Source organism: Streptomyces sp. NPDC086147 (assembly GCF_040702165.1).
GTDB lineage: Bacteria > Actinomycetota > Actinomycetes > Streptomycetales > Streptomycetaceae > Streptomyces.
Genome location: NZ_JBFBJO010000009.1, coordinates 238,116 through 293,243, shown reverse-complemented (window position 1 = coordinate 293,243; position 55,128 = coordinate 238,116). Strand labels below are relative to the sequence as shown.

Genomic DNA, 55,128 nt, shown 5'->3' with positions numbered 1-55,128 from the left:
CGTGCGGGGCGGTGCCGTGCTCGCGGCGCTCGGGTTCGGGCTCGTCGCGGTGGCGCCGGGCGCCTGGGCGGGGATCGCGGCGTTCACGCTCCTCGGGCTCGGCCTCAGCGTGATCGTGCCGCAGACCTTCGCCGCCGCCGGGCGGCTCTTCCCCGGGAACAGCGACGCGGCCGTGGCGCGGCTCAACGTCTTCAACTACGTCGGGTTCCTGGTCGGGTCGCCGCTCGTGGGGACGCTCGGGGACGCGTGGAGCTACCGGGGCGCGATGCTGGTGCCGATGGTGCTCGTCCTGGTGACGGTGGCGTACGCCACGTCGTTCGGCCCGCGAGGGGCCCGATACGGTGGCGGGCATGAGCGGCCGCGCACTGTTGATGTGGGATGAAGCTGTCACGCAGTACGACTTCGGGTCCGAGCATCCGATGGATCCGGTACGGCTCGCGCTGACGATGTCGCTGGTGCGGGCCCACGGCCTCGACCGGGCGGTCGACGTGGTCGCGGCGAAGCCGGCCGGGGACTCGACGCTGCGGCTCGTGCACCGCGAGGACTACGTGGCGGCCGTGCGGGCGGCCTCGGCCGATCCGCGCCGTGCCGACCAGGCGTACGGGCTCGGCACGGTCGACGATCCGGCGTTCGCCGGGATGCACGAGGTGTCGGCGCTGATCGCCGGGCAGTCGGTGGGGGCGGCGGAGGCGATCTGGCGCGGGGAGGCCGCGCACGCGGTCAACTTCTCCGGCGGGCTGCACCACGCGATGCCCGGGGCCGCGTCCGGCTTCTGCGTCTACAACGACGCCTCGCTCGCCATCGCCCGGCTGCTCGAACTGGGCGCGGAGCGGGTGGCGTACGTGGACGTGGACGTGCACCACGGGGACGGGGTGCAGGCGGCGTTCTGGGAGGACCCGCGGGTCCTGACGGTCTCGCTGCACGAGCATCCGAGGACGCTGTTCCCGCAGACCGGCTGGCCGGAGGAGACCGGTGCGCCGGGGGCCGGCGAGGGCGGGGCCGTGAACGTGGCGCTTCCGGCCGGGACCGGGGACGCGGGATGGCTGCGGGCCTTCCACGCGGTCGTGCCGGAGGTGATCGCGGACTTCCGGCCGCAGGTCCTGGTGACGCAGCACGGGGCGGACACGCACTTCGAGGACCCGCTCGCCCACCTGGCGGTCTCCCTCGACGCCCAGCGGGCGGTCCAGGAGGCCTGTCACGAGCTGGCGCACGAGCACGCCGGCGGCAAGTGGCTGGCGCTCGGCGGCGGCGGGTACGCGGTGGTCGACGTCGTACCCCGGTCGTGGACGCACCTGGTGGGGATCGCGGCGCACGCGCCCGTGGACCCCGCGTCGGTGATCCCCTCGTCCTGGCGGGACGAGGTGTACGCGCGGACGCGGCAGTCGGGCCCCGCGCGGATGACGGACGGGCGGTGGCCGGTGGCCTTCCAGGACTGGTCCGATGGGTACGACCCGGCCGACCGGCTCGACCAGGCGGTGATCGCGACCCGCAGGGCGGCCTTCCCGCTGCGGGGGCTGCTGGCCTGAAGCGCCGCCCGTCCGGGGAGCCCCCTACCGGAAGTTACGCCGACGGTGGGGCGTCCTGGAGGTTCGCGTCCCCGGGGGGCCGCGTTCCGGCAGCATCGGAGGGGTGTGGAGTACCGGGGCGCTGCGGGCGCATCTGTTGGCGGCGGGGTTGGCGGGCACGGTGGCGACCCCCCGGGAGGAGAACCTGCGGAGCTACCGGCTCTTCGCCGCGCGCGATCCCCGGGTGCTGCTCGGGCTCGATCCGGTGCGCCGCTGGGACGAGGCCGGGCTGCTGCGGCTCATGGCCGACCGGTGCGGGGTCTCGGGGGATCCGCGGCACCGGTCGGGCCCCGACGCCATCGATCCGGAGCGCACCCTACGGGGGCTCGACGCCTTCGCGGCGCGGCTCGGAGCGGCGGCGGCGCGGCGGGTTCCGGTGCTCCTGGGCACGGGCCATCCGCACCGGTTGCTCGGTTTCTACGCCGTCCTCGCAGACGCGTTGTCGGCGGCGGGATGTCTTGTCCTCACCCCGGCGCAGGGGAGATGTGTCGACATGACGACCCGGTTCGGCGTACGCACGTACCTCCTCGACTACGCACAGGGGGTGGCGTTCGTACGGGAACCCGGGCCGCCCGGGGGCGGGCGCGCACCGGGGGCGCACTGCCATTCGCCGCTACCGGTCAGGGCCGCCCTGGAGAGTGCGGCCGACTCCGGCGGGCCGCTCCCGGAGCTGGTGGTCGGGGACCACGGATGGGTCTGCGGGGCAGGTCAGCTGGGTATCGAGGCCATCGGGCTCGCCGACACGGACGATCCCGCGCTGTTCGTCGGGGAGGCGGAGGGACAGGTGTCTGCGGTGGTTCCGCTTGACGACGGCGTGCGCTCCGCCTCGTACCTCCCGCTGACGCGCTATGTACTCAATCGAGCCTGTCTGTCACGGTAAACGGCCGGCGGTGGCTCCTCTTCCCCACTCGTACCACCCGCCCCTACTCTGGATCGTGAGCGCTCGGCGACGAAGAGTCACCGGAGGGGAAGCCGGTGGGCGTCGCGGCGGAAGGTACAGGTGGGTCATGGCTGCTGGCGATCGACCTCTCAACGAGGTCAAGTTTCTGACCGTGGCGGAAGTCGCCTCGGTGATGCGCGTCTCGAAGATGACCGTGTACCGCTTGGTGCACAGCGGTCATCTGCCGGCGATCCGGGTGGGCAGGTCCTTCCGGGTGCCCGAGCAGGCGGTGCACGAGTACCTCCGGGAGTCCTACGTGGGGGTGGGGACCGCGTAGCGAGCGCGCGGCAGGGTGCCGGGAGAAGCCCGGGAGAACCCCGGGCGGCTTCCGGGAGAGCCGGATGTCGCCCTCGGATTACGAGCGAGCTGCTCGGGACGGTAGGCTAGGCCGACGTAGGTCGTGTGGGCCCAGACGCCCCGCACCGATTCCCGCCGAGGCGGGAATGTTCCGAGAAGTGAGCGAGGGTAGTCGTGGGCTCTGTTATCAAGAAGCGGCGCAAGCGGATGGCGAAGAAGAAGCACCGCAAGCTGCTCAAGCGCACGCGCGTTCAGCGTCGCAACAAGAAGTAAGGCGACCGCTGCACCGCAGCATTCAGTGCGTCGGGCGTGGCCCTTCACCGTTCGCGGTGGAGGGCCACGTCTTTTATTGCGCGGAAATCTGGAAGCGCTACGGTGGCGACCTACGGAACCGGCGGAACCCGGCGGACCGGAAGAAGCGTTCCACGGAAGACCGAAGACGGACGGAAGGCGCTGATCTTGGGCAGGGTCGTGCTCGTCACCGGTGCCGCCCGGCACCTCGGCGGCCGCTTCGTGCGGCGGATCCAGCGGGACCCCGAGGTGGAGCGGGTGATCGCGGTCGACGCGGTCGACCCGGCGCACCAGCTCGGCGCCGCCGACTTCGTACGGGTGGACATCCGCCGCCCCGAGATCGCGAAGGTCCTCGCCGAGCACGACGTCGACACGGTGGTCCATCTGGACGTCACCGGGACGGCCCTCGGCGGGGGCGGCCGGACGTCGGTCAAGGAGACCAACGTCATCGGCACCATGCAGCTCCTCGGCGCCTGCCAGAAGTCGCCGCGGATCGGGCGCCTCGTCGTCAAGTCCAGTACGAGCGTGTACGGCTCCGCGCCGCGCGACCCGGCCGTCTTCACCGAGACGACGCCCGCGAAGGCGCTGCCGAGCGGGGGCTTCGCGAAGGACGCCGTCGAGGTCGAGGGGTACGTGCGGGGCTTCGCCCGGCGCCGCCCGGACGTGGCCGTGTGCGTGCTGAGGTTCGCGAACATCCTGGGCCCCCGGATCGACTCCCCGCTGACCGAGTACCTGGCGCTGCCCGTCCTGCCGACCGTCCTCGGCTACGACCCGCGGCTCCAGTTCGTCCACGAGGACGACGTGATCGACGTCCTGCGCCTGGCGGCGCACGAGCCGCGCCGGGCCACCCAGAACAGCGGCACCTTCAACGTGGCCGGGGACGGGGTGCTGCTCCTGTCCCAGTGCGCGCGGCGGCTCGGCCGGCCGACGGTCCCGGTGCTCCTCCCGGCGGTCACCTGGGTGGGGACGGCGCTGCGCACGGTCGGCATCACCGACTTCGCGCCCGAGCAGATCCGGCTGCTCACGCACGGCCGGGTCGTCTCCACGGTCCACACGCGCGAGGTCTTCGGCTTCTCGCCCCGGCACACCACGGCGGAGGCCTTCGCGGACTTCGCGCGCGGCCGGGGGCGGGGGCTGCTGCCGCCCGAGGCGCTGGCGGGGGCCGTGGACCGGCTGGCCGGACACCTGGTCCCGGCCGCTGTCCCCTCTCCCTCTTCTCCTTCTTCTCCTTCCGGAGCTCCCACAGTTCACGACGGCGCCTGAGGAGGCCCGACTGCGATGGCGGACGCCAAGGTCATTCCCTTCGACGACGACCGCTCACGGGCGCGCCGGCGGCCCGCCCGGGCCGACGGCGAGGCGGCGGCCGTACGGGCCCTGCCGGGGCCGCAGGAGCCGGAACTCCCCGCCGCCCGGGCGGCGGTGGAGGAGCCGGCCGCGCCCGTCGCCCCGGAGCCGCCGGCCGCCGGGGGCGACTGGGAGCGGCGGCTCGCGGGCGGGCTCGCGTTCCTGCGGCGGCGGATCACCGGCGAGTACGAGATCGACGAGTTCGGCTACGACGAGGAGCTCACCGACCAGGTCCTGATGTCGCTGCTGCGCCCGCTGTACGAGAAGTACTTCCGGGTGGAGGTGAAGGGCGTCGAGAACATCCCCGACAAGGGCGGGGCGCTGATCGTCGCCAACCACTCGGGGACGCTCCCGCTGGACGGGCTGATGATGCAGGTCGCCGTCCACGACCGGCACCCGGCGGGGCGGCACCTGCGGCTGCTCGCCGCGGACCTGGTCTTCGTGCTGCCGGTCGTCAACGAGCTGGCGCGCAAGGCGGGGCACACCCTGGCGTGCGCGGAGGACGCGGAGCGGCTGCTGCGCTCCGGCGAGATCGTCGGGGTGATGCCGGAGGGCTTCAAGGGGATCGGGAAGCCCTTCGGGGAGCGGTACAAGCTCCAGCGGTTCGGGCGGGGCGGGTTCGTCTCGACGGCGCTGCGGGCCGGGGTGCCGATCGTGCCCTGCTCGATCGTGGGCGCGGAGGAGATATACCCCATGGTGGGGAACGCCAGGACGCTGGCGCGGATCCTGGGCCTGCCGTACTTCCCGCTGACCCCGACCTTCCCGTGGCTGGGACCGCTGGGGGCGCTGCCGCTGCCGACGAAGTGGACGATCCAGTTCGGGGAGCCGATCCAGACGGACTCGTACGCGCCGGAGGCGGCGGAGGACCCGATGCTGATGTTCAACCTGACGGACCAGGTGCGGGAGCAGATCCAGCACACGCTGTACAAGCTTTTGGTGCAGCGGAGGTCGGTGTTCTTCTGAGGCCTCTCGGCCGGAGGCAGGGCATCGGTACATGAAGAAGGGGCGCCCCCCGTCCGTGGGGGCGCCCCTTCCTCTTGCTAGCGAGCGTCCTCGCTGTCGATGCCGAGGCCCGGAAGCAGGCCCGGCAGGATGGGCGGGATGGTGACGTCGGGGACGTCCGGGGCCGGCTGGTCCGCCGCCGGCGGGGACGTCGGGGGCCCGGTCGGGGAGGGCTTGAGCAGTCCGCCGGTGCCGCCGCCGATGAGGCCGTCGTCCTTCGGCGGGGCGGTGGTGCCGCTGTCCGCGCCCGGGCCGGTGTCCGTGCCGGGACCCGACGGGCGGGGCGCGGTGGACGGGTTGCCGGAGGAGGGCGTCTCCCGGCCGGCCGGCGGCCGCTGGGTGTCCGTCCTCCCGGCGTCCTGCGACGTGCTGGGGGTGCTGCGCGGGCCCTCGGTGCCGACCGCGCCCCTCTCGGGGGTGCGGGGGAGCACCGACTGGAGCGGCTCGACCTCTTCGTCTATGGCGTCGAAGACGTGCGTGACCTCGCTGCCGACGTCCGCGAGCTGCACGGGGAGCCGGTCGCGGAGGCCGTCCCAGGTGTCCCGGTGGGCCTGGGCGAAGGAGTTGAGCCGGGCCATCGGGCCGAGGGCGCCGTCCCGCTCGTACGCCTGGCGCAGGAGCCGGTGGCCCTCGGTGGCGTCGTGCTTCATCCCGCCCAGGACGCGGCGGATCTCGGCGAGCGACTCGTGGTCGAGGTCGCCCGCGCGGCCGCGCTCCATGAGGCGGCGGGCCTCGCTGAGGCGGGTGGAGGCCTGGTCGAGGTAGATGCCGCCGCGGTCCGCGTCGTCGTCCGCCATGCCCAGCTTGATGTCCTCCATCCCGCGCTTCAGCCCGTAGAGCGAGTCGCCGGGGAGGGCGTCGGAGCTGGCGGCGGCCACTCCGCCGAAGGCTCCCGCGGCCACGCCGACCGTGAGGCCGCCGGCGGCGAGCCCCTTGGACCAGCGGGAGCGGGGGCGGAGCTTCCGGAGCGGGGACGCCCGGTGGGCTCCCTTGCCGGTGGACGTCCGCTGCTCCGGGACCGTGGGTCCCGCGGCCGCGGTCCCCTCCATGAGCATCGCTTCCATGGCGGCGATCATCCGGGCCCGGTGCACCACTTTGACCTCGGGGTCGAGCTGCGGCTTGGGCAGCTCGCCGAGTCCGTTCGCCAAGGCCAGCAGCCGTCCCTGCTCCGCAGGTTCGGCCGGTGGGGCCGGGGCTTCGGGCTGCTCGGCCGCAGCGCCCTCGGACGCCCGGTCGTCCAGGGCCTGGGCGAAGGCGTTCGCCCGCCGGTGCGCCGATACGTTCGCGATCACTGGCGGCACCTCCTCTCGTCATGACGGTCGACTCCCGGGGGTGTCCGGAGGGTTGCACACCTTGAGCGCATCCACACGAAAGAGTGAGTGGCTGCGGGCAGGGTGTGACCACGGGGAGCCTGCATCCCGCACAACGAGCGGCGCGGCACTTGGGTTACGCGCGAGAGATGATCGGACCAGTGCGTCATCGGGGCGTCACCGACTGTGAGTTGGGCGGGGGGTCGGGGGCATGTGGGGGGAGGGGACGGGCCGCGGACCGGGGCGGGTCACGGTGGGACGTGCGCGGGGGAGCCACGCGGTCGGCGGCCGGCGTCCCCGGTCAGCGGGCGTCGTCGGGGAGGAGCCGGGCCAGGGTGCGGACCGCCCGGTACTGGAGGGTCTTGATCGCCCCCTCGTTCTTCCCCATGACGCGGGCGGTCTCGGCGACCGAGAGGCCCTGGAGGAAGCGCAGGGTCACGCACTCCTGCTGCTGGGGGTTGAGGCGGCGGACCGCGTCGAGGAGGGCGGCGTTGGAGAGCGACTCCAGGACGGAGTCCTCGGGGCTGCGCTCCACCTCGTTGGCGTCGAGCATCTCGCCGGTGGTGACCTCAAGCCGGAAGCGGCTGGACTTGAAGTGGTCGGCGACCAGGTTCCTGGCGATGGTGACGAGCCAGGCGCCGAAGTCGCGGCCCTGCCAGGTGAAGGTCGAGATCCGGCGCAGGGCGCGCAGGAAGGTCTCGCTGGTCAGGTCCTCCGCCGTCGCCTTCCCGCCGACGCGGTAGTAGATGTAGCGGTAGACCGTGTCGCTGTACTGGTCGTACAGGCGGCCGAAGGCCTCGGCCTCGCCCGCCTGGGCCCGTTCGACCAGGTCCATCATGCGGGCGCTGTCGCTGTCCGCGGCGGGCCGGCGGGCGGCGGTCGAGGTGCCGGAACGGGCGCCGCGTCTGCCCACGGCGGCGCCGCCGTCGGCCAGGGCGTAGCAAGGCCCGACGGGTGCCGGTGCGGCGAAGGCGAAAGCGGGGACGGGGCCGGCGTACGCGGTGGGGACGAAGCCGCGCAAGTGGTCGAGGACCGTTGCGCGCAGCGTAGCCAGGCCCGAGGTGTCAACCCCGACGTGTGGGTACACGGGACTCCCAGAGGCAGAGCTTCCATCACGTGCAGTGCGGGACCGTTCACTCGTCGTGGCGACGGGAGGGGTCCTTTGTGCGTCTGAGGAGAATAACGCTTCGTACAGGCGGCGCTACACCCAGTTGCAGAAATCGCCGGTTCAGTCGCATCTGTTACTGCTTGCAGTCGGATCAAGGTCCAGTTGGTGACTGGTTGTTGATCGGTCTGCTTTCGGATGTGATCACGTGCACGCTCTGTTGTGCTCAAGTGAGAGATGCGTGAGTGATCGGGGCCGCTGCGGGGTAAGGGGCCGGGAATGCCCGGGAGTCGACCTGTGCGGTGCTGTTCGACCACGGACGGGTGAGGGCGCCCGGTCCGGGGTTGTCGCAGATGATCGCAGCCGAAACGTACCGGCGGAGGCGGAGGCGACGGCGGAAGAGGGTGTGGGGCGGCGGACCGCGGCCCCCGGGGTCAGTGGCGGCGGCGGTGCAGGGCGACGGCGGCGGCCGTGCCGCCGGCCAGCGCGCCCAGGCCCGCGGCGGCGGGGATGCCGACCTTGGCGGCCTTGCGTCCGGTCCGGTAGTCGCGCAGCCGCCACTCCCGTTCCTTCGCGTGCTTCCGGAGCTTGGCGTCCGGGTTGATCGCGTACGGGTGCCCGACGAGCGAGAGCATCGGGATGTCGTTGTGCGAGTCGCTGTACGCGGCGCAGCGGCCCAGGTCCAGGCCCTCGGCGCCGGCGAGCGCCCGTACCGCCTCGGCCTTGGCCGGTCCGTGCAGGGGCTCGCCGACCAGCCTGCCGGTGTAGACGCCGTCGACGGACTCGGCGACCGTGCCGAGCGCGCCGGTCAGGCCGAGCCGGCGGGCGATGATCGTGGCCGTCTCGACCGGGGCGGCCGTGACGAGCCACACCTTCTGGCCCGCGTCCAGGTGCGCCTGGGCGAGGCCGCGGGTCCCGGGCCAGATGCGGTCGGCCATGTACTCGTCGTAGATCTCCTCGCCGATGCTCATCAGCTCGGAGACCCGGTGGCCCTTGACGATGGACAGGGCGCTCTCGCGGGCGTCCTGCATGTGCTCGGGGTCCTCGACGCCGGCGAGCCGGAACCAGGCCTGCTGCCAGGCGAAGCGGGCGAGTTCGCTGCGCTGGAAGAACTTCCTCTTGTACAGGCCGCGGCCGAAGTGAAAGATCGCGGCGCCCTGCATCACGGTGTTGTCGAGGTCGAAGAAGGCCGCCGCCCGCACGTCGCCGACGACCGGGAACTCGGGCTCGGCGGGGGGTTCGGCCGAGGCTTCCTCCCGCTCCCGTTCCAGCTGGAGCGAGGTCTTGCGCGCTGCCTCGGCAGCGGCCTCGCCTGCGAGGACGCTGCGCGCGGTGGCGGAGCGCCTACGAGGGGTGAGCCATCCCAGAGCGGCCATGCCGTGAGCATAGCCAGTCTGTTCGGTACTTCCCGACTTGTGACGATGCCGCGGCGTGAACAGTGCGGGACCCCCCTGTTAATCGGATCACGTCCGGACGGGTCCGGAACCGGCTCCGGCGGGCGGGGGACGGGGGCCGGAGACGGTCACGGCGGGCGGGTCCGGTCCCGGCGGCGGGACAGAATGGGCGCCATGTTCGGACGGAAGAAGAAGGCGGACGCCGGGGCGCGGACCGTGACCCTCATCGGCAGGCCGGGATGTCATCTCTGCGACGACGCAAGGGCGGTGATCGAGGCCGTGTGCGCGGAGACCGGGGCGTCCTGGGAGGAGAAGGACATCACCCGCGACGAGGATCTCCACCGGGCGTACTGGGAGCAGATCCCCGTCGTCCTGGTCGACGGGGAGCAGCACACCTTCTGGCGGGTGGACGCCGACCGGCTCCGGCGCGAACTGGGTGCGTGACCGGAACCCGGTTACCATCATGGACGTTTTGTTGGGTTTCGGGGGCGGCATCGTGAGGAGAGTGTGCGGTTTTGCCCCCTTCGGGTTCTCAACGCGCCGAGCTTCTCCGCGGTTCCACGACGGCGGGAACCGGCCGCGTGACCCCGGTCACTTTGGCCGGACAAAACGGACACCATCTTTGTGCACGCGTTCACAAAGACATAGCCTGCATTCGACGGGGCGGTCTTGGGACATATGGCCGCCTGCAGCCCCGCTCATCCCGCAGGAGCACCGTGGCAACTGGCCGAACTCACCGACCGGCGACCCGTAGCCGAGGAATTCCCGAGGCCACCGTCGCCCGGCTTCCGCTGTATCTGCGCGCGCTGACCGCGCTCTCGGAGCGTGCCGTACCCACGGTCTCCTCCGAGGAGCTCGCGGCCGCGGCGGGGGTCAACTCCGCGAAGCTGCGCAAGGACTTCAGCTACCTCGGCTCCTACGGCACCCGCGGGGTCGGCTACGACGTCGAGTACCTCGTCTACCAGATCTCCCGCGAGCTGGGCCTCACCCAGGACTGGCCCGTCGTCATCGTCGGCATCGGCAACCTCGGCGCCGCGCTCGCCGGCTACGGCGGCTTCGCCTCCCGGGGCTTCCGTGTCGCCGCGCTGATCGACGCCGACCCCGCCATGACCGGCAGGCCCGTCGCGGGCATCCCCGTCCAGCACAGCGACGACCTCGAGCGGATCATCGAGGAGGACGGCGTCTCCATCGGCGTCATCGCCACCCCCGCCGGCGTCGCCCAGCAGGTCTGCGACCGCCTCGTGGCCGCCGGCGTCACCTCCATCCTGAACTTCGCCCCGACCGTCCTCTCCGTCCCCGACGGCGTCGACGTGCGCAAGGTCGACCTCTCCATCGAGCTCCAGATCCTCGCCTTCCACGAGCAGCGCAAGGCCGGCGAGGAGGCCGGGGCCGACGGCGCCGACACCGCGCCCGCCCCCGCCGCCGTACCGCCCGCCCCCCGCGGCACCACGGGCGGCAGCCGCAAGGGACCCGACGGGGACGTCCCCGCCGTGATGCCGGCATGAGCCTCCTCGTCGTCGGACTCAGCCACCGCAGCGCCCCCGTCTCCATCCTGGAACGGGCCGCCCTGCCGGCCGACACCCGCACCAAGCTCCTCCAGGACACCCTCGCCGCCGAACCGGCCGCCGAGGGCACCGTCCTGGCCACCTGCAACCGCATCGAGCTCTACGCCGACGTCGACAAGTTCCACGCCGGCGTCGCCGAGCTGTCCACGCTCCTCGCCCAGCACAGCGGCGTCGGCCTGGACGAGCTCACCCCCTACCTCTACGTGCACTACGAGGACCGGGCCGTCCACCACCTCTTCTCGGTGGCCTGCGGCCTGGACTCCATGGTCGTCGGCGAGGGTCAGATCCTCGGCCAGATCAAGGACGCCCTCGCCCTCGGCCAGGAACTGCACACCGCCGGACGTCTCCTCAACGACCTCTTCCAGCAGGCCCTGCGGGTCGGCAAGCGCGCCCACAGCGAGACCGGCATCGACCGCGCCGGACAGTCGCTGGTCACCTTCGGGCTCCAGCAGCTGGCCGACGGCGAGGACGTCGAGACCTGGGCCAAGGGCAAGAAGGCCCTCGTCATCGGCGCCGGCTCGATGTCCTCCCTGGCCGCCGCCACCCTCGCCCGCTCCGGCGTCGCCGAGATCGTCGTCGCCAACCGCACCCTCGCCCGTGCCGAGCGCCTCGCCCAGATCCTGAGCGAGCCCGGCGGCACCGGAGTCGCCGCACGCGCGGCCGAGATGGTTGCCGTCGGCGACGAACTGCACCGCGCCGACATCGTCGTCTCCTGCACCGGAGCCACCGGCCTCGTCCTCACCGGCGACGACGTCGCCGACGCCGTACGGGACCGCCAGGCCCCCCTCGCCCTGCTCGACCTCGCCATGCCCCGCGACATCGACGCCGCGGCCCACCGCCTCCCCGGCGTCCGGCTCGTCGACATCGAATCGCTTGCCGAGGCCTCCGCCGACGCGCCCATGGCCGCCGACGTCGACCAGGTCCGGGCCATCGTCTCCGACGAGGTCGCCGCCTTCGGCGCCGCCCAGCGCGCCGCCCACATCACCCCCACCGTCGTCGCCCTGCGCGCCATGGCCGCCGACGTGGTCACCAGCGAGGTCGCGCGCCTCGAAGGCCGGCTCCCCGGCCTCGACGAGAAGCAGCGCGCCGAGATCACCCAGACCGTGCGCCGCGTGGTCGACAAGCTCCTGCACGCGCCGACCGTGCGGGTCAAGCAGCTCGCCAGCGAGCCCGGCGGCGCCGGGTACGCGGACGCGCTGCGGACACTCTTCGACCTCGACCCGGAGACGGTCGCCGCCGTCAGCCGGGCCGACCTGAATGACGCCGACGTCAAGAACCGAGGGCGAGTATGACCGAGAGGGCACTGAGGCTCGGGACCAGGCGCAGCAAGCTCGCCATGGCCCAGTCCGGGCACGTGGCCGACGCCGTACGGCAGCTGACCGGCCGGCCCGTCGAGCTCGTGGAGATCACGACGTACGGGGACACCTCCCGCGAGCACCTCGCGCAGATCGGCGGCACCGGCGTCTTCGTCGCCGCCCTGCGCGACGCGCTGCTCGCCGGCGAGGTGGACTTCGCCGTCCACTCGCTGAAGGACCTGCCGACCACCCCGCACCCCGACCTCGTCGTGGCCGCGATCCCCCGCCGCGAGGACCCCCGCGACGTACTGATCGCCCCCGACGGCATCACGCTGGACCGGCTGCCCAAGGGCGCCCGGGTCGGCACCGGATCGCCGCGCCGCATGGCCCAGCTGCACGCCTACGCGCGCAGCCACGGCCTGGAGCTCACCTGCGTCCCGATCCGGGGCAACATCGACACCCGCGTCGGCTACGTCCGCAGCGGAGAACTCGACGCGGTGGTCCTCGCCGCGGCCGGACTCAACCGCATCGGCGGCACCGAGGAGCTCACCGGCTCCCTGACGGTCGACCGCCTCCCGGTCGACTCCGTGCTGCCCGCCCCCGGCCAGGGGGCCCTCGCCGTCGAGTGTCCGGCGTCCGACGCCGGACTCGTCGCCGCGCTCGCCGCTCTCGACGACCCGCACACGCGGGTCGCCGTGACCGCCGAGCGCTCCCTGCTCGCCGCCCTGGAGGCCGGCTGTTCCGCACCCGTGGGTGCGCTCGCCGACCTGCTGGCCGACGACCCCGGTCACGGGCAGGCTGTCACCGAGATGCGCCTGCGCGGCGTCGTCGGCACCACCGACGGCTCGACGCTGGTGCAGCTGTCCACCACCGGACCCGTACCCACCTCGCACGACGAGGCCATGGCGCTCGGACGCGTACTCGCGGACGAGATGCTCGCCAAGGGTGCGGCCGGTCTTATGGGGGAGCGAGCACTTTGAACCCCACCAGCCCGACCACCAGCCCCCTGTCCCCGGCCTTCGCGGGCCACGGACACGTCACGTTCCTCGGCGCGGGACCGGGCGACCCCGGACTCCTGACCCTCCGGGCCGTCGAGGCCCTCGCGGGGGCGGACGTCCTGATCGCCGAGCCCGAGGTCCTTGACGTCGTCCGCGGCCATGCGCGCGCGGGGGTGAGCACGCCGGAGCTGGCGGTCGTCGACGAGGCGTCAACAGCCGCCGGTGTCCCCGTGTTGAGGGATGCCGCCAATCTTGTCATGGAGGCCGCGAGGGGCGGCAGGCGGGTCGTCCGTGCGGTGACCGGCGACCCCGGCCTCGACGGCAACGCCGGCGCCGAGATGCTCGCCTGCGCCGCCGAGGGCATCCCCTTCGAGGTCGTCCCCGGCGTCGCCACCGCCGTCGGCGTCCCCGCCTACGCCGGCGTGCCGCTGCGCGACGCCCAGGGCACCGACGTGCGCTTCGTCGACGCCCGCACCGCCGACGAGCGGTGCTGGAGCGAGGTCGGCGCCTCCGACGGCACCGTCGTCGTCTCCACCACCCTCGACGCGGTGGCCGCCGCCGCCGGCGAACTGGTCGCGGCCGGCCGCAAGCCGGACACCCCGCTCACCGTCACCGTCGCCGGCACCACCACCCGCCAGCGGACCTGGAACGCCACCCTCGGCACCATCGCCCAGGTCTTCAAGCAGGGCAAGGTCCTCCCCTCGCCCGAGGGCCACCGGCCGGTCATAGCCGTGGTCGGCGAGCGCAGCGCCCCGGCGCAGCGGGACCAGCTGTCGTGGTTCGAGTCCAAGCCGCTCTTCGGCTGGCGGGTCCTCGTGCCGCGCACCAAGGAGCAGGCCGCCTCGCTCTCCGACCAGCTGCGCTCGTACGGCGCCGTGCCGCACGAGGTCCCGACCATCGCCGTCGAGCCGCCGCGCACCCCGCAGCAGATGGAGCGCGCGGTCAAGGGCCTGGTCACCGGCCGCTACGAGTGGATCGCCTTCACCTCCGTCAACGCGGTGAAGGCCGTCCGCGAGAAGTTCGAGGAGTACGGGCTCGACGCCCGCGCCTTCGCCGGGATCAAGGTCGCCGCGGTGGGCGAGCAGACGGCCGCCGCGCTCGTCGACTTCGGCGTCAAGCCCGACCTGGTGCCCAGCGGCGAGCAGTCCGCCGCCGGACTCCTGGAGGACTGGCCGCCGTACGACCCGGTCTTCGACCCGATCGACCGCGTCTTCCTGCCGCGCGCCGACATCGCGACCGAGACCCTGGTCGCGGGCCTCATCGAGCTCGGGTGGGAGGTCGACGACGTCACCGCCTACCGGACCGTACGGGCCTCGCCGCCGCCGGCCGACACCCGCGAGGCGATCAAGGGCGGCGGCTTCGACGCGGTCCTCTTCACCTCGTCGTCGACCGTGCGGAACCTCGTCGGCATCGCCGGCAAGCCGCACAACGTCACGGTCATCGCCTGCATCGGCCCCGCCACCGCCAAGACGGCGGAGGAGCACGGCCTGCGGGTCGACGTCCTGTCGCCCGAGCCGTCCGTCCACAAGCTGGCCGAGGCCCTCGCGGACTTCGGCACGCGCCGCCGCGAGTCCGCCCTGGAGGCGGGCGACCCGGTGACGCGGCCGAGCGAGCGCCGGCCGGGTGCGAGACGGCGCCGGACGACGTAGCGGTTCTCCTCGCCGGGGTGCGGGTCCCTCACGGGGCCCGCACCCTTCGCGTTGCCCGGGCCCCCGCGGTCTTTCGCGGCAACATCCTGTCGGCAAGTGCACCGTTCGCGCGGGCGTAGCCTCGACCGTATGAACTCGTACGGATCCTTTCCCGGGGCGCGGCCGCGGCGGCTGCGGACGACGCCCGCCATGCGGCGGATGGTGGCCGAGACGCGGCTGCATCCCGCCGACCTGATCCTGCCCGCGTTCGTGCGCGAGGGGATCACCGAGCCCGTGCCGATCGGGGCCATGCCCGGCGTCGTGCAGCACACGCGCGACACCCTGCGGAAGGCCGCCGTGGAGGCGCTGGAGGCCGGGGTCTCCGGGATCATGCTCTTCGGCGTGCCCGAGGACGCCGAGAAGGACGCCGCCGGCACCGTCGGCACCGACCCCGACGGGATCCTCCAGCTCGCGATCCGGGACGTGCGGTCCGAGGTCGGCGACGACCTCGTGATCATGTCCGACCTGTGCCTCGACGAGTTCACCGACCACGGCCACTGCGGCGTCCTCGACGCCGACGGGCGGGTCGACAACGACGCCACGCTGGAACGCTACGCCGAGATGGCCCAGGTCCAGGCCGACGCGGGCGCCCACGTCGTCGCCCCCTCCGGAATGATGGACGGCCAGGTCGGCGTCATCCGCGACGCCCTCGACACCATCGGCAAGGAGGACGTCGCGATCCTCGCGTACACCGCGAAGTACTCCTCCGCCTTCTACGGCCCCTTCCGCGAGGCCGTCGGCTCCTCCCTCAAGGGCGACCGCAAGACCTACCAGCAGGACCCGGCCAACCTCCGCGAGTCGATGCGCGAGCTCGCGCTCGACCTGGAGGAGGGCGCGGACATGGTCATGGTCAAGCCCGCGGGCCCGTACCTCGACGTCCTCGCCAAGGTCGCCGCCGCCGTGGACGTGCCCGTCGCCGCCTACCAGATCAGCGGCGAGTACGCGATGGTCGAGGCCGCCGCCGAGAAGGGCTGGATCGACCGCGACAAGGCGATCATGGAGTCCCTCACCGGCATCCGCCGGGCCGGTGCGCAGATGATCCTGACGTACTGGGCGACCGAGGTCGCGCAGAAGCTGGGCCGCGGGGACTGACGCCGCAGGAGCCGGCCGCCTCCGCCCCTGGCTGGTGGGGGGCCGTCGACCGGCGCACCCTGGAGGGGTAGCCGACAGGTACCCCTACCTCGCCGGAGGTGGTCCTCATGATGCACACCCTGGTCGGATGGCACGTGGAGATGGAGTTCCAGGAGGAGGGCGACCGGACCCGGGCCGCCGCCATGGTCCGGCTCGGCGACGGCACCGAGTTCCGGGCCCACGGCACCGCGAACCGGCACCCCTCCGACCCGGACCAGCTACGGGTCGGCGAGGAGATCGCCGGTGCGCGCGCCCTGATGGACCTCGCCTCGCAGCTCCTCCAGAAGGCCCACACGGAGATCGACCAGGTCTCCGGACGCACCTCGCACTCCATCCGGTGACCCACGGCGGCGCGCCGCGCCCCGGGGAACGGGACGCGGCGCACCGGAGACGGTCGGGAACGGGCCCCGGGGTCAGAAGCCCAGGGCGTCCTCCATCGAGTTCTGCCAGTAGGTGACCCGGGTGGTGCTGTCCGTGTACGTGCCGGCCGGCAGCTTCAGGACGGCCGGACCCCCGGCCGAACCCACGTTGTCGCGCGGGGCGAACCACACGGTCAGCTTCTTCGACGTGCGGCCGTGGTTCCCGCTGCCGTCGGCCGCCGACAGGATCATGGCCGCGTACGCGCTCTCACCGGGGAACAGCGTGACGACCGCCTGCGGCTTGCTGGCCTGCTCCACCGCGACCGCCGCCTGCCCGTCGTCGAGGCGCAGCACCGGGGCGTGGTAGGCGTTGCACGCCGTGCGGCCGGTGTTGGTGACGGTGAGCAGCGCGTGGTTGAGCGGACGGCTCACCGGGCTGTAGACGACCCGCACGGCCGACGCGTCGCACGGCCGCTCGGTGATGTCCTTCCCGCTGCCGCCCTTGCCCTTGCCGCCGTTCTTGCCGGGGGCGGGGGTGAGGGTGGCGCCGGGTGAGCCCTGCGGGGAGGTGCTCTTGTTGCCGGAGGCGTCCGTGCCCGTCGGCGTGGCCGGCGCGTCCGGCGCGGGAGTCCCGGTGGGGGCCTGCGTGGGCGTCGGCGCGGCAGTCGCCGGTGCGGTGGTGGTCGTGGACGAGGCCCGGCCCTCGTCCCGCGTTCCGCCCGCCGAGCCCTGGCAGGCGGTGAGGGAGAGGGCGGCGACGGTGACGGCCGCCGCGGCGGCGACGCGGATGCGGTGTGTGCGCATGGTGGTGGAACCCCCGTGGGTGTCGTTGCTTTTCGGTCGGTCTCCTGCTGCCGCACTGCCCGTTCGACCGGTGCCGTGCTGCGTGGTCCCAGGTTGCGGGGCGACGGATTCCGGCCGCAACGCCGAACGGGCCATGGGGGACACTGGAACGCTCACGGGTACGGTGACCAGCGGGAACGGACCTTGCCTGGAACGCCGTTCCGGGACGTGAGAGCACCGAAACACGGGGAGGGGCACGGTGGCGACCACACCGGAGGCCCAGGAGTTGGGCACGCTGCTGCGGCAGCTCAAGGAACGTTCGGGGCGCAGCTACGGGGTGCTCGCCGGACGGCTGCACGTCAGCACGTCGACCCTGCACCGCTACTGCAACGGCGACGCCGTACCGGCCGAGTTCGCGGTGGCCGAGCGGTTTGCCCGCCTGTGCGGGGCCGAACGCGAGGAACTGATCGAGCTGCACCGGCGCTGGATCGTCGCGGACGACGCACGGACACGGAGCCGCTCGGCGGTGACGGTGAAGCCGGTGGAGTCGGGGCGGGAGGTGGAGCCTGGGGCGGGTGCGGGGTCTGAACCTGGGCCGGTGCCGGTGCCGGTGCCGGAGGCGGTGCCGGAGGCGGATTCGGGGGTGGGGTCGGGGTCTGTGGTCGTTACGGACGCGAGTACGGGGTCCGAGGCGGGAGGCGTTTCGGGTGCACCCGACGCGCCTGACGCGCCTGACGCGCTCGACGCGCCCGACGTGTCCGAAGTGCTCAGGGCCCCCGGCGTCCGCGGCCGGCCCGATGCCCCGGGCGGCGGTGCGCGCCGGCGCCGTGTGCTCGTCGCGCTCGCCGCCGCCGTGGTCGTCGCGGTGGCCGTGCCGGTCGCCGTGTTCGCGTCCGGCGGCGACGGCGGGGGACGACCTGAGCGGGCGGCCCCGGTGCCCGCTCCGTCCGGTCCGGCGACCGGCGGCACCCTCCCCGTACGCCCCGGCCCCGCCTCGTCCCCGGCCGTGACTCCGACCCCGTCCGGCACCCCGACCGGTTCACCGTCCGGGCCGCCCGACGGCAAGGGCTCCCCGTCCTCCCCGGCCCCGGACCCCTCGCGGAACCCGTCGCCGACCGCCCCGCGGTCCGGCGCGCCCGCGACCGGCGTCCCGCTGCGCGTCGGCATCAGCTCGTACAACTGGGAGCATCCCTGCGGCCAGTACTACCTGCTCGACCGCGACCCCGGCACCGTGCCCCCGCCGCCCCCGCCCCAGGACCACCGGGGCTGGGCGCGGTCGCTCGGCGCGGTGAACGGCGGCGGCATGCGCCTCGAACTCACCGCCACCGGCCGCACGGCCGACTCCGTGGTGATCAACAGGATCAACGTCCGGGTGGTGGGGCGCTCCGCCGCCCTGCCCTGGGCGGCGTTCTCGATGGGCGAGGGCTGCGGCAGCGGCGTCACCCCGCAGACGTTCGCCGTGGACCTCGACCGCCCCCAGCCCGGCGTCCGCCCGGTCGCCGGGCAGAACGGCGACATCGTCGTCCCCGCCAAGGACTTCCCCTACAAGGTCGCCTCCCACGACCCCCAGGTCCTCCGCTTCGACGTGACCACCAAGGCCCACGACGTCAGCTGGTACCTGGAGGTCGAGTGGAGCAGCGGCGACCGCAGGGGCACGATCCGGGTCGACGACGGAGGCCGCCCCTTCCGCACCAGCGCGACCGCCGGACGCCCCTCGTACGTCTGGTGGGTCGACCCGGGCGAATGGCGCACGGACGACGGGGGCTGAACGCGGAACGGGCACCTCTCGCGCAACGAGAGGTGCCCGTCGGTGAGCAGAGGGCCGGAGCCCGGCGGATCAGAGCCGCTCGGGCGTCCGGATGCCCAGGAGCGCCATGCCCTGGTGGAGCGTGCGGGCCGTCAGGTCGCAGAGGAACAGCCGGTTCTCCGCGACCTCCCGCGCCGGCTCCGGCTTGATCACCGGGCACTGGTCGTAGAACGTCGTGTACAGCGAGGCGAGCTGGTACAGGTACGCGGTCAGCTTGTGCGGCGCGTACTCCGCGGCCGCCTCCGCCACCGTCTCCGCGAACCCGTCCAGATGCAGGCCGAGCGCGCGCTCCGCCGGGGCGAGCTCCAGCTCCGGGTGGGCGACCGGGGTGCGGTCGCCCGCCTTGCCGAAGATCGACCTGACCCGCGCGTACGCGTACTGGAGGTACACCGACGTGTCGCCGTTCAGCGACACCATCTGGTCCAGGTCGAACTTGTAGTCCCGCGCGGCCGACGTCGACAGGTCGGCGTACTTCACCGCGCCGATGCCCACGTGCTGCCCGTTCTCGACGATCTCCGCCTCGGTCAGGAGCGCCTGCCCGGTCTTCTCCCGGTAGGCCTCCTCCTTCTCGCGGACGACCTCCGTCGCCCGGTCCACGGCCTCGTCGAGCAGGTCCACCAGCCGGACCGTCTCGCCCTCACGGGTCTTGAACGGCTTGCCGTCCTTGCCCAGGACCGTGCCGAACGCCAGCTGGTGCGCCTTCACCTCGTCGTTCAGCCAGCCCGCCCGGCGGGCCGTCTCGAAGACCATCTTGAAGTGCAGCGACTGCCGCGCGTCCACCACGTACAGCAGGGACGTCGCCTTCAGGTTCCGCACCCGGTCCCGGATCGCCGACAGGTCCGTCGCCGCGTACCCGAAACCGCCGTCGGACTTCTGCACGATCAGCGGCACCGGATTGCCGTCCGGGCCCTTCACGTCGTCGAAGAACACGCACAGCGCGCCCTCGGAGCGGACCGCGACGCCCGACTCCTCCAGGAGCCGGCAGGTCTCCACGAGCATGTCGTTGTAACCGGACTCGCCGACCACGTCGGTGTCCCGGATGTCCATGTCCAGCTTGTCGAAGACCGAGTAGAAGTAGATCTTCGACTCGTCCACGAACCGCTGCCAGAGCGCGAGCGTCTCCTCGTCACCGGCCTGGAGGTCCACCACGCGCGCACGGGCCCGCGTCTTGAACTCCTCGTCCGAGTCGAACAGGGCGCGCGACGCCTTGTACAGCCTGTTCAGGTTAGACATCGCCTCCTCGCCCGACACCTCGGACTCCGAGGAGTGGTCCAGCTCGTGCGGGTGCTCGATCAGGTACTGGATGAGCATGCCGAACTGGGTGCCCCAGTCGCCGATGTGGTGACGCCGGACCACCGTCTCGCCGGTGAACTCCAGGATCTCGACCATCGCCGCGCCGATCACCGCGGACCGCAGGTGGCCGACGTGCATCTCCTTCGCCACGTTCGGCTGCGCGTAGTCGATCACCGTCGTGCCCGCCGACTCGTTGAACGGCACGCCGAGCCGCGCGTCGGCGGCACGGGCCGCCAGGGTCTCGACGATCGCCCGGTCGGTGACCGTGATGTTCAGGAAGCCGGGGCCGGAGACCTCGACCTCCTTCAGGACGTCGTTCGCCGGAATCGCCTCGACGACCTTCGTCGCCAGCTCGCGCGGATTGCCCTTCAGCCGCTTGGCGAGGGCCAGGATGCCGTTCGCCTGGAAGTCGGCCCGGTCGCTACGTCGCAGCAGCGGGTCGGCGGACGCGGCCTCCGGCAGGGCAGCCGAGAGTCCGTCCGCGAGGCGCTGCTGCACGGTCGAAGCGAGGGAAGGGACCGAGGCCATGAGCTTCCGTTTCCGTCGAGAGGTGTCCGGTGGTCTATTTCGCTTGTCAAGTGTCCCACGGGAGAGCAACGTGTTTTCTCCGCCTGTGGACGAGCCGGACCCGCGGAGAACCCGGAGCTGTGGACAACCCGCACCTGTGGACAACCCCGGGGCCCGTCGTTCCGTCTGGGACAATGACAGACGTAGGGCCTGACGCAAGGCGCCGAGGAATTCCGGAAAGAAGGACGTACCGACCGTGGCTCAGAGCAGCACAGAGACCGACTGGGTCTCCCGTTTCGCGGACGAGGTCATCGCCGAGTCGGAGCGACGTGCGCCTGGCAAACCGGTCGTCGTCGCCTCCGGACTCTCCCCCTCCGGCCCGATCCACCTCGGCAACCTCCGCGAGGTCATGACCCCGCACCTGGTCGCCGACGAGATCCGCCGCCGCGGATACACCGTCCGCCACCTCGTCTCCTGGGACGACTACGACCGCTACCGCAAGGTCCCGAACGGCGTCGAGGGCGTCGACGGGACCTGGGCCGAGCACATCGGCAAGCCGCTGACCTCCGTCCCGGCCCCCGCCGGCTCGCCCCACGCCAACTGGGCCGAGCACTTCAAGGCCGCCATGGTCGAGTCCCTGGCCGAGCTCGGCGTCGAGTACGACCCGATCAGCCAGACCGAGCAGTACACCGCCGGCACCTACCGCGAGCAGATCCTGCACGCCATGAGGAACCGCGCGGGCATCGACGCCATCCTCGACCAGTACCGCACCAAGAAGGCGCCGAAGAAGCAGTCCCAGAAGCCCCTCGACGAGGCCGAGCTCGAAGCCGAGGAGGGCTCCGGCGCGGCCGCCGAGGACGACGGCTCCGGCGGCGGCACGGGCTACTTCCCGTACAAGCCCTACTGCGGGCGCTGCGAGAAGGACCTCACCACCGTCACCTCCTACGACGACGACACCACCGAACTCGCCTACACCTGCACGGCCTGCGGCTTCGCCGAGACCGTCCGGCTCAGCGAGTTCAACCGCGGCAAGCTGGTCTGGAAGGTCGACTGGCCCATGCGCTGGGCCTACGAGGGCGTGATCTTCGAGCCCTCCGGCGTCGACCACTCCTCGCCCGGCTCCTCCTTCGTCGTCGGCGGCCAGATCGTCCGCGAGATCTTCGACGGCGTCCAGCCCATCGGCCCCATGTACGCCTTCGTCGGCATCAGCGGCATGGCCAAGATGTCCTCCTCCCGCGGCGGCGTCCCCACCCCCGCCGACGCCCTGAAGATCATGGAAGCGCCCCTGCTGCGCTGGCTCTACGCCCGCCGCAGGCCCAACCAGTCCTTCAAGATCGCCTTCGACCAGGAGATCCAGCGCCTCTACGACGAGTGGGACAAGCTGGAGTCCAAGGTCGCCGACGGCACCGTCCTGCCCGCCGACGCCGCCGCCCACTCCCGCGCCGCCCGCACCGCCGCAGGCGAACTCCCCCGCACCCCGCGCCCGCTCCCGTACCGGACCCTGGCCTCGGTCATGGACATCACCGCCGGACACGACGAGCAGACCCTGCGGATCCTCACCGAACTCGACCCCGAGAACCCCGTCACCTCCCTCGACGAGGTCCGGCCCCGTCTCGACCGCGCCGAGAACTGGATCACCAACCAGGTCCCGGCCGACCAGCGCACCATCGTCCGCGACGAGCCCGACGCCGAACTCCTCGGCTCGCTCGACGACGAGGGCCGCGAGTCGCTCCGCCTCCTCCTCGAAGGCCTCGACACCCACTGGTCGCTCGACGGACTCACCACCCTCGTCTACGGCGTCCCGAAGGTCATGGCCGGACTCGACCCCGAGGCCAAGCCCACGCCCGAGCTCAAGCTCGCCCAGCGCGCCTTCTTCGCCCTGCTCTACAAGCTCCTCGTGAGCCGCGAGACGGGCCCCCGCCTCCCCACCCTCCTCCTCGCCGTCGGCGCGGACCGGGTGAGGAAGCTCCTCGGCGCCTGACACCCGCCGAAAGGCGCCCGGCGCACACGTGAAAGGGGCCGCCGCCCGGATGCTCTCCGGGCGGCGGCCCCTTTCACGTGCTCATGCGCTCATGCGCTCATGCGCTCATGCGCTCACGCGTTCACGCGCCGCGTACGGGTCAGGGCGTGTGCCGCTCGACCATCGCCTGACGGATCTCCTCCTGCACCCCGGGAACCAGCCGCTGAAGCAGCTCGGGGTCGTGGAACTGCTGGACGCCGTAGTACTCGGCCACCTGACGCGCCAGCTCCGCGTCCTCCGGGAAGCTCTCGTGCTCCACGGCGTACGCCCACGTGAGCTTGTGGACGACCTCACGGAGCTGACCGACCTGCTGGTCCGGCTCCTCCACGTACTCCGGATACTCCACGAACCCCTCGGGTCCCGGCGCCGGAATGTCCTCCGGACCCTGCGGCACCGGCACCGGCATCGGCTCCAGGCCCTCCACGATCTGGGGGTTGTACGTCCCCTCGTACGCCTCCGTGGACACCTTCTGCGTGTCGAACCACGGGCTCTCGTGGTTCACGGGCACGATCGCGACGTCCCCCTGCGGCAGGCCCCCCGCCTGCTGCGGAAGCTGCTGCGGCACCGCCTGCGGCGCCACGGGCGACTGGGACGACTGGGGCAACTGGGGCTGCTGCGGCTGCTCGTAGACCTGGCCCTGCTGTGCGGGCAGCACCGCCGGCTCGATCCCCGCCGCCGCCAGACCCGACGCCGCCGTCTCCGCCAACGGCACCCCGTACCGCGCCAGACGCAGCGGCATCAGCGCCTCCACCGGAGCCTTCCGCCGCCAGTTCCGGCCGAACCGGGCCTGGAGCCGGGCCTGGTAGATCATCCGCTCCTGCTCCAGCTTGATGACCTGCTCGTACGAACGCAGCTCCCACAGCTTCATCCGCCGCCACAACCGGAAGGTCGGTATCGGCGACAGCAGCCACCGCGTCAGCCGCACCCCCTCCATGTGCTTGTCCGCCGTGATGTCCGCGATCCGGCCCACCGCGTGCCGCGCCGCCTCCACGGCCACCACGAACAGCACCGGGATCACCGCGTGCATGCCCACGCCCAGCGGATCCGGCCAGGCCGCCGCGCCGTTGAACGCGATGGTCGCCGCCGTGAGCACCCACGCCGTCTGCCGCAGCAGCGGGAACGGGATCCGCAGCCACGTCAGCAGCAGGTCGAGCGCGAGGAGCACACAGATGCCCGCGTCGATGCCGATCGGGAAGAAGTACGAGAAGGTGCCGAAACCCTTTTGCACCGCGAGCTCGCGCACCGCGGCGTACGAACCCGCGAAACCGATTCCCGCGATGATCAGCGCACCGGCGATGACGAGGCCGATGAGTACCCGGTGTGTGCGTGTCAGCTGCATCGCGGCCACCCGCGACCCCTCCCGTCGATCGACATCTCGCGCGCACAGAGTGGCACATGTGAACGAAGCCCGGCCCCCGGGGGAGGGACGGGCTCCATGCAGATGTGCCGTTCCGTGGTGCTTTGTTCCTTCTTGTCGGCCGCTACTTGCCGACCGTTACTTGTTGGCCGCCGCCACCGACCCCACGGCCTCCTTGGCCGCCGCGGCCGCACCGTCCGTGATCGCCTTCTCCGTCGGCGTCGGCGCACCCGAGTAACCGGCGCCGTTGTACGACAGCAGCACCAGCACGTTCCCCGTGCGCGCCACGATCGACGTGTACACGAAGTTCACGCCCGTCTTGGTCTCCTGGTACGTGACCGTCTTCGCCTCGTCGCCGATCCCCGTGGTCGCCGTCGTCCGGAGGTTCTTCGCCCCGGCCGTCCCCTCGACCTTCGCGACCTCCTTCGCGAGGTTCTGCCGGGCCCGCTCCTGACCGCTGCCGAGCGAGGCGTCCGAGTCGTACCGGTAGAAGGACACGTCCAGCCAGCGGTACTGCGAACCCTTCACGCCCTTGTCGTCCAGGCCGTTCCACGAGCAGCCGCCGCGGCTCCCCAGGTCGCTGGAGACGCCCGGCGTGCCGTTCTTGGTCTTCGCCTTCGGCACCAGGGCCTCGGTCGTCTTCGCCGTGATCGACTGGCAGACCTGGGGCAGCTTCGCGAACTTCGCCGGCTCGACCGCCTTCGTCGTCTGCACGGGCGAGGGCGTCGCGGACGCCGACGCGCCCGGCGTCTCCTTCGCCTTCGACTTCCCGGAGTCACCGGAGTCGGAGGAGCAGCCGGCGACGACGAGCATCACCGGGACGGCTGCGCAGGCGAGTATGCGGGTGAGTCGCGGAGCTGATCGCTGCATGGTTCCTTCAGTCGCTTGTCGTACGGTCCGGCGGTCGTGCGGTACGGCTGTCGTACGGTCCGGCTGTCCGGCTGTCCGGCTGTCCGGCTGTCCGGCTGTCCGGCCGTGGGCCACGGCGACACGTTACGTGCTCGCCCTCCGCTCACGGAGCGGCACCGACCGGCTACTCCTCCAGCCGGTCGGCCAGCAACCGGGCCAGCTTCAGGGCCCTTTCCTGCAGTTCCCGGGCGTCCGGCGCCCCGGCGGAACCGGTGGCCTCCTCCCGGTACGACACCGTCACGATCACGTTGGATGTGCGGAACACCACGCCGACGGACCGCTGGCGGCTGCTCGCGCCCGGCCCGCCGAGGACGTCGTCGAGGTACGCGACCTCGCCGAGCCCCTCCAGGACGCGCGGCTCGAGACCCGTGGTGGAGGGGCCCCCGGACGGGGTCGGCCCCGAACCGGTCGGCCCGGTGGGCGTGGGGGCGCCGGGAGTGGGAGCGGTGGAGGCGGCGGCGTTCACCGGATCCGCGCCGCCGGTCGCCGACGGCTTGTGCGCCGGGGGAACGGTCGGACCGCCGGGAGTGCCGGTCGGCGTCCCGACGTTCTCGGACGGCGCGGCGGGCGGCAGCGGGATGCCCGCCGCGAGCTGCTTGCGGACGTACACCTCCTGCGCCCGGTCGTCGTCGCTGACCGAGGTGTCGTACGAGACCACCCGCTCGACGTCGAGCGAGAGCCGGTGCGAGGTCTCCGGCGCGTCGGCCCGCCACGAGCAGCCGACCCGCCGGTCGGTGTCGTACGTGACGGCGGCGGTGCCCCGGTAGGCCTTGTCGCGCTCGGGGTCGGGCAGGGCGGCGGCGCCCGGGAGCATCTCCTTGAGAACGCCCTGCGGGACGGCGCCGCACGGTTCGAAGAGGGTGCGGTAGCGGCCGGGAGACGCGGCGGGGGAGGCGACGCCGGCCTTGGCGTCGACGGTGACGTCGTCGGCCGGGGTGCCGGAGGAGCAGCCGGAGAGGCCCGCGCCGAGGCCCAGGCCGAGTGCGAGGACGAGGACGGTACGAGCCGTGGACCCGGTGCCACCGGGGGCGTACCTCTTTCGCTGCACGGTCCCAGGCTCCCTTCACCCGTAAGGCTTTTCCGAAAACTGTTTGCCGCGCGAACCCGGCCGATGGACACAATGTCTATCGCACACGCTGCCGTTGATGCCGGTCCCCTGTCACCTGTACGGGCTTTGGCTCCGGTTTTTGCGTTATCGGACGTTTCGGGGGAATCGAGGAAGTATGTCGTACGTAGAGGTGCCGGGGGCGAAGGTGCCGATCCGGATGTGGACCGACCCCTCCACGGTGGAGGGCGGCGCCATGCAGCAGCTCCAGAACGTGGCGACGCTCCCCTGGATCAAGGGTCTGGCCGTGATGCCGGACGTGCACTACGGCAAGGGCGCGACGGTCGGCTCGGTGATCGCGATGCAGGGCGCGGTGTGCCCGGCGGCGGTCGGCGTGGACATCGGCTGCGGCATGTCGGCGGTCAAGACCTCCCTGACGGCCAATGACCTGCCGGGCGACCTCTCCCGCCTCCGCTCCAAGATCGAACAGGCCATCCCGGTCGGCCGCGGCCTCCACCGCGAGGCGGTGGACCCGAAGCGGCTGTACCAGTTCCCGACGGCGGGGTGGGACGACTTCTGGTCGCGGTTCGACGGGATCGCGGACGCGGTGAAGTTCCGGCGGGAACGGGCGGGGCAGCAGATGGGGACGCTCGGCTCGGGAAATCATTATGTGGAAGTCTGTATAGATATGCACGGATCGGTCTGGCTCGTGCTGCACTCGGGTTCCCGGAACATCGGTAAGGAGCTCGCTGAATACCACATCGGTGAGGCCCAGAAAATTGCCCATAACAAGGGACTCGTCGATCGCGACCTGGCGGTGTTCGTGGCGGACACCCCACAGATGGCCGCCTACCGGAACGACCTCTTCTGGGCGCAAGAATATGCGAAGTACAACCGCGCGGTCATGATGGCCCTCTTCCAGGAGGTCCTCCGCCGGGAGTTCCGCAAGGCTCGGGTGACCTTCGAGCCGGTGATCTCCTGCCACCACAACTACGTGGCGGAGGAGCGGTACGAGGGCATGGACATGCTGGTCACGCGGAAGGGCGCGATCCGGGCCGGCTCCGGGGAGTTCGGGATCATTCCCGGCTCGATGGGCACCAGCTCGTACATCGTGAAGGGGCTCGGAAACGAGAAGGCCTTCAACTCCGCCTCGCACGGCGCGGGCCGCCGGATGAGCCGGAGCGCGGCGAAGCGGCGCTTCACGGTACGGGACCTGGAGGAGCAGACGCGGGGCGTGGAGTGCCGCAAGGACTCCGGCGTCGTGGACGAGATCCCGGGCGCGTACAAGCCGATCGAGCAGGTGATGGACCAGCAGCGGGACCTGGTGGAGGTCGTCGCGAAGCTGAAGCAGGTCGTCTGCGTGAAGGGCTGAGTCGTCCCTTCGGGGCCTCGCGGCTTCGGAGGGTGTGGGAGGGGCCGGTGTGCGTACGCGCCGGCCCCTCCCGCAGTTTCTACAGTTCCCGGTGGACCTTGGTGTTGGAGGCCTGGGCGCGGGGGCGGACGACGAGGAGGTCGATGTTGACGTGCGGGGGGCGGGTGCAGGCCCAGGTGATGGTCTCGGCGACGTCGTCGGCGGTGAGGGGGTCGGCCACGCCGGCGTAGACCTTGGCGGCCCTGTCGGTGTCGCCGCGGAAGCGGGTGGTGGCGAACTCGTCGGTCTTGACCATGCCGGGGGCGATCTCGATGACGCGGACGGGGGTGCCGACGATCTCCAGGCGGAGGGTCTCGGCGAGGACGCGGGCGCCGTTCTTGGCGGCGACGTAGCCGGCGCCGCCCTCGTAGGTGCCGTGGCCCGCGGTGGAGGAGAGGACGACGACCGTGCCGTCGCCGCTCGCGGTGAGGGCGGGGAGCAGGGCCTGGGTCATGTGGAGGGTGCCGAGGACGTTGACCTCGTACATGCGGCGCCAGTCGTCGGGGTCGCCGGTGGCGACGGGGTCGGCGCCGAGGGCGCCGCCCGCGTTGTTGACGAGGACGGCGAGGGTGCGGAAGGCGGTGGCGAACTCGTCGACGGCGGCGCGGTCGGTGACGTCGAGGGCGTAGGCGGTGGCCTGGTGGCCGGCGGCGTTGATCTCGTCGGCGAGGGCCTCGACGCGGTCCTTGCGGCGGGCGGTGAGGACCACGCGGTAGCCGGCGGCGGCCAGCTGCCTGGCCGTGGCGGCGCCGATTCCGCTGCTCGCGCCGGTGACGACGGCGATGGGGGTACCGGAGGCGGTCATGGCGTGCTCCTCGCGCAGGTGATCGAAGGTGGTGATCGTCCGGTCAGGATAGGCGGGGCGGTGGGGAGGGGATCGGGGGCGGGTGGGGCGGTCGACCGGAACCCGGTGAACGGTCGGTACCGCGTCCTGGTGCTCGTCACCGGTGACCCTTATGCCTTCCGAGCGGGAGACGTCCGTACGATCTCTGCATGACGCAGAAGGGTTCCGCCCGGCGCGAGGCGCTGATGACCGAGCTGTACGGGGAGGCCCGCCGCTACATGGCCGCCTACGCCCTGTTCAACCAGGCCGTCGCGGACCATCTGGGGCTCCACCCGACCGATGTGCAGTGTCTGAACCTGCTCAGTCTGGAGGGCGGGCCGGTGACCACCGGGCGGATCGCCGAGCTGACCGGGCTCACCACCGGTTCGGCGACCCGGCTCGTCGACCGTCTCGAACGAGCCGGGTACGTGACGCGGGCGCGCGACACCGAGGACCGGCGCCGGGTCCTGGTCTCGCTCGTCCCCGAGCGGACGGCGGAGCTCGGCGCCCTGTGGCGGAGGCTCAACGGCACCTGGGGCACGATGTTCGACGTCTACACCGACGCCGAGGTCGCCCTGCTCATCGCCCACATGCGGCGCACCGTCGAGGTGAGCGCCCGGCAGGTCGAGCGCCTGCGCGACGGCGACCTCGACCGGCCGGACACGCCCTAGCGGGCCGTCGCCCCGCCGAATTCCCGTACCGCATCGGAGACGATCGCCTCCAGGCGTGCGTGGTGGGCGCCGCGCCAGTAGACCCGGTCGCACTCCACGCACTGGGCGAACACGTCGTACGTCTTCTCGGTGCCCTGCTCCAGTCGCTCGCGCACCACGTCCTTGTCGGCCTCGCTCAGTGCGCCGTTGCAGGCCGTGCAGCGGGTCCAAGGCGCGAGCGGCGGTGCGAACCGTTCGAGGACGTCGCGGAGCTGCTCCTCCGGCCGGTCGCTGTAGACGTAGGCGCCCGCCCACAGTTCGCGGCGGCGCAGCAGGCCGCGGTCCCGGGAGAGCATGACGCGCCGCTCCCGCGCGGAGAGCGCGGCCAGGGCCGGGTCGCCGATGTCCTCGCTCTCGTAGGCGGCGTCCACGCCGAGCAGGCGCAGGCGCCGGGCCAGGGTGCCGAGGTGCACGTCGAGCAGGAACCGGAGGGGCGCGCCGGGGACCGCTTGCGGGCGGGCGACGTCCTCGACCTCGACCGTCTCGCCCGCGCTCGGGACGTGCGAGGCCTCGACGTGCCGTCCGTCGACCAGGAGCCGTCCGGCCTCGGTGAGGGGCACGCCCAGTGACTCCACGACGTGGCCGAGTGAGGAGGCGCCGTCGGTGGTCACGGGGGTGGGGCCGGTGCGCCGCTCCGCCGAGACGAAGAGCCGCAGGCCGGGGGCGAAACTGATCTGGATCTCCGGTCCGTTCACGGGGACAGGATGTCACCGGGGGCGGACGGGTTGCCAGGGAATTCGGCCCGGGGCGGTTCGGGTCGGTCCGGGGTCGGGGAGCGCGGCGGAGCGCGGGCGGTCCGGTCAGGGGCGGAAGGCCTCCGCGTGGTCCGTGGCCCAGGTGGCGAAGGTGCGGGGCGGGTGGCCGGTCAGTGCCTCCACGGTGTCGGTCAGGGGGACGGGCCGGCCGTCGTGGGCGGCCCAGTGGGCGAGGAGGCCGTCCGCGAGCGGCTCCGGCACGAAGGCGGCGACCGACTTCTTCCACTTCTCGGGGGTGACGGCGGTGTGCGGTGCGGGGCGTCCGGTCACCTCGGCGAGGATCGCGAGCTGTTCGGTGAAGTCCAGGGACGCGGGGCCCGTCAGCCAGTGGGAGGAGCCGCGCGGTCCGGGTTCGGTGAGGACGGCGAGGGCGGCTTCGGCGAGGTCGCGCTCGTGGATCGGGTCGCTGTGCGCGTGCGGGTGGGGCAGGTCCGGGCCGCGGCCCGCCTTGAGCGGACCTGCCCAGGCGAGGGCGTTGGTGGCGAAGGCGCCGGGCTGGAGGTGGGTGGCCTCGAAGGCGCCGGACGCGGCGGCGGCCGCCAGGGCGCGTTCGGCCGCCAGGTGGCGGGCGGCGACGGCGTTCTCGCCGGCGTCGGGGGCGAGGACGGCGCTGGAGGAGAGCAGGACGACGTGCTGGACGCCGGCGGCGCGGGCGCGGTCGGCGAAGGTGCCGGCGTGGGCGGCCTCGGCGTAGAGGAAGACGGAGTCGACGCCCTTCAGGGCGGTGTCGAAGGTGGCCGGGTCGGTGAGGTCGCAGTGCACGGTGCCGGTTCCGGCGGGTGGGGAGAGGTCGGCGGGGTTCCTGGATCCGGCCCTGGTCTCGATGCCGGCGGCGGTGAGGAGTTCGAGCAGGGCGGAGGCGACGCGGCCGCGGGCTCCGGTGACGAGAACGGTCATGGGGTGTCCTTCCGGGACGGCGGTCGACGGGCGACCGGCAGGTAGGGGTGAGTGGCAGGCGGGGGTGGGTGGCCGATGGGTTCGGCCGGCCCGGTCGGCCCGGCCGATTCGACTGCGCTGCGAATAGTCTGCGTGACACAGATAAATATCCGGGACAGTGCCTCGGCGGTCAACCCTGAAAAATCCTGGGGTACCGTCCCGGCATGAAGATCACCGACCTCGAACCGGGCGATCCCCGCCTGGAGAGCGACCTCCTCCCGGTCCTCTCCGAACTCCGCCCCCACCTCACCCCGGAGCTCTTCCGCGAGGTCTACGGGACCGGGCACGCCCAGGGGCTGCGGTTCAGCGCCGCCTACGCGGACGACGGGCGCTGCGTCGGCGCGGCCGGGTGGCGGATCGTCGTCAACACCAGCTCCCTGCGCAATCTGTACGTCGACGACCTGGTGACGGCGGCGGCCGACCGCTCCACCGGGGTCGGGCACGCGCTGATCGCCCACCTGGAGGGCCGTGCCCGCGAGGCCGGCTGCCACGAGCTGAACCTGGACTCCGGCACCCACCGCACCGGGGCCCACCGCTTCTACCTGCGCGAGCGCTTCGACATCGTGGCGTTCCACTTCGCCCGGCCGCTCACCGCGCCCGGTCAGGACTCCTGAGCCGGGTCCCCCAGGTCGAGCCGCCAGTCGGTGCAGCGCATCGGGCGGCCCGGCGGGTACTCGAAGTCCCGTTCGCCGCGCGGCTCGAAGCCGGCCTTGCGGCACACCGCGTTCGAGGCGGCGTTGTCCGAGGACGGGAAGGCGTGCAGATGCCGGCGGAGGCCCGTCGCCCCGGCCTCCGCGGTCACCGCGCGCGCGGCGGACGTCGCCACGCCCCGGCCCTGGAAGCCCGGCAGCACGGCCCATCCGGTCTCGTACACCGGCTCGTCGTCCCAGGTCTGCGCCCAGAAGCCGATGCTGCCCGCCACGGTCTCCTCCGGGAGCAGCACGATCCGGAACATCCTGCCCGCGCCCGGTTCCGCGGCGCTCATGTCCACGTACCGCCGGTGGCGCCGTACGAGCTGTTCCTCGGTCTCCGGGCCGCCGAGGTGGGCGGTCAGCTCCGGTGCGTTCAGGGCGCGCAGCAGTCCGGCGTCCTCCTCGGACCAGGGTTCCAGGCGTACGCGCGAGGTGTCGTTCTCCATCTCCGCACCGTAGGTCACGGCACTGACGGTCCGCGGGCGTACGCCGTCGGCGGCACTCCGATCGTCGCCGTGAAGTCCCGTACGAGGTGGGCCTGGTCGCTGTAGCCCAGTTCGGCGGCGAGGGCTGCCCAGTCCGGGGCGCCCGCCGTCTCCGCCGCCTCGGCGCGTTCCAGGGCCTCGTGGATCCGGTAGCGCAGGATCACCCATTTCGGGCCGACTCCGACGTGGCTCGCGAAGAGGCGCTGGAGGGAGCGGGCCGACAGGCCGGACGCGGCGGCCAGTTGGGACGTCCCGCGGACCGTGCGGTCCGAACGGACCAGCTCCACCAGCTCCATGGCGTGGTCGGCGGCCGGGTCGGGGACCGGTCCGTGGGCCAGCAGGAAGGCGTCGAGCGCCGCCACGCGCGCGTGGTCCTCGTCGGGGGTGAGGACGGCGGCCGTGGCGTCGTGGGATTCCGGGGCGCCGGGGAAGGCCGGGGTACCGCGGGAATCCGGGGTCCCGGGGAAGACGTCGGTCAGGGGGACGCGGCGGCCCGTCCACGTCGACACCGGCCACGCGGGCGCGAAGGGCCGGAAACCGCCGGGGCGGAACTGGATCCCGCAGACCCGGCCCGCCTCCGTCAGCTTGTGGGTGAACAGGCCGAGCCCGATCCCCGAGACCTCGGCCGACGCGTGTGCCCCGGCCGCCGGGGCGCCCAGCGGGCCGTACCGCTGGAAGACGACGTTCACCGACGGGTGCGGGACGACGTGGCTCGCGTACGGCTCCGGGAGTTCCCAGTCGATCAGCCAGTAGTGCTCCAGGTACGGCCGCAGCTCCGGCGCCGGGAGGTGCCGGCGGAAGCGGACGCGGGAGAGCAGTCCGGCGGGGTCGACGATGCCCCGGGTGTCCCGGCGGGGCGCGGAGTCCGACATGCCCCGCATGCTAGGGGGTGTCTCGTCGATCAGGCCGGGGCCGCGACGCCCGGTGCGGCACCTCGCCGCCTGTCGTGTTTCTTCAAGACCGGGCCGGGCATGCTTCCGTAGCGTCGGGATCATGACGAACGAGGCCCAGCTCCGCATCGGTGACCTGCTCCGTACCGCCGCCGACGACGCCGTTCCCCTGGTCGACGGCATCGCCGACGCGTCGCTCGGCGCGCCCACGCCCTGCGCCGAGTACGACGTGCGCGCCCTGCTCAACCATCTCTTCTCCGTCGTCGTGAACTTCCAGGTCCTCGCCGCCAAGGGGACGCCCGACTTCTCCGAGACCCCGGACCGGGTCGCCGGTCCCGGCTGGCGCGAGCTGTTCGCGGCGGAGACCGGGAAGCTGGTCGAGGCGTGGTCGGCGCCCGGTGCCGAGGAGGGCACGGCCGGGGCGATGGGGCTGCCCGCGCGGACGGTCGGCTCCATGGTGCTGCTCGACCTGACCGTGCACGCCTGGGACCTGGCCCGTGCCACCGGCCTGGCCTTCGAGCCGGATCCGTCCGTGGTGGCGGGCCTCGCCGGGGAGGTGGAGGGGATGGCTCCGACGGCCCGGCGGATGGGCGTCTTCGGGGACGCCGTCGAGCTGCCCGGGGACGCCACCGCCTTCGAGCGGCTGCTCGCCACGACGGGCCGCGACCCGCGCGCCCGGTAGACCCCGCCTGGTGGACCGCGTCCCGGGGCGGATCAGCGCGGGCGGTGCACCGGGCCGGGGGAGAGGCGGTGGGCGACCTGGCCGAAGGCGTGCTCCTCGGCGGGCGTCAGCGGGACCGACTCCTGCGGGTGCCAGACGCGCTCCAGCGGGACGCCCGCCCGGGCGCGGCGGGCGGCCCGGGCGCGCAGGCCCAGGGCCAGGCACGTCGCCGTCGTGGCGGCGAGCAGGCCGAAGAGCGTGATCGTACGGGGGTCGGAGAACCGGCCGGGCAAGGGCATGGCGCACTCCAGGGCGTGGGGGCCGCCCGTACGCGTGCGCCCCGGCAGACGGCGCGCCCGCACGGCGGCAGGACGATTCCTACTGCTTCCTCTGCTTCCTCCCGACGCTTTCAGTCAACACCTTCCGGGGGGCTTTCGGCAGGGGGAGCCCGGGCCGGGGTCCCGGCCGGGCGGGCCGGTGCGGGGGCGCACGCCCTCTTGTGCGGATCGGACAACCGTTCCAAGGTGGCGGAACAGGGAGATTCCGGCCGGGGAGGGAGCAGCCGCATGTCCGGAACACAGGCATGGGGATTCACGGACGACAGGGGCGAGCAGCTGGGGGCGGTCCGCGTGCCGAGGCGGGTGGTCGCGTACGTGCGGGCCGGGGCCGCCCTGTACGACCTGGGGGTGATACCGGTCGCGGTGTACGGCTCGGCCCACGACGGCGACGCGTACGACCCGGCGAAGGCGGGCGTCCTGGAGGCGGTCGGGGTGCCGTACCTCGGGCCGGGCCGGGCCCTGGGGGAGACGGTGCTGCGGGAGCTGCGGCCGGACGTCGTCGTCGACGTGACGTACGACGGGAAGACCCCGTACGCGCTGGACAAGGCGCTCGTCGAGCGGCTCGGGGTCCCGCTCGTGGCCCTCTCCGTCGGCAGCGAGCTCGACCTGCCGGCCATGCTCGACCGGTTCGCGGCGCTGGCCGCCGGGCTGAGGGTCGGCGGCCCGGAAGCCGGGACGCCGCCGGTCACGGGCCCGGAGACCGGAGCCCCTGGTGCCGGGGCCTTCGAGACCGGGGCCCCCGGGACGGGGGTCTCCGAGGCCGGGGCCTTCGAGGTCGGCGGTCCGCCGGCCGGCGCCCCGGCGGTCAGCGCCCCCGTGCCCGGAGCTCCCGTGCCCGCTGTCCCTGTGCCCGCCGTCCCCGTGATCGTCGGTTCGGATGCCGTCGGGCCCGAGATCGTGACTCCGGTGACCGTGAGCCCGGCCGTCGGGCCCGGTCAGGGCGCCGCCCTCGCGGAGTTCGAGGCCGCCGAGGCGGCGCTCCGGGAGGCGGCGGCCCGGAGCGGGCTCGGGGTGCTCGCGCTCTCCGGGGCCGGACCCGAGCAGGTGCACCTGGCGCGCCCGCACGCCTGGCCCGAGCTGGCGTGGCTCGCCGGGCTCGGCGTCCGGCTGCTCGACCCGGGCCCCGGGCCCGGCGCCAACTGGCTCACCTCCGGCTGGGAACGGGTCGCCGAACTCCGCCCCGACCTGGTCCTCTTCGACAGCCGGGAGCACGCCACGCCCCCGTACGCCCTCCCGGGCGGGGTGCGGCTCGCGCCCTGGAACCCGGAGACCCCGCCCAGCCCCGCCGCGTACGCCCGCTTCTTCCGCGATCTCGTGGAGGCGCTGGCCCCCTGAGGCGGGACCTTCTGCTCAGGCCGGGACCGCCGAGAGGCGGGAGCGGAGGGACTGGACGAACTCCTCCGCGCGGGCGAGCTGCGCCCGCAGGTCGGCGACGCACTCGGCGGCGGCCTGCTCGTAGCGGCGGACGTGGGACACGAGCGCGGCCCGGTCGCCCGGGTCGAGCTCCGTGTCCGTGCCCGGGCGGTCGGCGGCCAGCCGGTCCACGGCGGTGAGGAGTTCGCGGGTCTCGTCCAGGGTGAAGCCGAGCGGCTTCATCCGGCGGACCACCATGAGCCGGGCGACGTCCTCGTCCGTGTAGAGGGGGAAGCCGCCGGGGGAGGCCGCCGAGGGGACGACCAGGCCGCTGTCCTCGTACTGCCGGATGGTGCGCAGGGACAGTTCGGTCCGTGCGGCGACCTCGCCGATCTGCATGGGCTCGCCGGACATTCGTACTCCGCTCACGCGTCAGGTCCCTCCTCGTACGGGCACTTCCCCGGTACAGGCGCTTCCCGGGGCGCGGGGCACTCCACAGAGCGCGGCTCCGCGCATTCCATACCATTCGTCCTAATTTCAGCACTTATGGAAGCCGGAAGTGCGGCGAAACGCCTGTTCGTAGGCCGTCCGCCACGGAGAAGCCACGGCGGGGAGGAGAAGGCACGCGTGAGCCGGGGCCCGGTCGAAGGGGCCCCGTGTGGTTCGCCGACGCGTCAGCGCGTCCTCGTCACGGCCACACCAGGCAGTACGGCTGGTGGCCCGCCTCGTGGAGGCGTACCGAGAAGTCCTGCCACTCGTGGAGCAGCTGGTAGACGTCGAAGGCGTCGCGCGGGCCGCCGCGGTCCGGGACCGTGGACCAGATGAAGGCGGCGGCGCCGACCGACTCCTCGCCGATCGCGCGCAGCGGGTCGACGACGGTCATCGGCAGCTTCACCACCGCGTAGTCCGGGTGCAGGACCACCAGCTCCAGCGGGGGCACCTTGTACAGGGGCATGCCCTGGATGCCGGTGAGGACCATGGCCGCTATGGTCTCCGGCTTGATCTTGGTGAACATGCCGCCCATGCCGAGCTCGTCGCCGCCGAGTTCCTCGGGGCGCATCGAGATCGGCACGCGGGCCGCCGTGGCGCCGTCGGGCGCGCCGAAGTACTTGTACGTCACCCCCAACCGGCCCCTCCCGCCACCTGCGGCCGGTTCGTCCCGGGCGTCCGGCGGACCCTGCTTTCCCGGTGCGTCCGGGATCGGGTCCTCGGTCCGCCGGCGCCGGTGCCTTCCCCGCCGGGCAGACTCCGGACCCAGGTCGTCCGTCCCCTCGCCCGGTCCGCCACCGCGATGCATATCTCCACCCGACTGCTTTTTTTCGGCAACACGACCCCGCCGCGCGACCCGATCATCGTGACAGTGACCTCCCCCGCGCTCGTACGGCGAAACACCCGTCCGCGAGAACGCCGTGGCCTCTGACACCATGGATTCCGTGAGCCATCCCTATGACGCCCCAGTTTCGCAGACGCGGAGGCCGTACGCCCCGGCGTAATGCACAGGATGTCCACGCCGTCCCTCCGTTCCCGATGTCGTGCCCTAAGTCGTTCTCGCAGGTCAGGATCACAGTGCCGTATTCATACGAAGCCCCAGTCTCACAGACGCTTTTCGACCGCGCTTCCCTCGTGACGCCCGGCGGCGTGAACTCACCGGTGCGTGCCTTCCGGGCCGTGGGCGGAACGCCCCGGTTCATGGTGTCCGGTTCCGGTCCGTACCTCACCGACGCGGACGGGCGGGAGTACGTCGACCTGGTCTGCTCGTGGGGACCGATGATCCTCGGCCACGCGCACCCGGAGGTCACCGCCGCCGTGCAGGCCGCGGTGGCCCGCGGCACCTCGTTCGGCACCCCCGGCGAGGGCGAGGTGGCGCTCGCCGAGGAGATCGTCGCGCGCGTGGAGCCGGTCGAGCAGGTGCGCCTGGTCTCCTCGGGCACCGAGGCGACGATGTCCGCGATCCGGCTGGCCCGCGGGTTCACCGGACGCGCGAAGGTCGTCAAGTTCGCGGGCTGCTACCACGGCCACGTGGACGCGCTGCTCGCCGCGGCCGGCTCCGGCCTCGCCACCTTCGGGCTGCCGGACACGCCCGGGGTGACCGGCGCGCAGGCCGGTGACACGATCGTGCTGCCGTACAACGACCTGGAGGCGGTGCGGACCGCGTTCGCCGCGAACCCGGGCGAGATCGCCTGCGTCATCACCGAGGCCTCGCCGGGCAACATGGGCGTCGTCCCGCCGGCCGAGGGCTTCAACCAGGGCCTGGCGGACCTGTGCCGGGAGAACGGCGCGCTGTACATCTCGGACGAGGTGATGACCGGTTTCCGCACCTCGAAGGCCGGCTGGTACGGCGTCGACGGCGTGAAGCCCGACCTGCTGACCTTCGGCAAGGTCATGGGCGGCGGCTTCCCGGCCGCCGCGTTCGGCGGACGGGCCGACGTCATGGGGCACCTGGCCCCGGCGGGCCCGGTCTACCAGGCGGGCACGCTCTCCGGGAACCCGGTCGCGACCGCCGCCGGACTCGCGCAGCTGCGGCTGCTCGACGACGCCGCGTACGCGAAGGTGGACGCGGTCTCGGCGGAGATCCGCAGCCTGGTCGCGGACGCCCTGTCCAAGGAGGGCGTGGCGCACCGGCTCCAGACCGCCTCCAACATGTTCTCGGTGTTCTTCACCTCCGACGAGGTGCGGAACTACGACGACGCGAAGAAGCAGGACGCCTTCCGCTTCAACGCCTTCTTCCACTCGATGCTGGCCGACGGGGTGTACCTGCCGCCGTCCGCGTTCGAGTCCTGGTTCGTGTCGACCGCCCACGACGAGCGGGCGGTCGAGCGGATCGCCGCCGCCCTGCCGGCCGCCGCGCGCGCCGCCGCGGAGGCGACGGCATGAGCGACGTGAGCAGCGTGGACGACACCGACGACGTGAGCGCCGTGGACGACGTGAACGCCGAGAAGCCCGTGGGCGACGACGACATCACCGTCGTCCACCTGATGCGCCACGGCGAGGTGCACAACCCCGACGGCGTCCTCTACGGGCGCCGCGCCGGCTACCACCTCTCCGACCTGGGGCGGCGGATGGCGGACCGGGTCGCGGAGCACCTGGCCGACCGGGACGTCACGTACGTCGTGGCCTCCCCGCTGGAGCGGGCGCAGGAGACGGCGACGCCGGTCGCCAAGTCGCACGGCCTGGACCTGGCGAGTGACCCGCGTCTCATCGAGGCGGCGAACGTCTTCGAGGGCAAGACCTTCGGCGTCGGCGACGGGGCGCTGCGCAAGCCGGCGAACTGGAAGCACCTGACCAACCCGTTCCAGCCGTCCTGGGGCGAGCCGTACGTCGAGCAGGTCGTCCGGATGATGGGCGCGCTCGACGCGGCGAAGGACGCGGCCCGGGGCCACGAGGCGGTCTGCGTCAGCCACCAGCTCCCGATCTGGATCGTCCGCAGCTTCGTGGAGAAGCGGCGGCTGTGGCACGACCCGCGGCGGCGGCAGTGCACGCTGGCGTCGCTGACCTCGTTCACGTACCGGGGCGACAAGATCGTCTCGGTGGGGTACAGCGAGCCGGCCCGGGACCTGGTCCCGGCGCACCTCCTCGCGGGCGCGAAGCCGGTCAAGGGGAAGTCGAAGGCCTTCGGGGCGTAGCCGCCCCGTTCGGCAGGCCGGGTCCGTCCGGGAGGCCGGGTCCGTCCGATAGGCAGGTCCGTCCGGGAGGCCGGTTCCGTCCGTCGGACGGGTCCGGCCTTGACGGATCATGGCGCAGGGCGTTCGGATGATGTTCATGTCATCCGAACGCCCTTAAATTTTTGTTCTATTTAACGGGAACCCCCGTGTTCCTCCCCGCATCTCACTGTTTGTCGGTTTGGATGACATTCAGTTCATAATCAAGCGCGAATGGGGACGACATGCGCGAGATCAGCGGGATCACACGAAGGGGGCTCCTCGGGGCGGGTGTTGGGGCCGCCGCGGCGATGGGCCTCGCCGCCTGTAGCACCTCGAACCAGGACAATTCGGGCCGTCCCGGACCCGAGAAGCCCGGCAAGGGCGGCGACGCCACGGGGAACCAGGGCACTCCCACCCCGAGCAAGGACGCGGTCCGGCTCATCGGCGACGGCTCCACCGCCGACACCGGCAAGCAGCCCCACCAGCCCGACGCCCCCGTCCCGCTCGAACCCGGCCAGACCCCGCCGCAGTTCGTGGTCTTCTCCTGGGACGGCGCCGGCGAGGTCGGCAACGGGCTCTTCCCCCGCTTCCTCGAACTGGCCAAGAACCACGACGCGGCGATGACCTTCTTCCTCTCCGGGATCTACCTCCTGCCCGAGGCGAAGAAGAACCTCTACCGCCCGCCGAACAACCGCGTCGGCGCCTCCGACATCGGCTACCTCAGCGACGACCACATCAAGGACACGCTGAAGTACGTCCGGCAGGCCTGGCTCGACGGCCACGAGATCGGCACCCACTTCAACGGGCACTTCTGCGGCGGCTCCGGCTCCGTCGGCAACTGGACCCCGGCCCAGTGGCAGAGCGAGATCGACCAGGCCGTGAAGTTCGTCACCGAGTGGAAGACCAACAGCGGCTGGACCGAGATCGACCCGCTCCCCTTCGACTACTCCAAGGAGCTCGTCGGCGGCCGCACCCCCTGCCTCCTCGGCCAGGACAACCTGCTGCCCACCGCCAAGCGGCTCGGCTGGCGCTACGACGCCAGCTCGCCCGGCGGCCGCCAGACCTGGCCCGACAAGCGCCAGGGGATCTGGGACCTCCCGCTCCAGGCCGTGCCCTTCCCCGGGCACTCCTTCGAAGTCCTCTCCATGGACTACAACATGCTCGCCAACCAGTCGAAGAACAGCACGAAGGGCATGCCCTCGCGCTACCCGGGCTGGCGCAAGCAGGCGGCCGAGGCGTATCTCTCCGGCTTCACGCGCGCGTACGAGACGAATCGCGCGCCTTTCTTCGTCGGCAACCACTTCGAGCAGTGGAACGGCGGGATCTACATGGACGCCGTCGAAGAGGCGCTCAAGGGAATGGCCGGAAAGAAGGACGTCCGGCTCGTCTCCTTCCGGCAGTTCGTGGACTGGCTCGACGTCCAGGACCCGAAGATTCTCGCGAAGCTGCGCGGCCTGGGCGTCGGACAGAAGCCGGCCGGCGGCTGGAACGCTTTTCTCGGGGCCGTTTCGCCGACCGTTTCGCCGACCGGTTCACCGACCGCCTGACCGACCGGTTCGACGACCGCTTGACGGACCGGTCCGACCGGCCGATCGGATCGACCCGTTCGACCGTCCGGTCGGACCGACCCGTTCGACCGGCCCGATCGATCACCCCGATCGACCGCCCCGATTGATCGTTCTGGTCCGGCATGCCGTTTAAGTGACCTTGACAAGGTGCTTTACGGGCACGTAGGGGGGTGCCCAAGATCCCCCAAACGCCCATGCGAAACTTTTCACATGAGCCTTAGCCGCGCCCCTCGACGCACCCTGTCCGCCGTCGGAGTGCTGACCGCCGCCCTCGTGCTCTCGGCCTGCGGCGGCGACGGCGGCACGACCGGTGGCGGCGGCACCAACTTCGTGACCAATAAGGGCGGCATCTCCACCGCCCCCAAGGGCCAGCGCGCGGCCCCGGGCAAGCTCGCCGGCGAGACCGTCGACGGCAAGCCGCTCGACGTCGCCGACCTCAAGGGCAAGGTCGTCGTCCTCAACGCCTGGGGCTCCTGGTGCGGCCCCTGCCGCGCCGAGGCCCCCCACTTCGCGAAGGTCGCCGCCGACCTCAAGGGCAAGGGGGTCGAGTTCGTCGGCCTCAACACCCGCGACTTCAACAAGCAGCAGGCGCTCACCTTCGAAGAGGACTACAAGGTCCCCTACCCGAGCCTCTACGACCCCGACGGCAAGCTGATCCTCTTCGGCTTCCCCAAGGGCACCCTCAGCCTCCAGGGCATCCCCTCCACCGTCGTCCTCGACAAGGAGGGCAGGATCGCCGCCCGCGCGCTCCTGGCCCTCGACGAGAAGAAGCTCCGCTCGATGATCGACCCGCTCCTCGAGGAGAAGTGAGCCGGTGAACGAGACGGTCACCAGCGGAGCCCTGCTGCTCGCCCTGCCCATCGCGGTCCTCGGCGGCCTGGTCTCCTTCTTCTCGCCGTGCGTCCTCCCGCTCGTCCCCGGCTACCTCAGCTACGTGACCGGCGTCACCGGCACCGACCTCGCCGAGAAGCGCCGCGGCCGGATGACCGCCGGCGCCGTCCTCTTCGTCCTCGGCTTCACCGCCGTGTTCGTCTCCGGCGGCGCCCTCTTCGGCTACTTCGGCGAGAACCTCCAGATGTACCGGGGGACCCTCAGCAAGGTCCTCGGCGTGCTCATGGTCCTCATGGGCGCGTTCTTCCTCGGCCTGATGCCCTGGCTCACCCAGCGCGAGTTCCGCTTCCACCGCAGGCCCGTCGCGGGCCTGGTGGGCGCCCCGCTGCTCGGCGCGCTCTTCGGCATCGGCTGGACCCCGTGCATCGGCCCGACCCTCGCCTCCGTCAACGCGCTCGCCCTGGAACAGGCCAGCGCCGGGCGCGGCGCCCTGCTCGCCTTCGCGTACTGCCTCGGTCTCGGCGTACCGTTCGTGCTCGCCGCCATCGCCTTCCGCAAGGCGCTGGGCGCGTTCGACTGGGTCAAGCGGCACTACGTCTGGGTCATGCGGATCGGCGGCGGAATGATGATCGTCACCGGCGTCCTGCTCCTCACGGGGGCGTGGGACAGCATGGTCGCCACGATGCAGGGCTGGTCCAACGGTTTCACGGTGGGGATCTGAGGAGCGATGAGCAAGACCTACGCGACGGGGAACACCCCGGCCCCGGACGAGACGGACGAGACGGACGAAGTCGTCGAGACGGACAAGGCGGACAGGACGGACAAGGCGGAGAAGGTGGACGAGACCGCCCGCGCGGCCGGGGCCCAGCTCTCGACCGCCCCCGCCGAGGACCGCGAGGAGACCGTCACCGGCGGCCCCGGCCTCGGGCTCGTCGGCTGGCTCCGCTGGTTCTGGCGGCAGCTCACCTCCATGCGGATCGCGCTGCTCCTGCTGCTGCTGCTCTCCCTCGGCGCCGTCCCCGGCTCCCTCGTCCCGCAGACCAGCGCGGACGAGATGAAGGTGCAGGACTTCAAGGCCGCGCACCCCGCCCTCACGCCGATCTACGAGAAGCTCCAGTTCTTCGACGTCTACGGCTCGGTGTGGTTCTCCGCGATCTACCTCCTGCTGTTCGTCTCCCTCATCGGCTGCATCGTCCCGCGCACCTGGCAGTTCGTCGGCCAGCTCCGGGGCCGTCCGCCGGGCGCCCCCCGCCGCCTCGACCGGCTCCCCGCGTACGCCACCTGGCGCACCGGCGCCGACCCCGAGGAGGCCCGGGAGGCCGCGCTCGCCCTCCTCGGGAAGCGCCGCTTCCGCGTCCACCGGGTCGGCGACGCGGTCGCCGCCGAGAAGGGCTACCTGCGCGAGGCCGGCAACCTGGCCTTCCACGTCGCCCTGATCGTGATGCTCGTCGCCTTCGGCTGGGGCGTCCTCTTCAAGTCCGAGGGCGGCAAGCTGATCATCGAGGGCGACGGCTTCTCCAACACGCTGACCCAGTACGACGACTTCAAGTCCGGCTCCTGGTTCGGGACCGACGAGCTGGTGCCGTTCAGCTTCAAGCTGGACTCCTTCACCGGCACGTACGAGGAGGGCGGCCCGCAGCGCGGCACCCCGCGCACCTTCGAGGCGGCCGTCACCTACTCCGAGGGCGGCGCGGACGAGAAGCGGATCATCCGGGTCAACGAGCCGCTGAAGGTGGGCGACTCCAAGGTCTATCTGATCGCCCACGGCTACGCGCCCGTCGTCACCGTCAAGGACGGACGCGGCAAGACCGTCTTCCACGGCGCCGTGCCGCTGCTGCCGATCGACAACAACATCACGTCGACCGGCGCGATCAAGGTCATGGACGGCTACCGCGACAAGAGCGGCAAGAAGCAGCAGCTCGGCTTCCAGGCCTTCTTCGTGCCGACCTTCGCGGGCGCCGGCCAGGGCACGATGTTCTCGCAGTTCCCGGCGCTCGACTTCCCCGTCATGGCGCTCACCGGCTACCACGGCGACCTGCGCGTGGACTCCGGACTCCCGCAGAACGTGTACCAGCTCGACAAGTCCAAGATGACCCAGTTCACGGACGCGTCCGGCAACAAGCTCGCCCAGCGCCTGCTGCCCGGCGAGACCATGACGCTCCCCGACGGCGCCGGCTCGATCACCTTCGAGAAGGACATCAAGGAGTGGGCGAGCTTCCAGATCTCGCAGCAGTCCGGCAACGGCCTCGCCCTCGCGGGCGCCCTCGCCGCCATCGCGGGCCTGACCGGCTCGCTCTTCATCCAGCGGCGCCGGGTCTGGGTCCGGGCCGTACGGGGCGAGGACGGGGTGACCGTCGTCGAGATGGCCGGCCTCGGCCGCAGCGAGTCCGCGAAGCTCCCCGAGGAGCTGGCCGACCTGGCGGTCGCGCTCACGGACCAGGCCCCGCCCACCACGGAACCAGCGGACGCACCCGCGGAAGACCCCGCCCCTTCTGGAGAGGCTGACAAGTGATCCTCGCCGCCACGACCGACGAGAGCCTGGCGCGGATGAGCGACCTGCTCATCTACTCCTCGATGGCCGTCTACACCCTGGCCTTCTTCGCCCACATCGCCGAGTGGGTCCTCGGCAGCCGCAGCAAGGTCGGCCGCACCGCCGCCGCCCTCACCCAGCGGACCGCCACCGCCACCGCCGCCGTGACCGTCCAGGTCAAGCAGGCCGGCTCCACCGCCGTGCTCGACCGGCCGAAGGTCGTCACCCGGAGCGCGGCCGGCACCCGCGACGTGCCGGACGGCCCCGGCGCGGCCGGCGGCACGGTCAAGGGCGACCTGTACGGCCGGATCGCCGTCTCGCTCACCGTCCTGGCCTTCCTGGTCGAGGCGTCGGGCGTGGTCACCCGGGCGCTCTCCGTGCAGCGGGCCCCCTGGGGCAACATGTACGAGTTCTCCACCACCTTCTCCACGGTGGCGGTCGGCGCGTACCTCGGCTTCCTCCTCGCCAAGAAGAACGTGCGCTGGATCGGCCTGCCGCTCGTCACCACGGTCCTGCTCGACCTGGGCCTGGCCACCACCTGGCTGAAGACCCCCAGCGACCAGCTGGTGCCCGCGCTCGACTCGTACTGGCTGTGGATCCACGTCTCCACCGCGATCTTCTGCGGCGCGGTCTTCTACCTCGGCGCGGTCGCCACCGTGCTGTACCTCTTCCGCGACTCGTACGAGAACAAGCTCGCCACCGGCGGGAACCCCGGCGCCTTCGCCCGCTCGGTCCTGGAGCGGCTGCCCGCCGCGGCCTCGCTCGACAAGTTCTCCTACCGGGTCAACGCGGCGATCTTCCCGCTGTGGACCTTCACGATCATCGCGGGCGCGATCTGGGCCGGCGACGCGTGGGGCCGCTACTGGGGCTGGGACGCCAAGGAGGTCTGGTCCTTCATCACGTGGGTCGGCTACGCCGCGTACCTGCACGCGCGCGCGACGGCCGGCTGGAAGGGCCGGAAGGCGGCGTACATCGCGCTCATCGCCTTCGCCTGTTTCCTCTTCAACTACTACGGCGTGAACATCTTCGTGACCAGCAAGCACTCCTACGCCGGAGTCTGAGGCCCGGCGTCCGGGCTGGCACCGGGCCCGCCCCGGGGTGACGCTGGAACCATGAGCGAGATACCCCGGGGCAGGAGCGAGACCCACGACGGCGACACGCACGTGCTGCGCTTCACCGTCGAGCTGCCGCACCCGCCGTCCGAGGTCTGGACGGCCGTCACCACCCCCGAGGGCCTGGCGCGCTGGCTGTGCGCGGCGGACCCGCTGGAGCCCCGGCTCGGCGGCCGGGTCGTCCTCCACCGGCTGACCAGCGGCGACACCGAGGACCCGGGGCTCGTGACCGCCTGGGACCCGGAGAGCGTGGCCGAGTACACGGTCGATCCGACGCACGGCCGGATCCGGTTCCACCTGGAGCCGGGCCCGGGACCCGGCGGCGACGGATCGACCGTGCTGCGTTTCACCAACGAGCTGCGGGGCCCGCCGGAGCACCGCCTCGACCGGCTCGCCGCCTGGCACGACCACTTCGAGTGGCTCGCCCGCGCCCTGGACGGCCACCCCGCCGACTGGCGGGAGCGCACGTCCGAGCGCTGGCTGCACCTGCGGGAGCTGTACGAGCGGGACGCGGCGCGCTGGCCGACGTGGGAGCCCTGAGGGCTTTCACCCCCGCTTCGGCGGCAGGCACGGCGACTCCGGCGGGCGTCCCTCCGGCCAGGCGATCTGCACGAAGCGCTGCGAGCCGTTCGGGGCCAGCTCCACGATCGGCACGGCCTTGTTGTACGGGTTGCCGTAGTTGTCCAGGCAGATCCAGCCGCTCGCCCCCTCCACCCGCAGCGAGCCCTTCACCTGCGGCCACTGGGTGGCCACGTCGGCCGCCGCCGGGTGCCGGGCCCCCTGCGGGGTGGCCTGGCGGATCGCGTGGACGGCCGTGGCCATCGCGTCGTACGCGACGATCGCCTGCCCGTCCGTGAGCGGCGGCGGCGCCTTCGCCCCGCGGGTGACGTCGCCGAGGAAGGTCTCGTACGCCCGGGTGGAGCCGCCCGTGGCCGGCACCTTCCGCCCCTCCGCCGGCAGCCAGGCGTCCGGGTGGGCGAGCGCCGCGTACCGCACGGTCAGCCTCGACCTCAGGGCCTTCCGGTCGAGCTTCGCGTCCGCGCCCAGGTACGAGCCCTCGTCCCCGGTCAGGACGGTGAAGGCCCGGTCGGTGCAGCCGCGCGACCCGAGCGCGTTGATGAACTGGCGGAGCTGGGTGTGGCGGCCCGCGAAGAAGACGGTCTCGGCGCGGCTGTCGCAGATCAGATGGGTGATCTGGCGGAAGGTGTTGGCGGTGGTGCCCTCCTCGTTGGGGTCGGCGGGCGAGGTGAACAGCTCGGGGGCGTGCGGGCTGTTCTTGAGGGTGGCGGCGAAGGCGGCCTTCAGGGTGTCCGTGTAGTGGTCGCCGCTGCGGGTGTCCTGGACGAGGAGCGCCTTGGCGGAGTCGACGCGCCCGAAGTGGGCGAGGGCCTTGGCCTCGTCGCCGTTGGTCGGTGAGACGCGGGCGAGGCCGGGATAGCGCTCGTTCCCGGGCGCGTTGGCGATGTCGTCGGCGGTGATGGTGGTGCCGACGACGGCGAGCCCGGCCCCGGTGAGGGCGGTCACCGCCTCCCGCACCTCGGTGGAGGAGGTGGCGACGCCGGAGACGGCCCGGAGCCGGTCGGCGGAGTCCTTCATGGCGATCAGCCGGTCGACGGTGGGGCGCCAGTGGGCGTTGCCCTTGCCGGTGTTGGCGAGGACGAGCCGGATCTTGGGCAGCTCGTCGTTGGACTCGTGGTTGGCGCGGTACTGGTACGCGTGGGCGCCCCGCAGTTCGTTCAGCATCTTGATCCGCATGCCGCCGTCGGTGGAGGTCAGCGGCAGCAGGAGGGCGACGGTGACGTGGTCGTCGGGCTTGAGCGTGGCGTTCTCGGCGCCGATCGCGCCGGCGATCCCGGCCAGTTCGCCGATGCCGAAGTCATGGCCGTCGCCGTTGACGCCGACGCACTCCTCGCTGCCGGCGGGCCGCTCGACGCCCGTCGCGCAGGAACGGTCCTCCGGGGTGGTGAGGCGGACGACGCCGTACCCGCCGAGGCCGAGGACGACGGCGGCGGTGACGAGGGAGGCGACGAGCTTCTGGCGGGGGGTGCGGACGCGGCGGCGGAGCCGGTCGAAGGGGCGGTCGGTCACGCGGTCGGGCATGGCGTCAGACTCCGTCCTCGCGGCCCGGCGGCAGCGAGGGCTCCCGCCGGGCGCGGATGTCGCGCGGCCAGTGGGTGGCCGCGTCCCAGAGCGAACCGCTGCCCGACAGATGGCGGCCGGAGAGCCGGCGCAGCTCGTACGAGAGCCGGTCGGCGACCTCGTCGTCGGGCAGTGCGAGCGGATCGGTGAGCAGCCATACGGCGTGCAGCAGGCGCCGCAGGGCGAGGTGCAGCTCGACGGCGTCGGCGCCGAGCCCGGCGGGCGGCTCGGCGGCCGGGTCGGGGCCTCCGGCCGGGGCCTGGCCGAGGGCGACGGCCCGGCGCGGATCGGGCCCGGTCGCGTCGCGCTCGCGCGGGTACGGGGCGGAGGCGACGAACCGCAGCCGCCCGAGCCAGCCGAGGACGTCCGGCTCGGCGAAGGTGGCCCGCAGATGGGTGACGGCGTCCTCGGTACGGCCGAGCGCGAGGTCGTGGTGGAGCCGGTACGGGCCGGGCTCGGGCCCGTAGTGCCGGCGCAGGGTCTCGTGGACGGCGTGCCAGGCGGCGTAGCGCGGGTGGTCGCCGTCCTCGAAGCGCAGCCGGTGCAGGAGCAGGGCGCGCAGCAGCGGGTCGGCGACGAAGTGCCGGGTGCCGGGCGCGGACGCGGCCCAGTCCTCGGCGCGCAGCCGGTCGCGGACGCGCAGCGCCACGTCCCCGTCGCGGGACTCGGAGGGGAGCCGGGCGTGGGCCAGGACCCGGGCGGACTCCTCGTCGTGGGCGGCGGCGAGCACGGCGTACGGGCCGAGCCGGGGCACCGGTAACAGCTCGGCGAGCAGGGCGGGGGCGACGGGCACCGGCGGGGAGTCCTCGCGCAGCTCCACCGTCAGGTCGAGCAGCCGGGCCGGGGTGAGATCGGGCTTCAGGCGGGCGGGTGCCTCCCCGGCGGCCCGGCCGAGGAGCACCACGCCCAGGGGCCGGCCGCCGGTCAGCCGGTGGACGGCGGGGGAGAGTTCGGCGGGGGTGCGGCCCGCCGGGTCGTAGCGGTCGAAGGCGCCGCGGGTCTGGGCGGGGGAGAGCGGGGTCAGCTCGACGACGAGGATGCCGGAGCCGACGCTCGCCCCGCGCGGGCAGGGCGCCCGGTGCGCGGTCTCGGGGAGCCGGAGCCGGGTGGCCTGGCGCAGCGCCTCGTGGTCGCGGACCCGGGAGGCGGCGAGGACGACGAGCCGGTCGCGGCGCCCTTCGGCGGAGCGGGCGCGCAGGATCGGTTCGACGAGCTGCCGGCCGAGCGGTTCGTGGGCGTTGTCGAGGAGGAGCAGGGGCCGGCCGACGCGGCTGCCGCGCCGGAAGCCGGTGTAGGCGTGGAGCAGGTCCTCGGTGAGCGCACCGACGAGGAAGGCCTCGGCCTCACCACGACGCCGACCACCCTGCTCGAAGTCGTTGGCGAGCTGCTGGAGCCCGGCCTTCCCCCGCCCCCCGGCGTTGCGATATCCGCCGTACCACCCCTCGGCGGACCGCTGGAGCCGCCCGAAGACCTCCTCGATGACGGTCTCCACGGTCGCCTCGGCGAGCACTCCGGCGAGCGGGGCGGCGGTCTCCGCGAAGGTGGCGGCGAGCTTGGCGAGGACCTTGCCGACCCAGTGGGCGGCGGCGCCGCGGGTCGGGTCGACGGTCGCGAGGAGCGGCCCGAGCCGCTGGAGGTCGCGCCGGGCCCGCTCGTCGTCCTCCCGGGACCAGCCGATCGCGGCGACGGCCACCAGCCCGAGCGAGAGCCGGGGGAACCGCACGGGCGCGGCCCCGGGCACCTTGGGCGAGAACTGCACGGCCAGCTCGGCGAGCGAACCGGTGAGCGGGGTCCAGCCGGGCCCGTGGTCGGCGGGCGGCTCGACGCGGGCGCAGTCGAGCAGCGCGAGCGGGGTGTACCCCCGGTACCGGTTCCGGACCTCCTTGAGCAGCGCGGTCTTCCCGGTCCCGCGCCCGCCGGTGAAGACGGTGACCGGCGGATCGTCCCCGTGCTCGTACGCCACCCGCGAGACCCCGTGCCGGGTGAGCCCGCAGAGCCGCGCGACCAACCCGCCGTCGTCCAGGGCCGCTTCGCGGCCGTACAGCTCTCTGTCCAAGCCCCGCCACCCCCGTAACAGTCAACTCAAGGATATCGACGCTCTGTTGGGAAAGCGGTCGACTTTTCGAGTCTGTTGTGAGGGCGTTGCGGGTCTGTGGCGGAAGTGTGGGTTTAGGGGCGGCCCCTCACTCCTCCCCGATGTCCTCGCCCCAGAGAGCCGGGTTCTCCCGGACGAACTCCCGCATGAGCGCCACGCATTCGGGATCGTCGAGCACGACGACCTCGACGCCGTGCCCGGCCAGCCAGTCGTGCCCGCCGCGGAAGGTCTCGGCCTCGCCGACGACCACACGCGAGATCCCGAACTGCCGGACCAGGCCGGAGCAGTACCAGCAGGGCGAGAGGGTGGTGACCATGGTCGTCCCCCGGTACGAGCGCTGCCGCCCGGCGTCCCGGAACGCGGCGGTCTCGGCGTGCGCGGACGGGTCCCCGTCCTGCACCCGCCGGTTGTGCCCGCGCCCGAGGAGGGCGCCGTCGGCCCCGTAGAGGGCGGCCCCGATCGGAATCCCGCCCTCACGGAGCCCGGCACGGGCCTCGTCGAGGGCGGTGACGAGCCATGACCGGGCCTGGTCCTTGTCCATGGGGTCCATGGGGGACTCATTCCCGGTGGGGCGGGGGGATCACGTGTCGGAGTGCGCGTCCCCTCCCTGGTCGTCCGGCAGCGGGTCGGCGACGAAGGTCCCCTTGCCGTGGACGGTCAGGATCAGGCCGCGCTCGCGCAGGACCCGGGCGGCGCGGCGGACCGTCAGGTAGGCCACCCCGTACTCCTCGGCGAGGTCGCGCTCGGCGGGCAGACGGGCGCCCGGCGCCAGCTCTCCGGCCGCGACGCGGGCGGCGATGTGGTCGGCCACGGCGACGTAGACCAACTGGGGACCCTGCGGGTCGAATTCGGGGATCTGGCTGCGGTCGGTCACCCGACCAACGTAAGCATCGATAATCTGTGCGAACCACTAGTAAGCTATGCAGAGCTATACATGCCTCCTAGGGTTGATGACGTGAAGACCCCGGCGAGGTGGCAAGACCTCCCGGGGCATGGCCACCAACTACTCAGGGAGTTGATGACGTGCGGAACCCTATCGCGCGCGTACTGGGCCGGGCCTGGATCCCGGTCCTCCTCTGGCTGCTGATGCTGACGCTGCCGGCCACCGGCAGGCACCGCCCGACCCGCACCACCCACCGCCGCCCGGCCGCGCAGCCACGCCACCGGGCCCCGGTCGCCCCGCGCTCCCCGTACGCCAGGGAACAGACGATGCCCCTGGACGGCGCCCGCTCGCCCCTCACCCGCCCCTACCTGGCGACGGCCACGTCACGCGCGGCGCAGCGCAGGCGCCGGCGGGCGTTGTGGCTGGCGACGGTCGGGGTGGACGTCGACCAGCGGAACATCCACGCGGGATGCTCCCGGTGAGCCGCTGCGGGGCACGGCGTTCCGTGCTCGCCGTCGCGGAGGCGGTGCGCCCGGTGTGGGCGGGCTCGGTCTGCGTCCTCGGCCCCGGGCACGACGGCCCGCACCGCGACCGCGCGGGCGACGGCTGGTGGGTGACGCCCGAGATCGCGGACGCGGTGAGCGTGTCCCCGGCGGCCCACGCCCTCACGGCCGAGCCCGACGAACCGGAGTACCGCTCACCGCGCTGCGTCGTCGGCCGGCACTCCCACTGCCGGGACCACGTTCCGCGCGAGAGCGGTGTCCTCGGGGTCCGGTACCTGGTGTGCGGGTGCCCCTGCCATCAGGGGCCCCCGGGCTGAGCGGGGCGGCCCCGGTCGTCCGCGAGGCGGCCCCCGTGATTCCGCGCCCCGTTCACGCCAGGGCCGCCGCCTGCTCCTCGTAGGGAAACAGCGCCGGCGGCGTCTCCTCCCGGAAGAAGGTCCTCGCGCGGAGCATCGCGCGTTCGTCGGCGCGTACGCGGCCCGCGCGGGAGCCCGTGCCCAGCAGGACGCCGCCGAAGTGCATGCGGAGGTAGGCCGCCGAGTGGTGCAGGGAGGTGACCAGGCCGTCCGCGACGACGTGTTCGTCGTGGGCCAGGGCCGTCACCCCCCACAGGGTGCCGCCCGCCATGCGCCGCTTGAAGTCCGAGCCGGGGACGTTCAGCCAGCCCGACCAGTGGTCCAGGTAGCGCTTGGCCTGGGCGGAGAGGCTGTACCAGTACAGGGGCGAGACGATGACGACGTCCGTGGCCTCCACCGTCGCCTCCAGGAGCAGCCTCTCCGTCTCGTGCGTCGGCGGGCCCGTCTCCTCGTGCCGCCCGTCCCGGAAGTCCGGCAGCGGCAGTTCGTTCAGGTCCACCCAGCGCTGCGGCACGCCCGCTGGCAGGTGCGCGGCCGCCTCGCGGGCCAGGATCTCCGAGTTGCCGTCCGGGCGCGAGCTGCGCAGGACGAAGAGGAACGAGCGGTTCGGGAAGTCCGGGAGGGCGGGAAGGTCCGGCGTCATGTCTGCGGCTCCGTCTCGTGGGGGACTTCGGCGCCAACTCCGTTCCCCGTGGAGGTATTCCGCCTCCCGCCCCCGCCCCTCGTGGAGGTATTCCGCCCCCGCCCCCGCCCCCCCCGTGGAGGTACTCCTGCCGCCGATCGGCTGAGGACCGCGACCCGTACCGGCCCGGCGACCCGGTCGCGGAGGGTGACGGCCCTAGCGTGCGGAGTGCCCGCCCTTCCGCGGCGCGCCCCGTCGTCCTACCGAGAGGTCTTCCATGCGTTCCCTGCTGACCGCCTTCGCCGTCGGAGCCATCGTCCTCGGCACCGCCGGTGCCGCCAGCGCCGACGTCTACGTCGACTACGAGCCGGAGCCCTCGTACACGATCGTCTTCGGCGACTGGCTCCAGTTCGCGGGCGGCGACGTCTTCAACGCCGGCCACGACAACACCGTCGGCTCCGACGACTGAGACGCCGGACGGGGGCCTCACCGGGGTGAGTGCCGGACGCCGCCGGACCGGCGGGACCTCCGACACGCGCCCCGCAGGCCCCCGGGTCCGTCAGCCCTCGTTCTCCTCGCCCCGCTCGCGCCGCTTCAGCTCCTCCTCGCGGCGCCGCAGGTCCTCCTCCCAGTCCTTCAGGAGGGCGTCGTCGTCGGCCTTCGCGCCGGATCCGTCGTCCTTGAGGGACTTCAGGAACTCCGGGTTGTCGTCGGGCGCCACCCAGCCGCCCGCGCCCCGGCCGCCGCCCGCACCGGTCCGCCCCTTCGGTCCGCGCTCCTTGCCCGCGAAGATCCAGCCGATCGCGCCGACGACGGAGAACAGCAGGATGACGATGGCCCACACCGGCTTCGGAAGGTGCTTGACCTCTTCCTCCGGGGTGTTCAGGCAATCGATGAAGGCGTAGATCATCAGCGCCAGCGGCAGGATGAACAGCAGCGCCCTGAGCATGTGGGACAGCCCCCTGGAAGCGGTGGCGGGGGCGCGCTTGGGCGGCCCCGGTGACAGGTCCAGGGTAGCCGGTGACCGATACTTGCCCGTATGGCTTACGACGATCTCCGCTCGCTGCTCAGGGCCCTCGAGCGCGAAGGCGACCTCAAGCGCATCAAGGCCGAAGTCGACCCGTACCTGGAGGTCGGGGAGATCGTCGACCGCGTGAACAAGGCGGGAGGGCCCGCGCTCCTCTTCGAGAACGTCAAGGGCTCCTCGATGCCGCTGGCGATGAACGTCTTCGGGACGGACCGCCGGCTGCTCAAGGCCCTCGGCCTGAAGTCGTACGGCGAGATCAGCGAGAAGATCGGCGGGCTCCTCAAGCCGGAGCTGCCGCAGGGCTTCGTCGGGGTCCGCGAGGCCTTCGGCAAGCTGGGCTCGATGGTCCACGTGCCGCCGAAGAAGGTGAAGTCCGGCGACGCCCCCGTGCAGGAGGTCGTCCTCACCGGCGACGACGTCGACCTGGAGAAGCTGCCCGCGCTCTTCACCTGGCCGAAGGACGGCGGCTCCTTCTTCAACCTGGGGCTCACCCACACCAAGCACCCCGAGACCGGCGTCCGCAACCTCGGCCTCTACCGGCTCCAGCGGCACGACAAGCGCACCATCGGCATGCACTGGCAGATCCACAAGGACAGCCGGAACCACTACGCGGTGGCGGCCGAGCGCGGCGAGCGGCTGCCGGTCGCGATCGCCTTCGGCTGTCCGCCGGCCGTGACGTACGCCTCGACGGCCCCGCTGCCGGGCGACATCGACGAGTACCTCTTCGCCGGCTTCGTGCAGGGCAAGCGGATCGAGATGGTCGACTGCAAGACCGTGCCGCTCCAGGTCCCGGCGCAGGCCGAGGTCGTGATCGAGGGCTGGCTGGAGCCGGGCGAGATGCTGCCCGAGGGTCCCTTCGGCGACCACACCGGCTTCTACACCCCGCAGGAGCCGTTCCCCGCCCTGACGATCGACTGCGTGACGATGCGGAAGCGCCCGCTGCTCCAGTCGATCGTGGTCGGCCGGCCGCCGACCGAGGACGGGCCGCTGGGCCGGGCCACGGAGCGCTTCTTCCTGCCCCTGCTCAAGATCATCGTGCCGGACATCGTGGACTACCACCTGCCGGAGTCCGGCGGCTTCCACAACTGCGCGATCGTCTCGATCGACAAGAAGTACCCGAAGCACGCGCAGAAGGTCATGCACGCCATCTGGGGCGCGCACATGATGTCGCTGACCAAGCTGATCGTCGTGGTCGACAAGGACTGCGACGTCCACGACCTGCACGAGGTCGCCTGGCGGGCCCTCGGGAACACCGACTACGCCCGTGACCTGACCGTCGTCGAGGGCCCGGTCGACCACCTCGACCACGCCTCCTACCAGCAGTTCTGGGGCGGCAAGGCGGGCATCGACGCCACCAGGAAGCTCCCCGAGGAGGGCTACACCCGCGACGGCGGCTGGCCCGACATGGTCGAGTCGGACCCGGCGACGGCGGCCCTGGTCGACCGGCGCTGGAAGGAGTACGGGCTGTGACCACCGCCGCCGTGCCGGGCGCCCAGCCGGGGCGTACGAAGGCGTTCCTCAGGCTCGTGATGATCGAGCACTCGGTCTTCGCGCTGCCCTTCGCCTACATCGCCTCGCTCACCGCGATGTTCCAGACGGACAAGCGGGTCCACTGGTGGACGCTGCTGCTCGTCACCGTCTGCATGGTGGGCCTTCGGACCTTCGCCATGGCCTGCAACCGGATCATCGACCGCGAGATCGACGCGCGTAATCCGCGCACCGCCAACCGGGAGCTGGTGACCGGCGCGGTGTCCGTGCGCTCGGCGTGGACCGGGGCCGGGATCGCCGTCGTGGTGTTCCTGGGGGCCGCCGCCCTGCTCAACCCGCTCTGCCTGGCGCTCGCGCCGCTCGCCGTCGTGCCGATGGTGGTCTATCCGTACGGCAAGCGGTTCACGAACTTCCCGCACGCGATCCTGGGGCTCGCCCAGGCCATAGGGCCCGTCGGGGCCTGGCTGGCGGTGACCGGGGAGTGGTCCTGGGACGCGGTCATCCTGGGGCTCGCGGTGGGCGTGTGGATCGGCGGCTTCGACCTGATCTTCGCCTGCCAGGACGTGCAGGCGGACCGGGCGCACGGCGTCATGTCGGTCCCGGCCCGCTTCGGGATCCCGGCCGCCCTGTGGGGCGCCCGGGGCTCGGCGGTCGTGACGACCGGACTGCTCGTCTGGTACGCGCTCGCCACCGGCGCCGGGGTCTTCTTCTGGATCGGCCTGGCGATCGTCGTGGTGGCGTTCTGCTACGAGCACACGATCGTGAAGCCGCACGACCTGTCCCGGCTGAACCGCGCGTTCTTCACGACGAACGGCTTCATCGGGATCAGCCTGTTCGTCTGCGCGCTCCTCGACCTGCTGGTCCGCGGGCTCACCCCGTAGCCCCGACGTCCCGGACCCGTCCCGCACCACCCCGGATCGTCCCGGACCCCTCACGGATAGGCTCGACGGCATGAACGACGGCAAGCGCACCCCCTGGATCGTGGGGGTCTCCGGGGCGTCGGGCACGCCGTACGCCGCCGCCGTCCTGAGGGGGCTGCTCGCCGCCGGGGAGAGCGTCGACCTGGTCGTGTCGCGGGCCTCGCGGCTGACCCTGCTCGACGAGACCGGGATCTCCTTCCGGGACGCGCACTGGCGCGAGGACCTGGCGGCCTGGCTGGCGCGGGGCGCCGACGGGAAGCCCGACACGTTCGACGTGGACCTGGAGGACGTCCGGTACTGGCCGGCCGGGGACCTGGGCGCGGGCCCGTCCTCGGGGTCGTACCCGGCGAAGGG

Annotated in this window: 57 protein-coding genes (2 of these 57 running past the window's edge); 35 read left to right on the top strand and 22 right to left on the bottom strand. The window is 72.5% G+C overall.

Features of this window, described 5'->3' with window-relative positions; genetic code table 11:
- The 7 genes from AB0398_RS21740 to AB0398_RS21710 all read left to right on the top strand — a co-directional run.
- Nucleotides 1-382, top strand: the final stretch of a protein-coding gene (locus AB0398_RS21740) for an MFS transporter (protein WP_366377232.1). 821 nt of this gene lie to the left of the window's left edge; 382 of the gene's 1,203 nt are visible here — the last part of the coding sequence; its start codon lies off the left edge, out of view; the stop codon is at nt 380-382.
- Nucleotides 351-1,526: an acetoin utilization protein AcuC gene (locus tag AB0398_RS21735; protein ID WP_366377231.1), complete on the top strand. Its 1,176-nt coding sequence runs from the start codon at nt 351-353 to the stop codon at nt 1,524-1,526. The genes AB0398_RS21740 and AB0398_RS21735 overlap by 32 nt, the downstream gene beginning before the upstream one ends.
- Nucleotides 1,527-1,629: 103 nt before the next feature.
- Nucleotides 1,630-2,445 (top strand): phosphatase, encoded by an 816-nt coding sequence (locus AB0398_RS21730; protein ID WP_366377230.1) that lies wholly within the window; start codon nt 1,630-1,632, stop codon nt 2,443-2,445.
- A gap of 127 nt (nt 2,446-2,572) precedes the next feature.
- Nucleotides 2,573-2,782 (top strand): helix-turn-helix domain-containing protein, encoded by a 210-nt coding sequence (locus tag AB0398_RS21725; protein WP_030219271.1) that lies wholly within the window; start codon nt 2,573-2,575, stop codon nt 2,780-2,782.
- Between the two features lie 194 nt (nt 2,783-2,976).
- A complete protein-coding gene (locus AB0398_RS21720; RefSeq protein ID WP_003948845.1) occupies nt 2,977-3,075 on the top strand; it encodes an AURKAIP1/COX24 domain-containing protein in 99 nt (32 codons plus the stop codon).
- A gap of 186 nt (nt 3,076-3,261) precedes the next feature.
- Nucleotides 3,262-4,356: an NAD-dependent epimerase/dehydratase family protein gene (locus AB0398_RS21715; RefSeq protein WP_366377229.1), complete on the top strand. Its 1,095-nt coding sequence runs from the start codon at nt 3,262-3,264 to the stop codon at nt 4,354-4,356.
- A gap of 15 nt (nt 4,357-4,371) precedes the next feature.
- Nucleotides 4,372-5,400: a lysophospholipid acyltransferase family protein gene (locus AB0398_RS21710; RefSeq protein WP_366377228.1), complete on the top strand. Its 1,029-nt coding sequence runs from the start codon at nt 4,372-4,374 to the stop codon at nt 5,398-5,400.
- A gap of 77 nt (nt 5,401-5,477) precedes the next feature.
- Here the strand turns inward: AB0398_RS21710 and AB0398_RS21705 are convergent, their stop codons facing one another.
- The 3 genes from AB0398_RS21705 to AB0398_RS21695 form a co-directional block, all read right to left on the bottom strand.
- Nucleotides 5,478-6,731 (bottom strand): DUF5667 domain-containing protein, encoded by a 1,254-nt coding sequence (locus AB0398_RS21705; RefSeq protein ID WP_366377227.1) that lies wholly within the window; start codon nt 6,729-6,731, stop codon nt 5,478-5,480.
- A 319-nt stretch (nt 6,732-7,050) separates the two neighbouring features.
- Nucleotides 7,051-7,836, bottom strand: a complete 786-nt coding sequence (locus tag AB0398_RS21700; protein WP_366377226.1) for an ECF subfamily RNA polymerase sigma factor, BldN family — start codon at nt 7,834-7,836, stop codon at nt 7,051-7,053.
- A gap of 452 nt (nt 7,837-8,288) precedes the next feature.
- Complete coding sequence (locus AB0398_RS21695; protein ID WP_366377225.1) at nt 8,289-9,230, bottom strand: HAD-IB family hydrolase; 942 nt, start codon at nt 9,228-9,230, stop codon at nt 8,289-8,291.
- Nucleotides 9,231-9,413: 183 nt separating this feature from the next.
- Here AB0398_RS21695 and AB0398_RS21690 point away from each other — a divergent pair, with 183 nt between their 5' ends.
- The 7 genes from AB0398_RS21690 (at nt 9,414) to AB0398_RS21660 (ending at nt 16,266) form a co-directional block, all read left to right on the top strand.
- Entirely contained in the window at nt 9,414-9,692 is a 279-nt protein-coding gene (locus tag AB0398_RS21690) for a glutaredoxin family protein (RefSeq protein WP_366377224.1), read from the top strand.
- Nucleotides 9,693-9,964: 272 nt separating this feature from the next.
- Complete coding sequence (locus AB0398_RS21685) at nt 9,965-10,753, top strand: redox-sensing transcriptional repressor Rex (protein WP_366377223.1); 789 nt, start codon at nt 9,965-9,967, stop codon at nt 10,751-10,753.
- Nucleotides 10,750-12,105: a glutamyl-tRNA reductase gene (locus AB0398_RS21680; protein ID WP_366377222.1), complete on the top strand. Its 1,356-nt coding sequence runs from the start codon at nt 10,750-10,752 to the stop codon at nt 12,103-12,105. The genes AB0398_RS21685 and AB0398_RS21680 overlap by 4 nt, the downstream gene beginning before the upstream one ends.
- Nucleotides 12,102-13,088 carry a hydroxymethylbilane synthase gene (hemC, locus tag AB0398_RS21675; RefSeq protein WP_366377221.1) on the top strand — a complete coding sequence of 329 codons (987 nt, stop codon included), beginning with the start codon at nt 12,102-12,104 and terminating at the stop codon, nt 13,086-13,088. Before AB0398_RS21680 ends, hemC begins: the two co-directional genes overlap by 4 nt.
- Nucleotides 13,085-14,755, top strand: coding sequence for a uroporphyrinogen-III synthase (locus AB0398_RS21670; protein ID WP_030219243.1), 1,671 nt, complete (start codon nt 13,085-13,087; stop codon nt 14,753-14,755). The genes hemC and AB0398_RS21670 overlap by 4 nt, the downstream gene beginning before the upstream one ends.
- Before the next feature lie 129 nt (nt 14,756-14,884).
- Nucleotides 14,885-15,886 (top strand): porphobilinogen synthase, encoded by a 1,002-nt coding sequence (hemB, locus tag AB0398_RS21665; protein ID WP_366377220.1) that lies wholly within the window; start codon nt 14,885-14,887, stop codon nt 15,884-15,886.
- 110 nt (nt 15,887-15,996) lie between these two features.
- A complete protein-coding gene (locus AB0398_RS21660) occupies nt 15,997-16,266 on the top strand; it encodes a DUF1876 domain-containing protein (RefSeq protein ID WP_366377252.1) in 270 nt (89 codons plus the stop codon).
- A gap of 72 nt (nt 16,267-16,338) precedes the next feature.
- On the opposite strand, the gene AB0398_RS21655 is transcribed toward AB0398_RS21660, so the two are convergent.
- Nucleotides 16,339-17,088, bottom strand: a complete 750-nt coding sequence (locus AB0398_RS21655) for a DUF4232 domain-containing protein (RefSeq protein ID WP_366377219.1) — start codon at nt 17,086-17,088, stop codon at nt 16,339-16,341.
- Nucleotides 17,089-17,326: 238 nt separating this feature from the next.
- Between AB0398_RS21655 and AB0398_RS21650 the strand changes: the two genes are divergently transcribed.
- Entirely contained in the window at nt 17,327-18,835 is a 1,509-nt protein-coding gene (locus AB0398_RS21650; protein ID WP_366377218.1) for a helix-turn-helix domain-containing protein, read from the top strand.
- Nucleotides 18,836-18,904: 69 nt separating this feature from the next.
- Here AB0398_RS21650 and argS read toward each other — a convergent pair whose 3' ends face one another.
- A complete protein-coding gene (gene argS / locus AB0398_RS21645) occupies nt 18,905-20,695 on the bottom strand; it encodes an arginine--tRNA ligase (protein WP_366377217.1) in 1,791 nt (596 codons plus the stop codon).
- A 235-nt stretch (nt 20,696-20,930) separates the two neighbouring features.
- On the opposite strand from argS, the gene lysS reads away from it, so the two are divergent.
- Complete coding sequence (gene lysS, locus AB0398_RS21640; protein WP_366377216.1) at nt 20,931-22,655, top strand: lysine--tRNA ligase; 1,725 nt, start codon at nt 20,931-20,933, stop codon at nt 22,653-22,655.
- Between the two features lie 139 nt (nt 22,656-22,794).
- On the opposite strand, the gene AB0398_RS21635 is transcribed toward lysS, so the two are convergent.
- The 3 genes from AB0398_RS21635 to AB0398_RS21625 all read right to left on the bottom strand — a co-directional run bounded on the left by AB0398_RS21635 (nt 22,795) and on the right by AB0398_RS21625 (nt 26,008).
- Nucleotides 22,795-24,042 (bottom strand): DUF2637 domain-containing protein, encoded by a 1,248-nt coding sequence (locus AB0398_RS21635; RefSeq protein ID WP_366377215.1) that lies wholly within the window; start codon nt 24,040-24,042, stop codon nt 22,795-22,797.
- A 147-nt stretch (nt 24,043-24,189) separates the two neighbouring features.
- Complete coding sequence (locus AB0398_RS21630) at nt 24,190-24,921, bottom strand: DUF3558 domain-containing protein (RefSeq protein ID WP_366377214.1); 732 nt, start codon at nt 24,919-24,921, stop codon at nt 24,190-24,192.
- A gap of 163 nt (nt 24,922-25,084) precedes the next feature.
- Entirely contained in the window at nt 25,085-26,008 is a 924-nt protein-coding gene (locus AB0398_RS21625; protein ID WP_366377213.1) for a DUF3558 domain-containing protein, read from the bottom strand.
- Nucleotides 26,009-26,183: 175 nt separating this feature from the next.
- On the opposite strand from AB0398_RS21625, the gene AB0398_RS21620 reads away from it, so the two are divergent.
- On the top strand, nt 26,184-27,377 hold the full coding sequence (locus AB0398_RS21620) for an RtcB family protein (RefSeq protein WP_366377212.1): 1,194 nt from the start codon (nt 26,184-26,186) through the stop codon (nt 27,375-27,377).
- A 79-nt stretch (nt 27,378-27,456) separates the two neighbouring features.
- On the opposite strand, the gene AB0398_RS21615 is transcribed toward AB0398_RS21620, so the two are convergent.
- Nucleotides 27,457-28,221 (bottom strand): SDR family NAD(P)-dependent oxidoreductase, encoded by a 765-nt coding sequence (locus tag AB0398_RS21615; protein ID WP_366377211.1) that lies wholly within the window; start codon nt 28,219-28,221, stop codon nt 27,457-27,459.
- A gap of 188 nt (nt 28,222-28,409) precedes the next feature.
- Here AB0398_RS21615 and AB0398_RS21610 point away from each other — a divergent pair, with 188 nt between their 5' ends.
- Nucleotides 28,410-28,910, top strand: a complete 501-nt coding sequence (locus AB0398_RS21610) for a MarR family transcriptional regulator (protein ID WP_366377210.1) — start codon at nt 28,410-28,412, stop codon at nt 28,908-28,910.
- Here the strand turns inward: AB0398_RS21610 and AB0398_RS21605 are convergent.
- Nucleotides 28,907-29,644 (bottom strand): Mut7-C RNAse domain-containing protein, encoded by a 738-nt coding sequence (locus AB0398_RS21605; protein ID WP_366377209.1) that lies wholly within the window; start codon nt 29,642-29,644, stop codon nt 28,907-28,909. The two genes, AB0398_RS21610 and AB0398_RS21605, sit on opposite strands and share 4 nt — an antisense overlap.
- Before the next feature lie 105 nt (nt 29,645-29,749).
- Nucleotides 29,750-30,601 (bottom strand): NAD(P)H-binding protein, encoded by an 852-nt coding sequence (locus AB0398_RS21600; protein WP_366377208.1) that lies wholly within the window; start codon nt 30,599-30,601, stop codon nt 29,750-29,752.
- A 203-nt stretch (nt 30,602-30,804) separates the two neighbouring features.
- Here AB0398_RS21600 and AB0398_RS21595 point away from each other — a divergent pair, with 203 nt between their 5' ends.
- Complete coding sequence (locus tag AB0398_RS21595) at nt 30,805-31,254, top strand: GNAT family N-acetyltransferase (protein WP_366377207.1); 450 nt, start codon at nt 30,805-30,807, stop codon at nt 31,252-31,254.
- Here AB0398_RS21595 and AB0398_RS21590 read toward each other — a convergent pair.
- Both AB0398_RS21590 and AB0398_RS21585 read right to left on the bottom strand, forming a co-directional pair.
- A complete protein-coding gene (locus tag AB0398_RS21590; RefSeq protein WP_366377251.1) occupies nt 31,242-31,778 on the bottom strand; it encodes a GNAT family N-acetyltransferase in 537 nt (178 codons plus the stop codon). The genes AB0398_RS21595 and AB0398_RS21590 overlap by 13 nt on opposite strands.
- A gap of 14 nt (nt 31,779-31,792) precedes the next feature.
- Nucleotides 31,793-32,689: a helix-turn-helix domain-containing protein gene (locus AB0398_RS21585; protein ID WP_366377206.1), complete on the bottom strand. Its 897-nt coding sequence runs from the start codon at nt 32,687-32,689 to the stop codon at nt 31,793-31,795.
- A 121-nt stretch (nt 32,690-32,810) separates the two neighbouring features.
- Here AB0398_RS21585 and AB0398_RS21580 point away from each other — a divergent pair, with 121 nt between their 5' ends.
- Nucleotides 32,811-33,389, top strand: coding sequence for a TIGR03086 family metal-binding protein (locus AB0398_RS21580; protein ID WP_366377205.1), 579 nt, complete (start codon nt 32,811-32,813; stop codon nt 33,387-33,389).
- Nucleotides 33,390-33,421: 32 nt separating this feature from the next.
- Here the strand turns inward: AB0398_RS21580 and AB0398_RS21575 are convergent, their stop codons facing one another.
- On the bottom strand, nt 33,422-33,667 hold the full coding sequence (locus AB0398_RS21575) for a hypothetical protein (protein WP_366377204.1): 246 nt from the start codon (nt 33,665-33,667) through the stop codon (nt 33,422-33,424).
- A gap of 267 nt (nt 33,668-33,934) precedes the next feature.
- Here AB0398_RS21575 and AB0398_RS21570 point away from each other — a divergent pair, with 267 nt between their 5' ends.
- Nucleotides 33,935-35,041, top strand: coding sequence for an ABC transporter substrate-binding protein (locus AB0398_RS21570; RefSeq protein ID WP_366377203.1), 1,107 nt, complete (start codon nt 33,935-33,937; stop codon nt 35,039-35,041).
- Between the two features lie 15 nt (nt 35,042-35,056).
- Here AB0398_RS21570 and AB0398_RS21565 read toward each other — a convergent pair whose 3' ends face one another.
- The gene (locus AB0398_RS21565; protein ID WP_366377250.1) at nt 35,057-35,473 is read right to left on the bottom strand and encodes a MerR family transcriptional regulator; all 417 of its coding nucleotides are present in this window, start codon (nt 35,471-35,473) and stop codon (nt 35,057-35,059) included.
- 274 nt (nt 35,474-35,747) lie between these two features.
- Nucleotides 35,748-36,356 carry a hypothetical protein gene (locus AB0398_RS21560; protein WP_366377202.1) on the bottom strand — a complete coding sequence of 203 codons (609 nt, stop codon included), beginning with the start codon at nt 36,354-36,356 and terminating at the stop codon, nt 35,748-35,750.
- Nucleotides 36,357-36,625: 269 nt separating this feature from the next.
- Between AB0398_RS21560 and hemL the strand changes: the two genes are divergently transcribed.
- The 8 genes from hemL to AB0398_RS21520 all read left to right on the top strand — a co-directional run bounded on the left by hemL (nt 36,626) and on the right by AB0398_RS21520 (nt 45,281).
- A complete protein-coding gene (gene hemL, locus AB0398_RS21555) occupies nt 36,626-37,933 on the top strand; it encodes a glutamate-1-semialdehyde 2,1-aminomutase (RefSeq protein WP_366377201.1) in 1,308 nt (435 codons plus the stop codon).
- A gap of 101 nt (nt 37,934-38,034) precedes the next feature.
- Nucleotides 38,035-38,682: a histidine phosphatase family protein gene (locus AB0398_RS21550; RefSeq protein WP_366377249.1), complete on the top strand. Its 648-nt coding sequence runs from the start codon at nt 38,035-38,037 to the stop codon at nt 38,680-38,682.
- 260 nt (nt 38,683-38,942) lie between these two features.
- On the top strand, nt 38,943-40,247 hold the full coding sequence (locus tag AB0398_RS21545; protein WP_366377200.1) for a hypothetical protein: 1,305 nt from the start codon (nt 38,943-38,945) through the stop codon (nt 40,245-40,247).
- 231 nt (nt 40,248-40,478) lie between these two features.
- Entirely contained in the window at nt 40,479-41,078 is a 600-nt protein-coding gene (locus AB0398_RS21540; RefSeq protein WP_366377199.1) for a TlpA disulfide reductase family protein, read from the top strand.
- A 4-nt stretch (nt 41,079-41,082) separates the two neighbouring features.
- Entirely contained in the window at nt 41,083-41,820 is a 738-nt protein-coding gene (locus AB0398_RS21535) for a cytochrome c biogenesis protein CcdA (protein ID WP_366377198.1), read from the top strand.
- 6 nt (nt 41,821-41,826) lie between these two features.
- The gene (locus AB0398_RS21530) at nt 41,827-43,611 is read left to right on the top strand and encodes a cytochrome c biogenesis protein ResB (RefSeq protein ID WP_366377197.1); all 1,785 of its coding nucleotides are present in this window, start codon (nt 41,827-41,829) and stop codon (nt 43,609-43,611) included.
- Nucleotides 43,608-44,690, top strand: coding sequence for a c-type cytochrome biogenesis protein CcsB (gene ccsB, locus AB0398_RS21525; protein ID WP_366377196.1), 1,083 nt, complete (start codon nt 43,608-43,610; stop codon nt 44,688-44,690). The genes AB0398_RS21530 and ccsB overlap by 4 nt, the downstream gene beginning before the upstream one ends.
- Nucleotides 44,691-44,741: 51 nt before the next feature.
- Nucleotides 44,742-45,281 carry an SRPBCC domain-containing protein gene (locus tag AB0398_RS21520; RefSeq protein WP_366377195.1) on the top strand — a complete coding sequence of 180 codons (540 nt, stop codon included), beginning with the start codon at nt 44,742-44,744 and terminating at the stop codon, nt 45,279-45,281.
- A gap of 6 nt (nt 45,282-45,287) precedes the next feature.
- Here AB0398_RS21520 and AB0398_RS21515 read toward each other — a convergent pair whose 3' ends face one another.
- The 4 genes from AB0398_RS21515 to AB0398_RS21500 all read right to left on the bottom strand — a co-directional run bounded on the left by AB0398_RS21515 (nt 45,288) and on the right by AB0398_RS21500 (nt 49,849).
- Entirely contained in the window at nt 45,288-46,841 is a 1,554-nt protein-coding gene (locus tag AB0398_RS21515; protein ID WP_366377194.1) for a hypothetical protein, read from the bottom strand.
- A 4-nt stretch (nt 46,842-46,845) separates the two neighbouring features.
- A complete protein-coding gene (locus tag AB0398_RS21510) occupies nt 46,846-48,936 on the bottom strand; it encodes a hypothetical protein (protein WP_366377193.1) in 2,091 nt (696 codons plus the stop codon).
- 127 nt (nt 48,937-49,063) lie between these two features.
- Entirely contained in the window at nt 49,064-49,525 is a 462-nt protein-coding gene (locus AB0398_RS21505) for a nucleoside deaminase (RefSeq protein WP_366377192.1), read from the bottom strand.
- A gap of 30 nt (nt 49,526-49,555) precedes the next feature.
- Nucleotides 49,556-49,849 (bottom strand): winged helix-turn-helix domain-containing protein, encoded by a 294-nt coding sequence (locus AB0398_RS21500; protein ID WP_366377191.1) that lies wholly within the window; start codon nt 49,847-49,849, stop codon nt 49,556-49,558.
- A 149-nt stretch (nt 49,850-49,998) separates the two neighbouring features.
- Here AB0398_RS21500 and AB0398_RS21495 point away from each other — a divergent pair, with 149 nt between their 5' ends.
- On the top strand, nt 49,999-50,340 hold the full coding sequence (locus AB0398_RS21495) for a hypothetical protein (protein ID WP_366377190.1): 342 nt from the start codon (nt 49,999-50,001) through the stop codon (nt 50,338-50,340).
- The gene (locus AB0398_RS21490) at nt 50,328-50,678 is read left to right on the top strand and encodes a hypothetical protein (protein WP_366377189.1); all 351 of its coding nucleotides are present in this window, start codon (nt 50,328-50,330) and stop codon (nt 50,676-50,678) included. The genes AB0398_RS21495 and AB0398_RS21490 overlap by 13 nt, the downstream gene beginning before the upstream one ends.
- A gap of 52 nt (nt 50,679-50,730) precedes the next feature.
- On the opposite strand, the gene AB0398_RS21485 is transcribed toward AB0398_RS21490, so the two are convergent.
- Entirely contained in the window at nt 50,731-51,360 is a 630-nt protein-coding gene (locus AB0398_RS21485; protein ID WP_366377188.1) for an NAD(P)H-dependent oxidoreductase, read from the bottom strand.
- Between the two features lie 256 nt (nt 51,361-51,616).
- Between AB0398_RS21485 and AB0398_RS21480 the strand changes: the two genes are divergently transcribed.
- Nucleotides 51,617-51,808, top strand: coding sequence for a hypothetical protein (locus AB0398_RS21480; RefSeq protein WP_366377187.1), 192 nt, complete (start codon nt 51,617-51,619; stop codon nt 51,806-51,808).
- Between the two features lie 90 nt (nt 51,809-51,898).
- Here AB0398_RS21480 and AB0398_RS21475 read toward each other — a convergent pair whose 3' ends face one another.
- Complete coding sequence (locus tag AB0398_RS21475) at nt 51,899-52,288, bottom strand: PLD nuclease N-terminal domain-containing protein (protein WP_366377186.1); 390 nt, start codon at nt 52,286-52,288, stop codon at nt 51,899-51,901.
- A 90-nt stretch (nt 52,289-52,378) separates the two neighbouring features.
- Between AB0398_RS21475 and AB0398_RS21470 the strand changes: the two genes are divergently transcribed.
- From AB0398_RS21470 to AB0398_RS21460, 3 genes are all read left to right on the top strand, one after another.
- On the top strand, nt 52,379-53,836 hold the full coding sequence (locus AB0398_RS21470; RefSeq protein ID WP_366377185.1) for a menaquinone biosynthesis decarboxylase: 1,458 nt from the start codon (nt 52,379-52,381) through the stop codon (nt 53,834-53,836).
- Nucleotides 53,833-54,735: a menaquinone biosynthesis prenyltransferase MqnP gene (mqnP, locus tag AB0398_RS21465; RefSeq protein ID WP_366377184.1), complete on the top strand. Its 903-nt coding sequence runs from the start codon at nt 53,833-53,835 to the stop codon at nt 54,733-54,735. The genes AB0398_RS21470 and mqnP overlap by 4 nt, the downstream gene beginning before the upstream one ends.
- Before the next feature lie 70 nt (nt 54,736-54,805).
- On the top strand, nt 54,806-55,128 hold the 5' end (the start) of the coding sequence (locus tag AB0398_RS21460) for a UbiX family flavin prenyltransferase (protein ID WP_366377183.1). 346 nt of this gene lie beyond the right edge of the window; 323 of the gene's 669 nt are visible here — the first part of the coding sequence; it begins with the start codon at nt 54,806-54,808; its stop codon lies beyond the right edge, outside the window.

Coding starts and splice junctions, on each gene's coding strand:
- AB0398_RS21735 (WP_366377231.1), top strand. CDS start 351: ATGAGCGGCCGCGCACTGTTGATGTGGGATGAAGCTGTCACGCAGTAC.
- AB0398_RS21725 (WP_030219271.1), top strand. CDS start 2,573: ATGGCTGCTGGCGATCGACCTCTCAACGAGGTCAAGTTTCTGACCGTG.
- AB0398_RS21710 (WP_366377228.1), top strand. CDS start 4,372: ATGGCGGACGCCAAGGTCATTCCCTTCGACGACGACCGCTCACGGGCG.
- AB0398_RS21695 (WP_366377225.1), bottom strand. CDS start 9,230: ATGGCCGCTCTGGGATGGCTCACCCCTCGTAGGCGCTCCGCCACCGCG.
- AB0398_RS21690 (WP_366377224.1), top strand. CDS start 9,414: ATGGGCGCCATGTTCGGACGGAAGAAGAAGGCGGACGCCGGGGCGCGG.
- AB0398_RS21680 (WP_366377222.1), top strand. CDS start 10,750: ATGAGCCTCCTCGTCGTCGGACTCAGCCACCGCAGCGCCCCCGTCTCC.
- hemC (WP_366377221.1), top strand. CDS start 12,102: ATGACCGAGAGGGCACTGAGGCTCGGGACCAGGCGCAGCAAGCTCGCC.
- hemB (WP_366377220.1), top strand. CDS start 14,885: ATGAACTCGTACGGATCCTTTCCCGGGGCGCGGCCGCGGCGGCTGCGG.
- AB0398_RS21660 (WP_366377252.1), top strand. CDS start 15,997: ATGCACACCCTGGTCGGATGGCACGTGGAGATGGAGTTCCAGGAGGAG.
- AB0398_RS21655 (WP_366377219.1), bottom strand. CDS start 17,088: ATGCGCACACACCGCATCCGCGTCGCCGCCGCGGCGGCCGTCACCGTC.
- argS (WP_366377217.1), bottom strand. CDS start 20,695: ATGGCCTCGGTCCCTTCCCTCGCTTCGACCGTGCAGCAGCGCCTCGCG.
- AB0398_RS21630 (WP_366377214.1), bottom strand. CDS start 24,921: ATGCAGCGATCAGCTCCGCGACTCACCCGCATACTCGCCTGCGCAGCC.
- AB0398_RS21620 (WP_366377212.1), top strand. CDS start 26,184: ATGTCGTACGTAGAGGTGCCGGGGGCGAAGGTGCCGATCCGGATGTGG.
- AB0398_RS21615 (WP_366377211.1), bottom strand. CDS start 28,221: ATGACCGCCTCCGGTACCCCCATCGCCGTCGTCACCGGCGCGAGCAGC.
- AB0398_RS21610 (WP_366377210.1), top strand. CDS start 28,410: ATGACGCAGAAGGGTTCCGCCCGGCGCGAGGCGCTGATGACCGAGCTG.
- AB0398_RS21600 (WP_366377208.1), bottom strand. CDS start 30,601: ATGACCGTTCTCGTCACCGGAGCCCGCGGCCGCGTCGCCTCCGCCCTG.
- AB0398_RS21595 (WP_366377207.1), top strand. CDS start 30,805: ATGAAGATCACCGACCTCGAACCGGGCGATCCCCGCCTGGAGAGCGAC.
- AB0398_RS21590 (WP_366377251.1), bottom strand. CDS start 31,778: ATGGAGAACGACACCTCGCGCGTACGCCTGGAACCCTGGTCCGAGGAG.
- AB0398_RS21585 (WP_366377206.1), bottom strand. CDS start 32,689: ATGTCGGACTCCGCGCCCCGCCGGGACACCCGGGGCATCGTCGACCCC.
- AB0398_RS21580 (WP_366377205.1), top strand. CDS start 32,811: ATGACGAACGAGGCCCAGCTCCGCATCGGTGACCTGCTCCGTACCGCC.
- AB0398_RS21575 (WP_366377204.1), bottom strand. CDS start 33,667: ATGCCCTTGCCCGGCCGGTTCTCCGACCCCCGTACGATCACGCTCTTC.
- AB0398_RS21570 (WP_366377203.1), top strand. CDS start 33,935: ATGTCCGGAACACAGGCATGGGGATTCACGGACGACAGGGGCGAGCAG.
- AB0398_RS21565 (WP_366377250.1), bottom strand. CDS start 35,473: ATGTCCGGCGAGCCCATGCAGATCGGCGAGGTCGCCGCACGGACCGAA.
- AB0398_RS21560 (WP_366377202.1), bottom strand. CDS start 36,356: ATGCATCGCGGTGGCGGACCGGGCGAGGGGACGGACGACCTGGGTCCG.
- AB0398_RS21550 (WP_366377249.1), top strand. CDS start 38,035: ATGCGCCACGGCGAGGTGCACAACCCCGACGGCGTCCTCTACGGGCGC.
- AB0398_RS21545 (WP_366377200.1), top strand. CDS start 38,943: ATGCGCGAGATCAGCGGGATCACACGAAGGGGGCTCCTCGGGGCGGGT.
- AB0398_RS21540 (WP_366377199.1), top strand. CDS start 40,479: ATGAGCCTTAGCCGCGCCCCTCGACGCACCCTGTCCGCCGTCGGAGTG.
- AB0398_RS21530 (WP_366377197.1), top strand. CDS start 41,827: ATGAGCAAGACCTACGCGACGGGGAACACCCCGGCCCCGGACGAGACG.
- AB0398_RS21520 (WP_366377195.1), top strand. CDS start 44,742: ATGAGCGAGATACCCCGGGGCAGGAGCGAGACCCACGACGGCGACACG.
- AB0398_RS21515 (WP_366377194.1), bottom strand. CDS start 46,841: ATGCCCGACCGCGTGACCGACCGCCCCTTCGACCGGCTCCGCCGCCGC.
- AB0398_RS21505 (WP_366377192.1), bottom strand. CDS start 49,525: ATGGACCCCATGGACAAGGACCAGGCCCGGTCATGGCTCGTCACCGCC.
- AB0398_RS21490 (WP_366377189.1), top strand. CDS start 50,328: ATGCTCCCGGTGAGCCGCTGCGGGGCACGGCGTTCCGTGCTCGCCGTC.
- AB0398_RS21485 (WP_366377188.1), bottom strand. CDS start 51,360: ATGACGCCGGACCTTCCCGCCCTCCCGGACTTCCCGAACCGCTCGTTC.
- AB0398_RS21480 (WP_366377187.1), top strand. CDS start 51,617: ATGCGTTCCCTGCTGACCGCCTTCGCCGTCGGAGCCATCGTCCTCGGC.
- AB0398_RS21475 (WP_366377186.1), bottom strand. CDS start 52,288: ATGCTCAGGGCGCTGCTGTTCATCCTGCCGCTGGCGCTGATGATCTAC.
- AB0398_RS21470 (WP_366377185.1), top strand. CDS start 52,379: ATGGCTTACGACGATCTCCGCTCGCTGCTCAGGGCCCTCGAGCGCGAA.